We start from the raw sequence: 55,295 nt of genomic DNA on the forward strand, positions 1-55,295 counted from the left end.
GTCCGCGAGCTGCTCTCGTCGCAGGAGTACCCGGGTGACGACCTGCCGGTCGTGCGGGTGTCGGCGCTGAAGGCCCTCGAGGGTGACCCCGAGTGGACCGGCAAGCTGATGGACCTGATGACGGCCGTCGACACCGCGATCCCGCAGCCGGAGCGCGAGACCGAGAAGCCGTTCCTGATGCCGATCGAGGACGTCTTCACGATCACCGGTCGGGGCACGGTCGTCACCGGTCGCGCGGAGCGCGGCATCCTCAAGCCGAACGAGGAGGTGGAGATCGTCGGTATCCGCGAGAAGTCGCAGCGGACGGTCTGCACCGGCATCGAGATGTTCCGCAAGCTGCTCGACGAGGCCCGCGCGGGTGAGAACGTCGGTCTGCTGCTGCGTGGCATCAAGCGCGAGGACGTCGAGCGCGGCATGGTGGTCGTCAAGCCGGGCACCACGACCCCGCACACGGAGTTCGAGGCGACGGTCTACATCCTCTCCAAGGAGGAGGGCGGCCGGCACACCCCGTTCTTCCAGAACTACCGTCCGCAGTTCTACTTCCGGACCACGGACGTCACCGGTGTCGTCACGCTCCCCGAGGGCACCGAGATGGTCATGCCGGGTGACAACACCACCATGACGGTGAAGCTGATCCAGCCCATCGCCATGGAGGAGAACCTCAAGTTCGCGATCCGCGAGGGTGGCCGCACCGTCGGCGCCGGGTTCGTCACCAAGATCATCAAGTGAGCTGGGTAACCCCGATTAGACCCGCCGCCGGTCGTGCGGCATACTAGTCAGGTTGCGTAACGACAGTTCGTCGCTCGTGTTCGGCGTTCGCCGAACCTCCGGGCGGTAGGACAGTCGGGCGTAGGGTGGTTGGCGGCCCGTCCGCCAACCACCCTCGCACGGCGTTCAGGTCGCGGTAGTGCGATCGGCGCCTTGACCCACCGCGCGGTCAGAATCGCTCCGGAACCTCGGGGCGGAGCCTGGCCCGAGGGCGCGACACGCCCGACCGCGGGGGTCGGCGAAGTGGGCCTGTGCCAGCCGGTACAGGCGCCCGCAACACAGCGGCATCGAGAGAAGGAACAGAAGCCACCATGGCGGGACAGAAGATCCGCATCCGGCTCAAGGCCTATGACCACGAGGTCGTCGACTCCTCGGCTCGGAAGATCGTCGAGACGGTGACGCGCACCGGGGCGCAGGTCGCAGGCCCGGTGCCGCTGCCCACGGAGATCAACCGTTTCTGCGTTATCCGCTCGCCGCACAAGTACAAGGACTCGCGCGAGCACTTCGAGATGCGCACGCACAAGCGGCTGATCGACATCATCGACCCGACCCCGAAGACGGTCGACTCGCTCATGCGCCTCGACCTGCCGGCTGGCGTCGACATCGAGATCAAGCTGTAGGGACCGGACAAATGGACAGGCAAGTTAAGGGGATCCTGGGCGCGAAGCTCGGCATGACCCAGGTCTGGGACAACAACCGAGTTGTCCCGGTGACCGTGGTTCAGGCCGGCCCCTGCGTCATCACCCAGGTTCGTGACGCCGACAAGGACGGTTACTCCGCGGTCCAGCTGGCGTACGGCACGATCGACCCGCGCAAGGTCAAGAAGCCGATCGGCGGGCACTACGCGAAGGCGGACGTCGCGCCGCGCCGGCACATCGTCGAGCTGCGCACCGCCGACGCCGCGGACTACTCGCTGGGCCAGGAGGTCACGGTCGAGGAGTTCCCGCCCGGCATGTCGGTCGACGTGACCGGCAAGACCAAGGGCAAGGGCTTCGCGGGCGTCATGAAGCGGCACGGCTTCCACGGCCTGCGCGCCAGCCACGGTGTCGAGCGCAAGCACCGCTCGCCCGGCTCCATCGGTGGTGCGTCCACCCCGGGTCGCGTCTTCAAGGGCGTCCGGATGGCCGGCCGGATGGGTGGCGCGCGCTACACCGTCCAGAACCTGACCGTCCAGGCGGTCGACACCGAGAACAACCTCCTGCTCGTCCGTGGCGCCATTCCCGGCCCCAAGGGCGCGCTGGTCCTGGTCCGCAGTGCGGCCAAGACCAAGGCGAAGAAGGGCGGTGCGGCCAAGTGACCACCGTTGACGTCCTCAGCGTCGAAGGCACCAAGAGCGGCTCGGTCGAGCTGCCCGCCGACATCTTCGACACTCAGGCCAACGTCGCGCTGATGCACCAGGTCGTGGTGGCTCAGCTCGCGGCGGCCCGGCAGGGCACGCACAAGACCAAGACCCGCGGCGAGGTCGCCGGCGGCGGCAAGAAGCCGTACAAGCAGAAGGGCACCGGTCGCGCCCGGCAGGGCTCGATCCGCGCGCCGCAGTTCGCCGGCGGTGGCGTGGTGCACGGTCCCGTGCCGCGCGACTACAGCCAGCGGACCCCGAAGAAGATGAAGGCCGCCGCGCTGCGTGGCGCCCTCTCCGACCGGGCCCGCGCCGGGCAGGTGCACGTCGTCGAGGCGTTCGTCTCGGGCGAGAAGCCGTCGACCAAGGCCGCCCTGGCCACGCTGGCCAAGCTGACCGACGCCCGCCGGGTGCTGGTCGTGCTGAGCAGCACCGACGAGCTGAACTGGGTGTCGCTGCGCAACGAGCCGCGGGTGCACCTGATCGAGGCCGGCCAGCTCAACACGTACGACGTGCTGGTGGCCGACGACGTGGTCTTCACCAAGGACGCCCTGGACGAGTTCCTGGGTGTTCCCGCCGAGACCACCGAGGAGGGTGGCAAGTGAGCACGATCGCCGACCCGCGCGACATCATCGTGGCGCCGGTCGTCTCGGAGAAGAGCTACAGCGAGCTGAACCGCAACTGGTACACCTTCCTGGTGCACCCGGACGCGAACAAGACGGAGATCAAGATCGCTATCCAGCAGATCTTCAACGTCCGCGTCCTGACGGTCAACACGCTCAACCGCGAGGGCAAGCGCAAGCGGACCCGTACCGGGTTCGGCCAGCGCAAGGCCACCAAGCGCGCGATGGTGAAGCTGGCTGACGGTGACCGTATCGAGGCCTTCGGCGGCCCGGTCAGCTGAGGGGTGTAGACAATGGCTATCCGTAAGTACAAGCCGACGACGCCGGGCCGGCGTGGCTCGAGCGTCGCCGACTTCGCCGAGATCACCCGGTCGACGCCCGAGAAGTCGCTGCTGGCTCCGCTGCCGAAGAAGGGCGGACGCAACGCCCACGGCCGGATCACCACCCGGCACCATGGTGGCGGTCACAAGCGCCAGTACCGCCTGATCGACTTCAAGCGGGTCGACAAGGACGGCGTACCGGCGAAGGTCGCCCACATCGAGTACGACCCGAACCGCACCGCGCGGATCGCGCTGCTGCACTACGCCGACGGCGAGAAGCGGTACATCATCGCGCCGAAGGACCTGAAGCAGGGCGACACCGTCGAGTCGGGTCCGGGCGCGGACATCAAGCCGGGCAACAACCTGCCGCTGCGCAACATCCCGGTCGGTACCACGATCCACAACGTGGAGCTCCGTCCCGGCGGTGGCGCCAAGCTGGCCCGCTCGGCCGGCGTCGGCATCCAGCTGCTCGGCCGCGAGGGCGCGTACGCGACCCTGCGCATGCCGTCCGGTGAGATCCGGCGGGTCGACGTGCGCTGCCGCGCCAGCGTCGGCGAGATCGGCAACGCCGACCAGTCGAACATCAACTGGGGTAAGGCCGGCCGGATGCGGTGGAAGGGCAAGCGCCCGACCGTCCGTGGTGTCGCGATGAACCCGGTCGACCACCCGCACGGTGGTGGTGAGGGTAAGACCTCCGGTGGTCGCCACCCGGTCAACCCGCAGGGTAAGCCCGAGGGCCGCACCCGTCGTAAGGGCCAGCCGAGTGACCGGCTGATCGTCCGCCGCCGCTACGCCACGCGTAAGCGCGGCTGAGGGAGATAAGACATGCCTCGCAGCCTGAAGAAGGGCCCGTTCGTCGACGACCACCTGCTCAAGAAGGTGGAGACGCAGAACGACAAGGGCTCGAAGAACGTCATCAAGACCTGGTCGCGGCGCTCGACGATCATCCCGGAGATGCTGGGTCACACGATCGCGGTGCACGACGGACGCAAGCACGTCCCGGTGTTCGTGACCGAGGCGATGGTCGGGCACAAGCTCGGCGAGTTCGCGCTGACCCGCACGTTCAAGGGTCACGAGAAGGACGACCGGAAGAGCCGTCGGCGCTGACGCCGCGGGCATACGGATAGAGGAACAAGGGGTTACAGCGATGCCAGGAAAGGGCGACGCTCCGGTGCTTCCGGGCGCGCGGGCGGTTGCGCGGCACGTGCGCATCTCGCCGATGAAGGCGCGCCGGGTGGTCAACCTCGTCCGCGGCCTGCCCGCGAAGGAGGCGCTCACGGTGCTGCAGTTCGCGCCGCAGGCTGCGAGCGAGCAGGTGTACAAGGTGCTCGCGAGCGCGATCGCCAACGCGGAGAACAACGAGCGGCTGGACCCCGACGCGCTGCTCGTCAGCGAGGCGTACGTGGACGAGGGCCCGACCATGAAGCGGTTCCAGCCGCGGGCGCAGGGCCGGGCGTACCGGATCCGCAAGCGGACCTGCCACATCACGGTCGCGGTGGAGGCGGTGGCGCCGGCCGCGCCGAAGAAGGCCGCGGCGAAGAAGGCGGCCCCGGCGAAGCAGGCCGCGCCGGCCGAGACGCAGAGCAACACGGAGGGCGCGGAGTAATGGGTCAGAAGGTTCACCCGCACGGGTTCCGGCTCGGCATCTCGACCGACTGGAAGTCCCGCTGGTTCGCGGACAAGCTCTACAAGGACTACATCGGCGAGGACGTCAAGATCCGCCGGATGATGTCCAAGGGCCTCGAGCGCGCCGGCATCTCCAAGGTCGACATCGAGCGCACCCGCGACCGGGTCCGGGTCGACATCCACACCGCCCGGCCGGGCATCGTCATCGGCCGTAAGGGTGCGGAGGCCGACCGGATCCGCGGCGAGCTCGAGAAGCTGACCGGCAAGCAGGTCCAGCTGAACATCATCGAGGTGAAGAACCCCGAGTCGGACGCGCAGCTGGTCGCCCAGGGCGTGGCCGAGCAGCTGTCCAGCCGGGTCAGCTTCCGGCGGGCGATGCGCAAGGCCATGCAGTCGGCGATGAAGAACCCGGTCTGCAAGGGCATCCGGGTGCAGGTCTCGGGTCGCCTCGGCGGCGCCGAGATGAGCCGGACCGAGTTCTACCGCGAGGGCCGGGTCCCGCTGCACACGCTGCGGGCCAACATCGAGTACGGCTTCTTCGAGGCCCGTACCACCTTCGGCCGGATCGGCGTGAAGGTCTGGATCTACAAGGGCGACGCGGTGCCGGGTCGGGAGACCCCGGCCGAGGCGCCGTCGCGCCCGCGCCGTGAGCGCGGCGACCGCCCCGAGCGGCCGCGCCGTGGTCGGTCCGGTTCGTCCGGCACGACCGCCGGCGGCACCGAGGCCGGCCGGGCTGCCGCGACCACGCTCGCGCAGCAGGCCGAGACGCCGAGTGGTGACGCGGTGGACCCCGCCGCCGTCGCCGCCGCGGCAGAAACGCAGCAGGAGGGCTGACAGATGCTGATGCCGCGCAAGCCCCCGAAGGGCTTCCGTAAGCCGCACCACCCGGACCGCAGCGGCGCGTCCAAGGGCGGCAACCGGGTGGTCTTCGGCGAGTTCGGGATCCAGGCTCTCGAGCCGGCGTACGTGACGAACCGCCAGATCGAGTCGGCGCGTATCGCGATGACCCGCCACATCAAGCGTGGTGGCAAGGTCTGGATCACGATCTTCCCGGACCAGGCCCTGACCAAGAAGCCGGCGGAAACCCGGATGGGTTCCGGTAAGGGCTCGCCCGAGTGGTGGGTCGCCAACGTCAAGCCGGGGCGGGTGCTCTTCGAGATGTCCTTCCCCAATGAGCAGATCGCGCGAGAGGCGATGCGTCGCGCGATCCACAAGCTCCCGATGAAGTGCCGCATTGTGACGCGCGAAGTGGGTGAATCCTGATGGCAGCGGGCGTTAAGGCCGCCGAGCTGCGTGAGCTCTCCGAGGAGGAGTTGGTCACGAGGCTGCGCGAGGCCAAGGCGGAGCTGTTCAACCTCCGCGTGCAGGCCGCAACCGGGCAGCTGGACAACAACCGGCGGCTGCAGGTCATCCGTCGGGAGATCGCCCGGATCTACACGATCATGCGTGAGCGCGAGCTGGGGCTCTCGGCCGCGCCGACTGAGGTGACTGCATCATGAGCGAGAACACCACCGCCGCCGCGCGGGCCCGCCGCAAGGTGCGTGAGGGCCTCGTGGTCAGCGACAAGATGGAAAAGACCGTCGTGGTCGAGGTCGAGGACCGGGTCAAGCACGCGCTGTACGGCAAGATCATGCGCCGGACCAGCAAGCTGAAGGTGCACGACGAGCAGAACGCCGCCGGCATCGGCGACCGGGTCCTAATCATGGAGACCCGGCCGCTGTCCGCCACGAAGCGGTGGCGGCTCGTGGAGATCCTGGAAAAGGCCAAGTAGCGAAGGCTTCGAGCTCGCCCGGCGTCGCGTCGGGCGCAGGTTCCGCCAGGCTCCGGCCGCTGCGGCGGCCGGAGAACCGGCAGACATAGGAGATAGACGTGATTCAGCAGGAGTCGCGACTGCGCGTCGCCGACAACACGGGTGCCCGGGAGATCCTGTGCATCCGGGTTCTCGGTGGCTCCGGTCGGCGCTACGCGAGCATCGGCGACGTCATCGTGGCCACCGTCAAGGACGCGATCCCGGGTGCCGGTGTGAAGAAGGGCGACGTCGTCAAGGCGGTCGTCGTTCGCACGGCCAAGGAGAAGCGGCGCCCGGACGGCTCGTACATCCGCTTCGACGAGAACGCCGCCGTCATCATCAAGGACGGCGGGGACCCGCGCGGCACCCGTATCTTCGGCCCGGTGGGTCGGGAGCTGCGGGACAAGCGGTTCATGAAGATCATTTCTCTCGCGCCGGAGGTGTTGTGACCGTGAAGGTCAAGAAGGGCGACACGGTCGTCGTCATCGCCGGCAAGGACAAGGGCGCCAAGGGCAAGGTCATCGCGGCCTACCCGCGGCAGGACAAGGTCCTGGTCGAGGGCGTGAACCGGGTCAAGAAGCACACCCGCATCAGCACCACCCAGCGTGGCGCCAAGACCGGCGGCATCGTCACCCAGGAGGCCCCGATCCACGTCTCGAACGTGCAGGTCCTGGACTCCGACGGGAAGCCGACCCGCGTCGGCTACCGGATCGACGAGAACGGCCAGAAGGTCCGCATCGCGCGTAGCACCGGTAAGGACCTGTGATGAGCACGGCTACCGAAACCAAGACCATGCCGCGCCTCAAGGAGCGGTACCGCAACGAGATCGTGGCCCAGCTGCGCGAGCAGTACAACTACGGCAACCCCATGCAGGTGCCGCGGCTGGTCAAGATCGTCGTCAACATGGGTGTCGGCGAGGCCGCCCGGGACGCCAAGCTGATCGACGGCGCCGTGCGCGACCTGGCCACCATCACCGGCCAGAAGCCGCAGGTGCGGCGGGCGACCAAGTCCATCGCGCAGTTCAAGCTGCGCGAGGGCATGCCGATCGGCGCGAAGGTGACCCTGCGCGGCGACCGGATGTGGGAGTTCCTGGACCGGCTGCTCTCCATCGCGCTGCCGCGTATCCGTGACTTCCGCGGTCTGGACGGGCGCAAGCTCGACGGGCACGGCAACTACACGTTCGGTCTGACCGAGCAGTCGGTGTTCCACGAGATCGACCAGGACAAGATCGATCGCCAGCGGGGCATGGACATCACGGTGGTCACGACCGCCACGACCGACGACGAGGGCCGGGCGCTGCTCAAGCTCCTGGGCTTCCCGTTCAAGGAGAACTGAGATGGCCAAGAAGGCGCTGATCCTCAAGGCGGCCGCGAAGCCGAAGTTCTCGGTTCGCGCGTACACCCGCTGCCAGCGGTGCGGGCGTCCGAAGGCGGTCTACCGCAAGTTCGGTCTCTGCCGGGTGTGCATCCGGGAGATGGCCCACCGCGGTGAGCTGCCCGGCGTGTCCAAGGCTTCCTGGTAATAGCCCGGCGCGCTCTGCGCGTCAGCTGAACTGTCTCTTCGCCGTAGGCCCCGGGCCCGGCCCGGGGAACCCCGGCGAGAAAGGTTGACGAATTTCATGACGATGACCGACCCGATCGCAGACATGCTCACGCGTCTGCGTAACGCCAACCAGGCGTACCACGACCGGGTGACGATGCCCTACTCGAAGATCAAGGCGAACATCGCCGAGGTCCTCAAGGCCGAGGGTTACATCGCCACCTGGTCGGTCGAGGAGCCCGAGGAGGGCGCCGTCGGCAAGCGACTGGTCGTCGAGCTGAAGTACGGCCAGAACCGGGAGCGGAGCCTGGCCGGCATCAAGCGCGTGTCCAAGCCCGGTCTCCGGGTGTACGCCAAGTCGGACGGGCTCCCGCGGGTGCTCGGCGGGCTGGGCGTGGCGATCATTTCGACGTCCCAGGGGCTGCTCACCGACCGGCAGGCCCGCAAGCGGAGCGTTGGCGGGGAAGTCCTCGCCTTCGTCTGGTAACGGGAGACAGGTAGAAATGTCGCGTATTGGACGTAAGTCGATCCCGGTACCAGCCGGCGTCGACATCACCATCGAGGGCCAGACCGTCAAGGTCAAGGGCCCGAAGGGCGAGCTGTCGCACACCCTGGCCGAGCCGATCACCATCGAGCGGGCCGAGGACGGGCAGCTGAACGTCAACCGCCCGAACGACGAGCGCAAGGCCAAGGAGCTGCACGGCCTGAGCCGTACCCTGGTCGCCAACATGATCGTCGGTGTCACCGAGGGCTACCGTAAGAGCCTGGAGATCGCCGGCACCGGCTACCGGGTCACCGCCAAGGGCAAGGACCTCGAGTTCGCACTCGGGTTCTCGCACCCGGTCCTGGTGCCCGCGCCGGACGGGATCACCTTCACGGTGGAGAGGCCGACCCTGTTCCACGTGGCCGGCATCGACAAGCAGCTGGTCGGCGAGGTCGCCGCCAACATCCGGAAGATCCGTCCGCCGGAGCCCTACAAGGGCAAGGGTGTCAAGTACCAGGGCGAGGTCATCCGCCGCAAGGCTGGAAAGGCAGGTAAGAAGTGAGCGCCACGCTGCTCAAGCGCCGCCGCGGCGTTGCCGCCAAGCGCGCCGTCGGGCGTGCGCGTCGGCACTTCCGGGTCCGCAAGAACGTCAGCGGCACCGCCGAGCGTCCCCGCCTCGTGGTCACCCGCTCCCTGCGGCACATCGTCGCCCAGATCGTGGACGACACCAAGGGTCACACCCTGGCGTCGGCCTCGACCCTGGACGCGTCGCTGCGCGGTGCGGAGGGCGACAAGAGCGCCCTGGCCGGCAAGGTCGGCACCCTGCTCGCCGAGCGGGCCAAGGCCGCCGGCGTCTCCAAGGTCGTCTTCGACCGCGGTGGCAACCGGTACGCGGGGCGGGTCGCCGCGCTGGCCGATGCCGCCCGCGAAGCCGGGCTCGAGTTCTAACAACCCCGTCACGAGAGAAAAGGAAGGCTGCTGATGCCAGGTCAACAGCGCCGTGGCGGCGGGTCCGGTGGCAACGAGGGTGGTCGCCGCGACAACCGCCGTGAGGGCGGCCGCGGAAACGCGCCCGTCGAGAAGACCCCGCACCTCGAGCGGGTCGTCGCGATCAACCGCGTCGCCAAGGTCGTGAAGGGCGGTCGTCGCTTCAGCTTCACCGCCCTGGTGATCGTGGGCGACGGCGACGGCACGGTCGGCGTGGGCTACGGAAAGGCCAAGGAGGTGCCCGCGGCGATCGCCAAGGGTGTCGAGGAGGCCAAGAAGCACTTCTTCAAGGTGCCGCGGATCGGTCAGTCGATCCCGCACCCGGTGCAGGGCGAGGACGCCGCCGGCGTGGTGCTGCTCAAGCCGGCCTCCGCCGGTACGGGCGTCATCGCCGGTGGGCCGGTCCGTGCCGTGCTGGAGTGCGCGGGCATCCACGACGTGCTCTCCAAGAGCCTCGGGTCGTCCAACCCGATCAACATCGTGCACGCCACCGTGGCGGCGCTGAAGGGGCTCGAGTCCCCCGAGGCCGTCGCCCAGCGCCGTGGCCTGCCGGTGGAGGACGTCGCGCCGGCCGCCATGCTGGCGTCGCGGGCGGGGGTGGCTTCCTGATGGCACGTCTCAAGGTCACCCAGGTCCGGTCCGAGATCGGGACCAAGCAGAACCAGCGTGACTCGCTGCGTTCGCTCGGTCTCAAGCGGATCAACGACGTGGTGGTCAAGGAGGACCGGCCCGAGATCCGCGGCATGATCTTCACTGTGAACCACCTCGTGAAGGTCGAGGAGGTCGAGTAATGACGATCAAGGTCCACCACCTGCGTCCGGCGCCGGGTGCCAAGACCGCGAAGACCCGTGTGGGTCGCGGTGAGGGCTCCAAGGGCAAGACCGCCGGTCGCGGTACCAAGGGTTCGAAGGCCCGCAAGAACATCTCGGCGGCGTTCGAGGGTGGGCAGATGCCCATCCACATGCGCCTGCCGAAGCTGAAGGGCTTCAAGAACAAGTTCAAGGTGGTCTTCCAGGTGGTCAACCTGGACCGGCTCGCCGAGCTCTTCCCGAACGGCGGCCAGGTCGGCCCGCTGGAGCTGGTCGAGGCCGGTGCGGTCCGCAAGGGCCAGCCGGTCAAGGTGCTCGGCACCGGTGACCTCGGCGGGGTGGCGCTCCAGGTGTCGGCGCACGCGTTCAGCGCGTCGGCCAAGGAGAAGATCACCGCGGCCGGCGGCTCGGTCACCGAGCTGTAAGGACTGAACGACCCGTGGCGCCCGTCCAGTTGCTCACAACTGGCGGGCGCCATGGTCTACCTGGCGCATGTGCGCCGGGTAACATCAAACTCGGTTTATGTAGCCGGGCACATCTGCCCGGACCGGGATCGGGCTGTTAGAGTCCCTTCCCAGCTATGGATATCGGGCGCTCGCCCGGCACCCACCCCGACCCGCCAGGGATCCCGGCGGCCCGCCTCGCGCAGGAGGAAGAAGTTGCTGTCCGCCTTTCTCAGTGCGTTCCGTACGCCTGACCTGCGCAAGAAGCTGCTGTTCACAGTAGGCATCATCGCGGTCTACCGGCTCGGCGCCACCCTGCCCAGCCCCGGTGTGTCCTACGGCAACGTGCAGAAGTGCCTCGACACCATCCAGGGCGACTCCACGAGCGTCCTGAACCTGCTCAACCTCTTCTCCGGCGGCGCGCTGCTGCAGCTCTCGGTCTTCGCGCTGGGCATCATGCCCTACATCACCGCGTCGATCATCCTGCAGCTGCTGACCGTGGTGATCCCGCGGCTGGAGCAGCTCCGCAAGGAGGGCCAGGCCGGCCAGGCGAAGATCACCCAGTACACCCGGTACCTGACCCTGGGCCTCGGTGTCCTGCAGGCCTCGGCGTTCGTCGCGCTGGCCCGCTCCGGGCAGCTCTTCAACAACCAGTGCGACCAGTTCCCGATCATCCCCGTGGGCACCGGCATCCCGGACTGGCTGACCCTGAGCATCCTGGTGATGACGATGACCGCCGGCACCGGTGTGGTCATGTGGCTCGGCGAGCTGATCACCGACCGCGGCGTGGGCAACGGCATGTCCGTGCTGATCTTCACCTCGATCGCCGCCCGGCTCCCCAGCGAGGGCTGGCAGATCAAGCAGAGCCAGGGCTGGTGGAAGTTCTTCCTGGTCATCGCGCTGGTCCTGGTGGTCATCACCGCGGTCACCTTCATCGAGCAGGCGCAGCGCCGGATCCCGGTCCAGTACGCCAAGCGGATGATCGGCCGGCGGATGTACGGCGGCACCTCGACCTACATCCCGCTGAAGGTCAACCAGGCGGGTGTCATCCCGGTCATCTTCGGTTCGTCGCTGCTCTACCTGCCGCAGCTGGCGCTGCAGTTCTTCGACCAGACCGACCCGGGCAAGACCCAGGCGTGGATCCAGAACAACCTGGTCGACCCGACCAGCCCGATCTACATCGCGGTCTACTTCCTGCTGATCATCTTCTTCACGTACTTCTACGTCTCGATCACGTTCAACCCGACCGAGGTCGCGGACAACATGAAGAAGTACGGCGGCTTCGTGCCGGGCATCCGCCCCGGCAAGCCGACCGCCGACTACCTGGACTTCATCCTCAGCCGGATCACCCTGCCGGGCGCGCTCTACCTGGGCGTCATCTCGATCCTGCCGAACTTCTTCTTCATCTGGCTGGACAAGCAGCAGTACTTGAACTTCCCGTTCGGCGGTACCGCTGTGCTGATCATGGTCGGCGTCGGTCTGGAGACCACCAAGCAGATCGAGAGCCAACTCATGCAGCGGAACTACGAAGGGTTCCTGCGGTAGATGAGACTCGTTCTGGTTGGCCCGCCGGGCGCGGGCAAGGGCACGCAGGCCGAGTTCATCGCCGCGCACCTCTCGGTGCCGAAGATCTCGACCGGGGACATCTTCCGGGCCAACGTGTCCCAGGGGACCCCGCTCGGCGTCGAGGCGAAGCGCTACATGGACGCTGGCAAGCTCGTGCCGGACGAGGTCACCATCAACATGGTCCGGGACCGGCTCGCCGAGCCGGACGCCAGCGAGGGCTTCCTGCTCGACGGCTTTCCCCGGACCACCCCGCAGGCCGCTGCGCTCGACAAGCTCCTGGCCGACCTGGGCACCGCGCTCGACCTGGTGCTCGAACTGGTCGTCGACGACGACGAGGTGATCCGCCGGCTCTCCGGCCGGCGGACCTGCCGGGGCTGCGGCAAGATCTGGCACGTCGAGTTCGACCCGACCACCCGGGACGGCATCTGCGACCGCTGCGGCGCCGAGCTGTTCCAGCGTGACGACGACAAGCCGGAGACCATCGCCGCCCGGCTGCGGGAGTACGCGGAGAAGACCGCGCCGCTGGTCGACTACTACGGCGCCCAGGGCAAGCTCGTCGGCATCGACGCCACCGGCCCGGTGGAGGACGTCACCGTCCGCGCCATCGACGCCCTGCGCTCGTACGGCGGCTGACGTCCCGCCCGCGGCGGATAGAGTGCGAACAGCGGGGTACGCCCGGCCTGCCCTGCTGTTCGGCAACGAAAGGTAACGGCTCCATGCGTCGTCCCCAGCTGGACATCCAGCTGAAGACCCCTGACCAGATCGAGAAGATGCGCGCCGCCGGTCTGGTGGTCGCCGAGGCGCTGCGCCGGATGCGGGAGGCGGTCGCCCCCGGGGTCAGCACCGCCGACCTGGACGCGATCGCCGAGTCGACCATCCGCGAGGCCGGGGCCGTCCCCTCGTTCAAGGGCTACCACGGCTTCCCGGCGTCCATCTGCTCCTCGGTCAACGAGCAGGTGGTGCACGCGATCCCGGCACCCGGGCAGGTGCTCCGCGAGGGCGACCTGATCTCGATCGACTGCGGCGCGGTGCTGAACGGCTGGCACGGCGACGCCGCCATCACGGTCGGCGTGGGCGAGGTCGACCCGGCCCTGCTGCGGATGGCCAAGGTGGCCGAGGACGCCATGTGGGCCGGGATCGCCACGGCGGCGCGCGGGGCGGCCAGCGGCAAGGGCCGGCTGACCGACATCTCGCACGCCGTGGAGGACGCGGTCCGCCGGGGTGGCCGGTACGGCATCGTCGACGGCTACGGCGGGCACGGCATCGGCACCGAGATGCACCAGGACCCGCACGTGCTCAACCACGGGCGGCCCGGCAAGGGCCCGCGCATGGTGCCCGGCCTGGCGCTGGCCATCGAGCCGATGATCACCATGGGCTCGCCCCGAACGATGGAACTGGCCGACGGCTGGACCGTGGTGACCCGGGACAGGTCGGTCGCGGTGCACGTCGAGCACACCATGGCGCTGCTCCCCGACGGGGTCTGGGTGCTGACCGCCGAGGACGGCGGCCGCGCCCGCCTGGGCGACCTGGTCACCGCCCGCCAACCCGCCGGCTCCCCGACCCCCTGACCCTCCCGGCTGAGCCCAGCGCCCCGGCCGGGCGCGGCCCAGCCGCCGACCAGCCCCAGCCCCCTCGGCCCAGCCCGGCCTTCGGCCCGGGCTAGCCCAACTCTCGCCAGCCCGAACCCCCGGCGGCTCAGCCCGGCCCTGGGCCTAGGCGAGCCCAGCCCGGCCCTCGGCCCGGGCGAGCCCAACTCTCGCCAGCCCGAACCCCCGGCGGCTCAGCCCGGCCCTGGGCCTAGGCGAGCCGGGCCCTCGGCAGCCCCGACCCCTGCGGCCCAGTCCGGCCCCGGGCCTAGGCGAGCCGAGCCCGGCCCTTGGCGCAGGCGAGCCCAACCCGCGCCAGCTCAGCCCCAGCCCGCCTCGGTCCAGCCCGGCCCTGGGCCTGGGCCTGGGCGAGCCCTCAGCCCCGTCCCGGCCCAGCCCTTTGACCATGAGCGTCGCGTCGGCGGATCGGCCGATCGTCGTGCGAACTTCATGATCACGTCTGCTGAGTCGGGCGGGGCGGGTCTGATCGGAGTGGTTGTGGGGGAGTTGGTGGTGGTGGGGTGGTGGCATGCTTGCGGGCATGGAGGGGCGCGAGGGGATGCGGGCCGCCGACGCCGACCGCGAGGCGGTGGCCGACCGGTTGCGGGTGGCGCTCAACGAGGGCCGGCTGAGCCTGTACGAGTACGACGAGCGGTTGCAGCGGGCGTACGCGGCCCGGACGTACGCGGAACTGGACGCGCTGGTGACGGATCTGCCGGCGGTCGCGCCGCCGGCCGCGTCCGCGCTCGCGGAGCCGGGCGACGCCGCCCCGGCGCCGACCCGACCGGGTGCCGCCCGGCCGGCCGTCGCCCGCTGGCTGGCCGAGGTCTGGCTGCCGTACCTCCAGGTGGTGCCGATCGTCGTGGCGATCTGGGCGGTCACCTCCCTGTTCGCCCGGGACCTGCTCTACTTCTGGCCGGGCTGGGTGGCCGGGCCGTGGGGCGCGGTGCTGCTGGTGCGCACCGTCACCGGGGTGGTCGGGGGCGAGCCGCAGCGGTGGACGGCCGAGCGGGAGCGTCGGCGCCGACGGAAGCTGGCGAAGCGGGCCCGGCGGCGGGCGCTGGAGACCGGCGGTCCGGACGCGTAGCGTCCGCCTGTCTCGCCGGCCTGATGCCGGTTTCGCCCGTTACGGTGAATCCGCTGGTGGCCGGTTTGGCGACGGCGCGAGGGCGGGCGTACACTGACTGATCGGCGCACAGCGTCCACTCCGGCATGCCCACCTAGCGCTTCGGTGGGACTCGGAGCCGCGGCTGGCGCGGGCTTTCTGATCATGGTCAGTCACCCGTGTAAGACGTTGTGGGCCGTCCGGAGCAACCGACGTCAGGACAGCGGAGGACATGCCGAAAAAAGACGGAGCCATCGAGATCGAGGGTCGGGTCATCGAGCCCCTGCCGAACGCCATGTTCCGGGTGGAGCTCGCGAACGGCCACAAGGTGCTGGCTCACATCAGCGGCAAGATGCGGCAGCACTACATCCGCATCCTGCCGGAGGACCGGGTCGTCGTCGAACTCTCGCCGTACGACCTGACCCGCGGGCGCATCGTCTACCGCTACAAGTAAGCCTGACGACGGCCGGAACGTCCCGTGTCCGTCTTCGACGTCCGGGTCGCGCCTCGTCGCGAGTCCGGGCCAGATGGGAAGTAAGGCAACCGTGAAGGTCAAGCCGAGCGTCAAGAGGATCTGCAACAAGTGCCGGGTGATCCGCCGGCACGGCCGGGTCATGGTGATCTGCACCGACCCGCGCCACAAGCAGCGCCAGGGCTGAACCAGTCCCACCGGTCGTGACGCGGCCGGTCGGATCGGTCCGGGCCGCAGATCCAGACAACACATCACCTAGCTCGTCCCAGCCGCGAGCGGTACGCAGCGCGTACTCCCTCGTGGTTGACCCCCGGTCGGAGGCCGGGGCCCGCTTGGGCAGCGACCGATCCCGGTCGCCGGCGCGGAAAGCGCCGGAAGGACAGGGATGGTCGGTAGCGGGGTGGGACGGGTCCACACCTCCGCACAACACCACGAGGAGTACGCCCGCACATGGCACGTCTAGTCGGCGTCGACCTCCCCCGCGAGAAGCGGATGGAGATCGCGCTCACCTACATCTTCGGCGTGGGTCGCACCCGCGCCCTGGAGACGCTCGCCGCGACCGGCATCTCACCGGACAAGCGCGTTCGGGACCTCACTGACGAGGAGCTCGTCCAGCTCCGCAATCACATCGAGGGCAACTACAAGGTTGAAGGCGACCTGCGCCGCGAGGTCGCCGCTGACATCCGCCGCAAGGTCGAGATCGGCTGCTACGCGGGTATCCGGCACCGCCGGGGCCTGCCCGTTCGTGGCCAGCGGACCAAGACCAACGCGCGGACCCGGAAGGGTCCGAAGCGGACCGTCGCCGGCAAGAAGAAGCCCGGCAAGAAGTAACTAGGAGCGCACAGACTTATGCCACCGAAGGCTCGTGCCGGAGCCGCCGTCAAGAAGGTCCGGCGCAAGGAACGCAAGAACGTCGCCCACGGGCAGGCGCACATCAAGAGCACCTTCAACAACACCATCGTGTCGATCACCGACCCGACCGGTGCGGTCATCTCCTGGGCCTCCTCGGGCCAGGTGGGCTTCAAGGGCTCCCGCAAGTCGACCCCGTTCGCCGCGCAGCTGGCCGCCGAGGCCGCCGCGCGCCGGGCGATGGAGCACGGCATGCGCAAGGTCGACGTGTTCGTCAAGGGCCCCGGCTCCGGCCGGGAGACCGCCATCCGTTCGCTGCAGGCAGCCGGGCTCGAGGTCGGGCAGATCTCCGACGTCACCCCGCAGCCGCACAACGGTTGCCGTCCGCCGAAGCGTCGCCGGGTCTGAGAGGTTAGAGAGAGATGGCTCGTTACACCGGTGCTGACTGCCGCCGTTGCCGGCGGGAGAAGATGAAGCTGTTCCTCAAGGGCAGCAAGTGCGATGGCCCGAAGTGCCCGTTCGAGTCCCGGCCGTTCCCGCCCGGGCAGCACGGCCGTGGCCGCACCAAGGAGACGGAGTACCTGCTCCAGCTCCGTGAGAAGCAGAAGGCCCGTCGTGTCTACGGCGTGCTGGAGAAGCAGTTCCGCGGTTACTACGAGGAGGCCGTGGGCAAGAAGGCCAAGACCGGCGAGGTCCTCCTGCAGATCCTCGAGTCGCGGCTGGACAACGTGGTCTACCGGGCCGGCTACGCCGGTTCCCGGGACATGGCCCGTCAGCTGGTCAAGCACGGTCACTTCACGGTGAACGGCAAGAAGGTCGACATCCCGTCGTACCGGGTCAAGGAGCACGACATCATCGAGGTTCGGGAGAAGAGCAAGCAGCTCACCCCGTTCATCGTGGCGCAGGCTCAGGCCGGTTCGCGGTCGGTTCCGGCGTGGCTGGAGGCCATCCCGAGCCAGATGAAGATCCTCGTGCACTCGCTCCCGGCCCGCCAGGTGATCGACACCCAGGTCCAGGAGCAGCTGATCGTCGAGCTCTACTCCAAGTAAGGGCTCGTTGCGGTGGCCCGCCCTCCGGGGCGGGCCACCGGAACAGTTTGTGTCGTGGGCGTCATATAGCGGGCGCCCCGGAAGAGAAGAGAAGACATGCTCATCAGCCAGCGACCGTCTCTTTCCGAAGAGTCGATCAACGACACCCGCTCCCGGTTCACCATCGAGCCGCTGGAGCCGGGCTTCGGCTACACCCTGGGCAACTCGCTGCGGCGTACCCTGCTGTCGTCCATCCCGGGTGCGGCGGTCACCTCGATCAAGATCGACGGTGTGCTGCACGAGTTCACCACGATCCCCGGGGTCAAGGAGGACGTGGTCGAGCTCGTCATGAACATCAAGGAGCTCTGCGTCAGCTCCGAGCACGACGAGCCGGTCAGCATGTACCTGCGCAAGCAGGGCCCGGGCGACGTGACCGCGGGTGACATCCAGCCGCCGGCCGGCGTCTCGGTGCACAACCCGGACCTGAAGCTCGCCACCCTGAACGGCAAGGGCCGGCTCGACATGGAGCTGACCGTCGAGCGGGGCCGGGGCTACGTCACGGCGGCGCAGAACAAGCAGGCCGGCGCCGAGATCGGCCGGATCCCGGTCGACTCGATCTACTCGCCGGTGCTGAAGGTCACCTACCGGGTCGAGGCCACCCGTGTCGAGCAGCGGACCGACTTCGACCGGCTGATCATCGACGTCGAGACCAAGCCGTCGATGGGTCCGCGCACCGCGCTGGCCTCCGCCGGTTCGACGCTGGTGGAGCTCTTCGGGCTGGCCCGGGAGCTGGACGAGACCGCCGAGGGCATCGACATCGGGCCGTCCCCGCAGGACGCCCAGCTGGCGGCGGACCTGGCCCTGCCGATCGAGGAGCTGGACCTGACCGTCCGCTCCTACAACTGCCTCAAGCGCGAGGGCATCAACACCGTTGGTGAGCTCATCGGGCGTACCGAGGCCGACCTCCTCGACATCCGCAACTTCGGCCAGAAGTCGATCGACGAGGTCAAGATGAAGCTCGCCGGGATGGGGCTGGGGCTGAAGGACTCGGCTCCGAACTTCGATCCGGCGCACGTCGTGGACGCCTTCGGCGAGGCCGACTACGACACCGACGACTACCGCGAGACCGAGCAGCTCTAGTCCGCGCTGCCGCCACACCTGAGGAGCACCAAGCATGCCCACGCCCACCAAGGGCCCCCGCCTCGGCGGCAGCCCCGCGCACGAGCGGCTGATGCTGGCCAACCTGGCCACCGCGCTGTTCCAGCACGGCAAGATCCAGACCACCGAGACGAAGGCCCGGCGGCTGCGTCCGCTGGCCGAGCAGCTCATCACCAAGGCCAAGCGCGGCGACCTGGCGTCCCGCCGGCGGGTGCTGGGTGTCGTCAAGGACAAGGACGTGGTCTACGCCCTGTTCGACCAGATCGCGCCGCGGTACGCCAACCGCAACGGCGGCTACACCCGGATCGTGAAGACCGGTCCGCGCAAGGGTGACGCCGCTCCGATGGCGATCATCGAGCTGGTCGAGGAGCTGCAGGTCGCCGAGCCGAAGGCGAACAAGAAGACGGCCGCCCGCAAGGCCGCGCAGCAGGACAAGGTCGAGGCGCTGGCGCCGGCGGAGGAGACCCCGCGGGCGAACGAGTCGGACGACCAGGACGCCGAGGCGCCGGTGTCGGTGTCCGGTGACACCGCCGCGGCGCGCGAGGACAGCGACCTCGCCGTCGAGGAGAACAACGAGCAGAACAAGGCCTGATCCAGGCCACCGTCGGGCCCGGCATCCCTCACGGGGGTGCCGGGCCCGACCCGTGAGGGGGAGGTACGAGTGGACGAGCGCACCCGGCTGCGGTTGGACGTCGCGTACGACGGCACCGACTTCTCCGGCTGGGCCGCCCAGCCGACCCGGCGCACGGTCGCCGGGGTGCTCGTGCAGACCCTCGACCTCGTGCTCGGCGCGGGCGTCGCGACCGGGCTGACCGTGGCCGGCCGGACCGACGCCGGGGTGCACGCCACCGGGCAGGTCTGCCACCTCGACCTGCCCACCGCGGTCTGGCGGGAGCGCGAGGGCACGCTGCTGCGCCGGCTGGCCCGGCTGCTCCCCACCGACGTGCGGGTACGCGCGATGACCGAGGTGCCGGCCGACTTCGACGCCCGGTTCTCGGCCACCTTCCGCCGCTACGAGTACCGGGTCACCGACGCCCCGTACGGCGCCGAGCCGCTGCGCCGGCACGAGGTCCTGGCCTGGCCGAAGCCGCTGGACCTGGCCGCGCTGAACGCCGCGGCGGCCGGGCTGGTGGGGGAACACGACTTCGCCGCGTACTGCCGCCGCAAGGAGAACGCCACCACGCTGCGCGAGGTGACCCGGCTGGACTGGCGGCGCGACCCGGGCGGCGTGCTGGTCGCCACCGTGCAGGCGGACGCGTTCTGCCAGGCGATGGTGCGCAGCCTGGTCGGCGCGATGCTGGTGGCCGGGGACGGCCGCCGGCCGGTCGACTGGCCCGCCGGTCTGCTGGCCCGGCGGGAGCGGTCCAGCGAGGTGACCGTGGCGCCGGCGCACGGGCTCACCCTGGTGGCGGTCGGCTACCCGGACGACCCGGCCGAGTACGCCCGCCGCGCCGAGCTGACCCGCCGGCTGCGGGTGCCCACCGAGTCCTGACCGCCCGGACCGGCCACGGGTGCGCGACCGGTGGCCGCGCACCCGTGTCTCGTCGGGTCCTCCCGGTCAGTCGCCCGGCAGCTCGTCCTCATCGGCATTGCCGTTGTCGGCCCCGGTTCCGTCGTCGGTCCGACCCGCGGTCGGCTGGCCGGCCACGCCGCCGTCGGCCCGCCGTTCCAGGACGCCCTGGTTCAGGTGCAGCTCGATCACGTCGAAGAGGATCTCGCGGACCGCGGTGTCGCCGGACCGGATGGCCTCGCCGTCGGCCCGGGCCACCACCGCGTAGGCGAGGTAGTGGCCGCGTACCTGCCAACCCACCCGGGCCGGGGCGCTGGCCATGGCGTCGGTGTCCGCACCGGCGGCCATGCCACGGAACCGGCCCTGCCGCTCGTCGAGCATCTGCCGGATCTGGTCCCGGGCCCGCTCGGCGCTGGTCCGGTCGGTCAGGTTGAACAGGCCGGTGGTGACCAGGTGGTCGCCGTCGGGCGTGCGCAGCGTCGCCCGGACCACCTGGCTGCACCCGAGCCGGACCAGCAGGTCGGCGATCTCGTCGGTGGCCGCCACCGCGCAGCTGGCGCTGGAGTGGGTCTTCAGCACCTGGTAGGCGGGCTGCCCCTCGCCGACCACGAGCTGCTTGCCCGGGAAGAGCTCCTTGGCGGTCAGCGGGGCCTGGTCGGTGTCCCGGGAGTCGAGGTGGTCGGCCTCGGGTGCGGCGGATTGGGCGACGCCGGGCTGGTTGCTCGCCTCGGGCTGCGGGTCACCGCCGGTGCGGTCCACCAGCAGGGCGGCGGCGCCGAGACCGCAGAGGGCGAGCAGCACCAGGACGGCGGCGCCCCCGATCAGCACCTGCCACAGGCGACCGCCGCCGCGTCGGGCCCGGGGCGGCTCGGCCGGCTGGGACTGGGCGTAGCTGCCGGGCGGGTCGACCGGCGGGGCCGGGGCGTAGCCGCCGGGCGGGTCGACCGGTGCGGCCGCGGCGTACGTCTCGGCGCGGGGCGGTTCGGCCGCCGGCACCGGGTCGCGGGGCAGCACCGGCTCGGAGGGCGGCAGCGCCATCCGGGTGCTCCGCGGCAGCGACGGGGTCGGGAAGCGGGACGGGGACGGCCCGGCCGGAGGTGGCGGACCGGCGCCGAGCACCGACCGGTCGGACCCGGGCTCCGGGTACTCCACGTATGCGTCCTCATCGGACTCGTACCGAAACACCATGCCGCCCAGAGTAGGAGGCATTGTCCCTTTAGGGGGTAATAATGGGAAATTGTGCCGTGGGGCGTTTCGTGGCGTGCTGACCCGATGCTTCGACGGCGCCCGGCGGCCCGGGCCGGCGCCGGGTACCGGCGGTGCGAGAATTGCCGGCGTGACCGGCGACCACTACTTCACCGCTGAACCCACGACCGCCGCCGCGCCGCGCGAGGTCGAGTTCTCCGTCGCCGGCCGCGACTACCGGCTGACCTCCGCCGGCGGGGTCTTCTCCGCCGACCGCCTGGACCCCGGCACCGCGGTGCTGCTGCGCAAGGCCGACCTGCCCCCCGCCGGCACCGCCGGTGACCTGCTCGACCTCGGCTGCGGCTTCGGACCGATCACCTGCGTGCTGGCCGACGCGGTGCCGGCGGCGACGGTCTGGGCGGTCGACGTCAACGAGCGGGCCCGGGCGCTCACCGCGGCCAACGCGGCGCGCACCGGCGCCGCCGACCGGGTACGCGTGGTCGCCCCCGACGACGTCCCGGACGGGACGAGCTTCACCCAGCTCTGGTCCAACCCGCCGATCCGGATCGGCAAGGACGAGCTGCACGCGCTGCTGCTGCGCTGGCTGCCCCGGCTCGCCCCGGGCGGGGTCGCCTGGCTGGTGGTGGCCCGCCACCTCGGCGGCGACTCGCTGCACCGCTGGCTGGTCGAGCAGGGCTGGCAGGTCGAGCGGCGCGCCAGCCAGAAGGGCTACCGGGTGCTGCGCGTCACCCGGTAATTGGTTGGGCCGCCGGGCGGGTGCTCGGGCAGGATGCCCGCGTGGGATACGTGGACGTGGCAGCGGTCGGGCACATCCTCCCCGACGGCCGGGAGCTCTTCACCGACGTGTCGTTCCGGGTCGGTGAGGGCGCCAAGGTGGCACTGGTCGGGCCGAACGGCGCCGGCAAGACCACGCTGCTGCGGATGGTCGCGGGCGATCTGCCGGTGAAGACCGGCGCGGTCGCGCGTACCGGCGGGCTGGGCGTGATGCGCCAGTTCATCGGGATGATCGGCGACGAGTCGACGCTCGCCGACCTGGCGCTGTCGCTCGCCCCGCCGGCCCTGCGCGACGCCGGGCGGCGGCTGGCCGAGACCGAGGCGGCGATGCGGGCGGCCGAGGTGCGCGGCAAGTACAGCACCGCCGCCGGCAAGGCGCAGCTGGCGTACGCGGACGCCCTCGCCGCCTGGGGCGAGGCCGGCGGGTACGACGCCGAGGTGCTCTTCGACACCGTCGCCACCATCGTGCTGGACCTGCCCTGGGAGACCGCCCGGGAGCGCCCGGTGCGGACCCTCTCCGGCGGCCAGCAGAAGCGTTTCGCGCTGGAACTGCTGCTGCGCGGCCCCGATGAGGTGCTGCTCCTCGACGAGCCGGACAACTTCCTCGACGTGCCCGGCAAGCGCTGGCTGGAGGGCCGGTTGCGCGAGTCGGCCAAGTCGGTGCTCTACGTCTCGCACGACCGGGAGCTGCTCGCGCGCACCGCCGACCGGGTGGTCGCGGTAGAGGGCGGCAGCGCCTGGGTGCACCCGGGCGGCTTCGCGAGCTGGCACTCCGCGCGGGTGGCCCGGCACGCCCGGCTGGACGAGCTGCGCCGGCGCTGGGACGAGGAGCACCAGAAGCTGAAGGACCTGGTGCTGATGTACAAGCAGAAGGCCGCGTACAACGACGGGATGGCCTCGCGCTACCAGGCCGCGCAGACCCGGCTGCGCAAGTTCGAGGAGGCCGGGCCGCCGCCCGTACCGCCGAAGGACCAGGACATCCGGATGCGGCTGACCGGCGGGCGGACCGGCAAACGCTCGGTGATCTGCGACAAGCTGGAGCTGGACGGCCTGACCTACCCGTTCGACCTGGAGATCTGGTACGGCGACCGGGTCGCGGTGCTCGGCGCCAACGGCACCGGCAAGTCGCACTTCCTGCGGCTGCTGGCCCGGGGCGGCACCGACCCGGACCCGGCCAACGGCCCGGTCGACGGCGCCGCGGCGCTCGCGCCGGTGGCGCACGACGGGGTCGCCCGGCTCGGCGCGCGGGTGCGGCCCGGCCACTTCTCGCAGACCCACGACCGGCCGGAGCTGATGGCCAAGACCCTGGTGGAGATCCTCTGGCGGGGGGACGAGCACCGGGCCGGCATGGACCGGCACGCGGCGATGGCGGCGCTGTCCCGGTACGAGCTGGCCGGGCAGGGCGACCAGCGGTTCGGCACCCTCTCCGGCGGCCAGCAGGCGCGCTTCCTGGTGCTGCTGCTGGAGCTCTCCGGGGCGACCCTGCTGCTGCTCGACGAGCCCACCGACAACCTGGACCTGGCCAGTGCGGAGGCGCTGGAGGCCGGGCTGGCCGCGTTCGAGGGCACGGTGGTCGCGGTGACCCACGACCGGTGGTTCACCCGCTCCTTCGACCGGTTCGTGCTCTTCCGCGGCGACGGCGAGGTGGTGGAGACCCCCGAGCCGGTCTGGGACGTCGGCTGAGCCGTCCCGCGGGCGGCGGAACGCCCGGCCGGCATAGGGTTGATCTCGTGACTGAGATGACCTACCGCCGGCTGGGCGACTCCGGGCTCGTGGTGTCCGTGGTCGGCATCGGCTGCAACAACTTCGGCCGCAAGCTCGACCTCGACGGCACCCGGGCGGTGGTCGACGCCGCGCTGGACGCCGGGATCAACTTCTTCGACACCGCCGACATCTACGGCGAGCCGCAGGGCGGCTCGGAGGAACTGCTGGGCCAGGCGCTCAAGGGGCGCCGGGACGACGTGGTGGTGGCGACCAAGTTCGGCATGGACATGCACGGCATGAACGGGCCGGACTTCGGTGCCCGGGGTGCGCGCCGCTACATCGCGCGGGCGGTGGAGGCGTCGCTGCGCCGGCTCGGCACCGACCACATCGACCTGTACCAGATGCACGAGCCCGACCCGGGCACCCCGATCGACGAGACCCTCGCCGCGCTGGACGACCTGGTCCGCGCGGGCAAGGTGCGCTACCTGGGCAACTCCAACTTCGCCGGCTGGCAGATCGCGGACGCCGACTGGGTGGCCTCGTCCGCCGGCCGGACCCGGTTCATCAGCGCGCAGAACCACTACAGCCTGCTGGAGCGCTCGGTGGAGACCGAGGTGGTGCCGGCCTGCGAGCGGTTCGGCCTCGGGCTGCTGCCGTTCTTCCCGCTGGCCAACGGGTTGCTCACCGGCAAGTACCGGCGGAACCAGGCCCCGCCGCCCGGCAGCCGGCTCTCAGGCGGCGGCCGGTACGCGCAGCGTCTCGCCGCCGCCGACTGGGACACCATCGAGGCGATCGAGGCGTACGCGAACGAGCGCGGGCTCAGCATGCTCCAGGTGGCCATCGGCGGGTTGGCCGCCCAGCCCGCGGTGACCTCGGTGATCGCCGGCGCCACCACGCCGGAGCAGGTGCGGGCGAACGCCGCCGCCGGCACGTGGCAGCCCTCCGACGAGGACCTGGACGCCCTGCGCGCCATCCTGTGACGATTCCCGCGAAACCGCCGCCCGGGGCCTCGGCCGCGGGCGGCGGTTCGTCGTTGCGGTCCCGGCGAGCCGCCGCGGCGGCAGGCCGGGATCCCGGCTGGGCGGCGGGCGCCCCGATCGGGCTGGGAAGCGGGCCGGGGCCGGCGAGTGGGTCTCGTCGGGAGGCTCACCCCGCCGTGGTCCGGCGGCGGCCGAGCAGCATCGGCACCGCCACCGCCACGGCGGCGAGCACGAGGCCGGCCAGCGCGACCGGCCACCATCCGGCATCCGCCCCGCGCCCGGCGGTACGGCTGTCGGCCGCGGTCACCGCGACGGGCGCCGGGGCCGGGGGCGACTGGGCCGCCCTGGCCTGCACCTGGGCGCTGGCCTCGCCCCTGTGGGGGGCCGGGGCGCTCACCGTGACCCGCCAGCGGCCGGGGGAGAGGATCGGGCCGCTGGCGTAGAAGCCCTGCCCCTCGGCCGCCGGTTCCAGTTGCAGGGGACCGACCTTCCGCCCCTGCGGCCCGGTGGCGGTGAGGGTCAGCCGGACCACCTTGTCCAGCCGGTGCCCGTCGGCGTACGTGGCCTGGACGGTGACCCCCTCGGCCCCGTCCCCGGCCACGGTCAGCTTGAGCTTGCCGGTGTGCGCCGCGGCCGGTGCCGCGGACAGGAGGGTCAGGGCCAGCCCGACGAACACGGTGGCGAGCGCCTGCCAGGTACGCGTCACGGACGTCTCCTCACTGCGGGTGCGGGAGGGCCCCTTCCCGCCACCGGAGCGGCGGGAAGGGGCCCCGCGGATCAGAGCCGGCGGCCGGGGGCGATCCGGGTGGGATCGCCGCCGAGCCGGCCGGCGCCGTCGACCGGTTCGCCGTCGTTCGCCCGTACCCCGGCGGCGCTGGCCGTGCCGCCGAGCCGGACGATCATGGCGTCGGCGTCCCGGACCAGGGTGTCCCGGATCTCCGCCTCGGCCACCAGGGTGGCGTCGGCCGCGAGCGCCCGGAACGCGGTCAGCGCCTTGATCGCCCGGTCGTCCCGGCCGGCCGCCTCGGCCGTCCGGGCCTCACCGAGCTTCGCCGACAACTGCTTGTGCGCCTTGGTCGAGAGCCGCCCGGTCGCCTTGAACCGGTCCAGCAGGTTCTGCATGTCTCGGAACGAGGTGGTGACGAAGAACCGGACCGCCGAGGTGGTCTGGTTGCCCGCCTTGTCGGTCGCGGTGACGGTCAGCTCGTGCAGGCCGAGCGGCAGCTCGTACATGGCCTGCAGGGTGCCGCTGGCGTACGGCCGGCCGTCCAGCTCGCCGACCACGCCGGCGATGCCGGAGGTCGGGTCGACCGCCTGCCAGGACACCCGGACGTCCTGGCTGTCGCCGTAGAGCTGGCCGTCGGCGATCCCGGAGACCAGCAGCGTCGGCTTCGTGCCGTCGATCCGCAGCACCGCCGACTTCAGCGGCTCCGCGTTGCCGGCCCGGTCGGTCGAGCGGAACAGCAGCTCGTGCTGCCCGTCGCCGGTCACCGCGACCGGCTCCGCGTACGGCGTCCAGGCGCCGCCGTCCAGCGACCACTCCACCGTCTTCACCCCGGACCCGGCGTCGGTCGAGGTGAGCACGACCGGGACGGTCCCGTCGTGCCAGCCCTCGTCGTTCGCCGGCGCGAACGTCGCCGAGGTGACCGGCCCGGTGGTGTCGATCTTCACCGCGACGGTCTTGGTCGACTCCACGTTGCCGGCCTTGTCGGTCGAGCGGAACCGCAGTTCGTGCTCGCCGTCACCGGTGACCTGCACCGGGCCGGTGTAGTCCGTCCAGGCGGTGGCCCCGTCCAACTGGTACGCCGTGCCGGCCAGCCCGCTGCCACCGTCCTCGTCGGCGGCGGTCAGCGTGACGGTGACCGGGCCGGTGTGCCAGCCCTCGGTCGGGGTGCCGGAAACGGCGGCCCCGGTCACCGGCGCGGTCCGGTCGGCCGCCTCGGTGCTGAGTCGGAAGTAGTCGAACGCGGCGCTCTTCGACGCCGTCTGGTTGGCGCCGAGGGTGAACAGCCCCACCTTCGGCGTCGCCCCGACGGCGCTGTTGGTGAGCGCCGTCAACGGCGTCCAGGCCGTCCCGTCGGCCGAGTACGACGCGGTGAAAGTGTTGCCGCTGCGGGCCAGCCGCAGGTGCCACACCGAACCGGTCAGGTTGGCCGCCTCCGGCTGCGGGTTCTGCACCGCGCCGCCGATCTCGCTGCGGAACTCGATCCGCCGGGTCACCGGCTGCCCGGGCTGGTTGTCCACGATGTAGTCGAACTTCAGGTAGTTGTCGTCGTCCGCGTGCACGATCAGCCCGGCCTGCTGGTACTGCTCGTTCAGCAGGCTGCCGTCGACCTTCGTCTCCAGCGTCCAGTCACCGGACGGGGCGTTCTGGAGGACGAAGTTCTTCGGCCCCGAGTTGCCGGAGCCGTAGATGTCGCCGTTGGGCACGTCGATCCGCAGCGCGCCCCCGGTCACCCGGTAGCCGGTCGGGTCCTCCCGCAGGATCGCGTCCCACCGGCACTTGTCCAGCGCGTCGCCGGTGAACTCGTCCGACGGGTCGACCGGCCCGGCCGGGGAGTCGGGCGAGACCTGGAACCAGTCGAAGGCGGCGTCCACCACCGGCGCGTCTGTGCCGCCGTTGAGCGCGAACAGCCCGATCCGGGGGTTGCTGATCCCGGCCAGCGCGGCGGACCGGCCGACCGGGGTGAACGTCTGCCCGTCGGCGGACACGGCCGCGGTCAGGCTCGTCCCGTCGCTGGTGACCCGCAGGTGCAGGGTGTCGCCGGCCGGCGCGGCGATGCTGTCGCCCGCCTCGTTGCGCGGTGCGCCGGCGGTCTCCCGGATGAACTCCACCCGCCGGCTGCCGCCGTAGAGCAGGTCCAGCTTGGCGTAGTTGTCGTCGTCGCCGTAGACCAGCAGGCCGGCCTGCTGGTAGTTGGCGGTGACCGGCAGGGTCACCCGGGTGGTGGCCTGCCAGGCCCCGGCCGGCGCGGGCTGGAGCACCAGGTTGGTGGCGTCGTTGCGCCCGCCGTAGAGGTCGCCGGCCGAGGTGGGCAGCCGCAGCGCCCCGCCGGAGACCGAGTGCGACTGGTTCTCCCGGACCACGCCCCAGCGGGCCCGGTCCAGCGCGGTGCCGGTGAAGTCGTCCGAGCGCGCCCCGAAGCAGGACGTGTTCGGCGCGTCCACCCGCACCGGGACGGTCACGTACGACCGGGCGCCCCGGCTGTCGGTCGCCGTCAGGGTGGCGGTGAAGGTGCCGGGCGTGGTGTAGGTGTGGCTGGCGTCCAGGGTGCTCGCCGTGCCGCCGTCACCGAAGTCCCAGGCGTACGTCAGCGGGGTGTCCCCCTCGGCGTCGGTGGCGGTGCCGTCGAAGGCGATGGTGACCGGCGCGGTGCCCGTCGCCGGGGTGGCGGTGGCGGTGACCGCCGGCGGCGCGTTCTCGGTGACGCCCCGGCCGAGGAAGTCCATCCAGTTGACGTTGAACAGCGACCCCGTGCCGCCGCTCGGGTGCCGGGCCACGAAGTACAGCGTGCCGCTCGCCGCGCCGGTCACCGGCGCGGTCACGTCCGTGTACGTCTGCCACGCGCCGGTGCCCGGCACGGTGGCCGTGGCGACCAACGGCCCGTCGACCGCGCCGGCCCGGACCTCCAGCCGGCCGCCGGTGGTGGCGGAGGCGACCCGGAACCGGATCGAGGTGATGTTGGTCAGGTCGGCCGGGGCGAGCGACCACCAGTCGCCGTCCTCGATGAATCCGATGTTTTGCGCACCGCCGGCGGTGTCGCCGGTGGTCTCCTTCTGCACGCCGGGGTCGCCGCCGCCGGTGCTCACCGGCGCCCGACCGGTGGCGGTGTAGAACTCGGCCTGCTTGCGCTTCGGCTGGAGCTGCTCGATGGCCCGGCCGGTGAGCGGGCCGGCGCCGCCGGTGCCGCCGTTGTCGGTGTAGGTCGCCTCGAACACGGCGAAGACGTTCGCCTCCGCGCCGTGCCCGGAGGCGAGCGACGTCTGGACCGTGCCCGTGCAGCCGGTGTGCTGCTCCAGCGGGTGGGCGTGCTCGTCGTGGCCGAGCAGCACCTGGAGCTTGACCCGGTCGCAGTCGATCTCCCCGTCCTCCGGGTCGGTCACCTTGACCGTGTAGCGGACCTGGTCGCCCCAGTCGAAGAAGCCGCCGTCCGGCGGGAACTCGATGGTCACGGTCGGGGCCGTGTTGCCGACGGTGATCGGCACGTTCGCCACCGCGGTGCGGCCCTTGGGGTTGGTGACGGTGAGCTGCGCGGTGTAGCTGCCGGCCGCGGCGTAGGTGTGTGTCGGGTTCGCCTCGGTGGAGGTCTGCCCGTCGCCGAACGCCCAGGCGTAGCCGAGCGTGCCGCCGTCCGGGTCGCGGGAGCCGGCGCTGGAGAAGGTCACGGTCAGCGGCGCCGGCCCGGAGGTCGGGGTGGCGGAGGCGACCGCGATCGGCGCCCGGTCACCGGCGATGTAGTCGACCCGGTAGACGCCCGAGTTGTCGTTGTTGCCGCCGAAGCCGCTGCCCCACTCGATCAGGTACATCGCCCCGTCCGGGCCGAACTCGAAGTCCATCGGCCGGATCAGGCTCATGCCGGTGAGCAGCTGGTTGATGTCCACCAGCGACCTGCCGTCGGCGGTCACCTGCATCGTGTACATCTTCGACTGGTTCCACTCGCCGAAGAGCGCCTTGCCGTCGTAGTACGCCGGCCACTTCCGGTCCGAGTTCAGGTCGGCGTCGTACCGGTAGACCGGGCCGCCCATCGGCGCGCCGCCGCCGCCGATCTCCGGGAAGCGCGGGTTGCCGCTGTAGTCGTAGTCGACGGTGGCCGGGATGGCCGGCGGCAGGTTGGTCAGGCCGGTGTTGTTGGGGGAGTTGTTCACCGGCGCGGCGCAGTCGAACTTCGGCCCGCTCGGGCCGGAGGGGAACTGGTAGTCGTTGTAGGCGTAGTTCGCCCCGGTGCAGTACGGCCAGCCGTAGTTGCCGGGGGTGCCGACGATGTTCCACTCGACCGTGCCCTCGGGGCCGCGGTCCGGGTTGGCGGCGCCGGCGTCCGGCCCGTAGTCGGCGACGTAGAGGGTGTCGGTGGCCGGGTCGATGCCGATCCGGAACGGGTTGCGGAAGCCCATGGCGTAGATCTCCGGCCGGGTCTTCTCGGTGCCCGGCGCGAAGAGGTTGCCGGCCGGCACGGTGTACGTGCCGTCGTCCTCGGGGTGGATCCGGATGACCTTGCCGCGCAGGTCGTTGGTGTTGCCGGAGGTGCGCTGCGCGTCGTAGTCCTGCCGGCCCGGCCGCTCGTCGATCGGCGTGAACGCGTTGGACTCGAACGGGTTGGTGTTGTCGCCGGTGGCCAGGTAGAGGTTGCCGGCCCGGTCGAAGACCATGCTCCCGCCGGCGTGGCAGCAGGTGTTGCGCTGGGTGTCCACCCGCAGCACCTGCTTCTCGCTGGCCGGGTCGATGGTGTCGCCGGTCACCGTGAACCGGGAGAGCAGGTTGCGGGCGATCCCGTCGTTCGGGGCGTAGTAGAGGTAGACCCAGTGGTTGGTGGCGAAGTCCGGGTCGAGCCGGATGCCGATCAGGCCGTCCTCGTTGCCGGTGAACACGTCCAGGTCGACGGCGGTGACCGTGTTGCCGGTGTCCGGCTTGACGATCTGCACCCGGCCGTCGCGCTCGACGTAGAAGACCCGCCCGTCCGGGGCGACGTCCAGCTCCATCGGGTTGCTGGTGTTGCTGTCCAGCGTGACCTTCTCGAAGCTCCCGGTCAGCGAGGCGCCGCAGTCCGCGTCGGCCACCCCGGCGGCGGTGCGGATGCCGCCGAGCAGGTGGGCCAGGAACTCCGGCTCCGCGTACGACTCCCGGGTGTGCCCACCGCCGGTGTACCAGGCCCGGCCGCCCTCGAAGTCCTGGCACCAGGCGATCGGGTGGTCGTGGCCCATCGCGCCGGCGCCGGGGGAGTAGCTGGTCTCGTCCAGGCTGGCCAGCACGTGCACGTCGGGGCGCGGGTTGGACTGGTAGTTGTACCACTCGTCGAACCGGGACCAGCGCTCCGGCAGCCCGGCGGTGGCCGGGTGGGCGTGGTCCTCCACCTTCACCGTGGCCTGCTGGTTGGCCGGGTGGCTGGCGAAGTACGCGCCGACCAGGTCGCCGTACCAGGCCCAGCTGTACTCGGTGTCCGAGGCGGCGTGGATGCCGACGTACCCGCCGCCGGCGCGGATGTAGCGCTCGAACGCGGCCTGCTGCTCGGCGTCGAGGACGTCGCCGGTCGTGGAGAGCCAGATCACCGCCCGGTACCTGGCGAGGTTGTCGTCGCTGAACGCGGCGCCGTCCTCGGTGGTGTCCACCGTGAACCCGTTTGCCGCGCCGAGTTGCTGGATGGCGGCGATGCCGGTCGGGATGGAGTCGTGCCGGAAGCCGGCGGTCTTCGAGAACACCAGCACCGAGAACGGTTCGTCGGCCGCCGGCGCCGGCGCGGCCTGCGCGACGGGAGCGGCCAGCGGCGCGGCCTGCGGGGCGGGCGCGGCCTGCGCGGCGGGGACGCCGAACAGGCTGGTCGCGGCGAGCGCGAGGGGTAGCAGGGTGGCAAGGACGGGTACGCGGGCACGACGAGATCGGGACACGCCGCCTCCTATGTCGCGGTGGACAGGGATCGCGGGGGCCGGCTCGCCGAAGACCGTCCCAGATGGACCGGAGGGGCACCGTGCCACGGGCGCCCGCACCGGCATTTTGTCGAATCGCTGAACAAATTAATCCCGCTGGATGCATGTCGGGCAAGATGCCGGCCGGTAACGGTTTCGCAACGGCGGGCGACATTCCGACCAGGACCGTACGAAGTGCTCGGCCGTCGCCGGCTCCGCCCGGCCCGGGCCGCGGCCGCCCGGGGTGGGCCAGACCACCTTGGCAGGCCGGCGGATCTGTCGTACGGTGACACCGACGTAACCCACGGGAGCCCGGTGAACCGGGCTGAGAGGGGGGCTGGAAGCCCCCGACCGTCGAACCTGATCCGGGTAATGCCGGCGCAGGGAGGAGTGTTGCCGTGCCGTCCCTTGGGCGACTGCATCTGGTCACCGACACCCGACCCGGGCGGGATCCGCTCACCGTCGTCCGGGCCGCCCTCGCGGTGGCCCGCGCCGAGCTGGTGGTGCAGGTCCGGGTGGAGGACTCCGCGACCGACCGGGAGGCGTACGACCTGGCCCGCCGGGCGGTCGCGCTCTGCGCCGGCTACGGCGCCACCTGCCTGGTCAACGACCGGCTGCACGTGGCCCTGGCGGTGGGCGCCGACGGCGGGCACGTCGGCGCGGACGACCTGCCGGTCGGCGCGGCCCGCCGGGTGCTCGGCTCCGCCGCCGTGCTCGGCGCCACCGCGCGTGACCCGGGCACCGCCACCGAAGCGGTCGCCGCCGGGGCCAGCTACCTGGGCGTCGGCCCCTGCCACCCGACCGCCACCAAGGCGGGCCTGCCCGACCCGATCGGCCCGGCCGGGGTACGTGCGGTCGCCGCCGCGGTGGACGTGCCGGTGATCGCCATCGGCGGGGTCACCGCCGCGAGCGTGCCGGCGCTGCGGGCCGCCGGGGCGTACGGGGTGGCGGTGGTCGGTGCGCTCTCCGGCGCCGCCGACCCGGGTCGGGCGACCGCCGACCTGCTCGGGGCGCTGACGTGCTGACCGGCGGCCGGCCGGACGTGGCGGTGGTCGGCGCGGGGCCGATCGGGCTGGCCGTCGCCTGGCGGTGCGCGGCGCGGGGACTGCGGGTGGTCGTGCACGACCCGGCCCCCGGGTCCGGGGCGTCGGCCGTGGCCGCCGGGATGCTCGCCCCGGTCGCCGAGGCGTACTTCGGCGAGCGCGAGCTGACCGGGCTGCTCTGCGAGTCCGCCGCGCGCTGGCCGGCCTTCGCCGCCGAGCTGACCGGGGCCAGCGGACTGCCGATCGGCTACCGGACCGAGGGCACCCTGATGGTCGGGCTCAGCGCCGACGACCTCGCCGAGGCGGGCCGGCTCTGGGCGTACCAGCAGGGACTCGGACTGCCGGTGACGCCGCTGCGCCCCTCGCAGCTGCGCGACCGCGAGCCGGCGCTGGCCCTCCGGGTGCGCGGCGGCGCGCTGGCCGCGACCGACCACCAGGTCGACCCGCGGCTGCTGGTGCCGGCCCTGCGGGCCGCCGCGGAGGCGGCCGGCGCGGTGCTGGTGCCCGGCGCGGTGCGCCGGCTGTCCGAGGTGGACGCCGGGATCACCGTGGTGGCCGCCGGCTGCGGCGCCGCCGCGCTGGCCGGGCTTCCGGTCCGGCCGGTGAAGGGGCAGGTGCTCCGGCTCCGCGCGCCCGGCGGCGATGCGCCGGGCTTCCGGCACGTGATCCGGGGGTACGCCGACGGCGAGCACGTCTACCTCGTGCCCCGCGCCGACGGCGAGGTGGTGGTCGGCGCGACGGTCGAGGAGCGGGCCGACCGCACGGTCACCGCCGAGGCGGTGCTGCGGCTGCTCCGCGCCGCCGTCGACCTGCTCCCCGAACTGGCCGGGTACGACCTGGTGGAGGCGGTGGCCGGGCTGCGCCCCGGTACGCCGGACAACGCCCCGATCCTCGGCCCGCTACCCGGCCGGCCGGACGTGCTCGCCGCGACCGGGCACCACCGGCACGGCATCGTGCTCACCCCGGTCACCGCCGACCTGATCGCCGACCTGGCCGCCGGGGGAGCGCCGGACCCGCTGCTCGCCCCCTTCACGCCCGACCGGTTCGGGCCGGCCCGCCCCGACCAGCAGACGACGGAGGAGGACAGGTGGAACTGACGGTGAACGGCGCCGGGCGGACGGTGCCCGGCGGCGCGACGGTGGCCGAGCTGGTCCGGGAGGTCACCCCGGAGCAGCGCGGCGTGGCGGTGGCGGTCAACGGCGAGGTGGTGCCGCGGGCCGGGTGGCCGGCGACCGTGCTGTGCGACGGCGACCGGGTCGAGGTGCTCAGCGCCGCCCAGGGCGGGTGAGTGCGGTGACCTTCGCGCTGGGCGGCGTCGCGTTCAACTCCCGGCTGATCCTCGGCACCGGGGGCGCGGCCAACCTGCACGTGCTGGAACAGGCGATCCGGGCGTCCGGCACCGAGCTGGTCACCGTCGCGCTGCGCCGGGTGGACACCACCCCCGGCGGGCTGCTGGCGCTGCTCGACCGGTGCGGGGTGCGGCTGCTGCCGAACACCGCCGGGTGCTACACCGCCGGTGAGGCGGTCAAGGTGGCGCGGCTGGCCCGGGACGCCTTCGAGACCGACTGGGTGAAGCTGGAGGTGATCGGCGACGAGCGGACCCTGCTGCCGGACGGGGTGGAACTCCTCCGCGCCGCCGAGGAACTGGTCGCCGACGGGTTCACCGTGCTGCCGTACACCAGCGACGACCCGGTGCTCGCCCGCCGGTTGGCCGACGTGGGCTGCGCGGCGGTCATGCCGGCCGGTGCCCCGATCGGCTCCGGCCTGGGGATCTCCAACCCGCACCACATCCGGCTGATCCGGCAGAGCGTGGACGTGCCGGTGATCCTGGACGCCGGCATCGGCACCGCCTCGGACGCGGCACTGGCCATGGAGCTCGGCTGCGACGCGGTGCTGCTGGCCAGCGCGGTGACCCGGGCCGCCGACCCGGTGGCGATGGCCACCGCGATGCGGTACGCGGTCGAGGCCGGCCGGCTCGCCGCCGGCGCCGGCCGGATCGCCCGCCGCTTCCACGCCCTGCCGTCCACCCCCGACGACGGCAGGCCCGACCTGTGACCCCGCCTCCAGGGGCGACCGCCGCTCCGGCCACAGCAGATCTTGGAAGGAAACGGCCCCTGGAGGGGCCGGATTCCTCCAAGATCTCGTCGGGCACCCGGCGGGTGCCCGCGGGGGTCGTGGTGGTGACCGATCGGCGGGTGGCGCGACGGCCGTTGGTGGAGGTGGTGGCGAGGGCCGTCGGTGGCGGAGTCCGCTGGGTGGTGCTGCGGGAGAAGGACCTGCCCCGCGCCGAACGATCGGCGCTCGCGGCGGAGTTGCGGCCGATCCTCGCCGAGGTCGGCGGCACTCTGATCGTCGCCGGGCCCGACCCGCTCGACGGCGACGCCGTCCACCTGCCGTCGGCCGGGCCCTACCCGCCACCGCCGCTCAACCTCGTCGGCCGCTCCTGCCACGACCGGGCCGAACTGGCCCGACTCACCACGGAGGACTATGCCATCCTCTCGCCCGTCTACCCCACCAGGACCAAACCCGGCTACGGCCCACCCTTGCAGCCCCGCGGGCTGGCCGAGCTGATCGCGGCCAGCCCGGTGCCGGTCCTCGCCCTCGGCGGCATCGAAACCCGCGACCAGGTGGACGCCTGCATCAGGGCGGGTGCGGCAGGAGTGGCCGTCCTCGGCGCCGTCATGCGCGCCGACGACCCCACCGAGGCCGCCGCCACGCTGACCAGAGCCTGCCAAGCGGCAACCGCCACCCCGACCAGACCCCTCGAAGAGGCGACCACCATGCCGACCAGAGCCCCCGAGGTGGCGGTTACCCAGGTGCCGGGTAGCCGCCAGGAACGGGCGGACGCCCCCGACGTGCCGCGCCGCCGGCAGCCACGCGCGGAGGTCTCCGAAACGGGGCTGCGGCCGACCGTGCCCACGCAGGGATCAAGCCTGACCGCCCGGAGTGGGCACGGGCGGACGCAGCCCCCAACCGCACCCACGACGAGCGCGCACGGCCGGCCGCAGCCCCCAACCGCGACCACGACGAAGCGTGACGCACCGACCAGGGGAGAGGCGTGACCCCGACCACCGTCCTCACCATCGCCGGCTCCGACTCCGGCGGCGGCGCCGGCATCCAGGCCGACCTCAAGGTCTTCGCCGCCCTCGGCGCGTACGGGACCAGCGTGCTCACCGCGGTCACCGCGCAGAACACCCGGGGCGTCGACGCGGTCCTGCCGCTGCCCCCGCGCACGGTCACCGACCAGTTGGAGAGCGTGCTGGCCGACTTCACCGTGCGCGCGGCCAAGACCGGGATGCTGGGCAGCCCGGCGGTCGCCGACGCGGTCGCGGACGCGGCCCGGGCCGGCCGGCTGCCGCACCTGGTCGTCGACCCGGTGCTCGTCGCCACCAGTGGACACGCGCTCGGCGTGGTCGCCGCCGTCGAGCGGCTGCTGCCGTACGCGGAGGTGGCGACGCCGAACTGCGCGGAGGCCGCGGCCATCACCGGACGCCCGGTGACCACTGTCGAGGAGATGGTCGCCGCGGCCGAGGCGCTCGCGGCGGGCGGCCCGGCGCACGTGGTGGTGACCGGCGGCGACGTGGACGCGGACGGCGAGGCGGTCGACGTGCTGCGCGGCGGCGGCGTCACCACCCTGCTGCGGGCGCCCCGGGTGGCCACCCGGCACAACCACGGCACCGGGTGCTCGTTCTCGGCGGCCATCGCCGTCCGGCTGGCCCTCGGCGATCCGGTGCCGGCGGCGGTGCGGACCGCCAAGGAGTACGTGACCCGCGCGCTGACCGGCGCGCGGGACTGGGAGTTGGGCGCGGGACGCGGCCCGCTGGACCACTTCGGTTGGTCCGGTTGATCACCAGGGAGGCTGTCATGCAGGCACGTCGCAAGGTGTACGTCGAGGGTTCGCGGCCGGACGTCCGGGTGCCGTTCGCCGAGGTGGTGCTGACCGGCGACAACCCGCCGGTGCGGCTCTACGACACCTCCGGGCCCGGCTCCGACCCGGCGGTCGGGTTGCCGCCGCTGCGCGGGCCGTGGATCGCCGAGCGCGGGGACGTCGCGCCGGTGCGGGGCGCGGGCACTCCGCTCGCGGGCGCGGGTGGCCGGCGTCCCACCCAGCTCGCCTACGCCCGGGCCGGCGTGGTGACCCCGGAGATGGAGTTCGTGGCGATCCGGGAGGGGATGGCGCCGGAGTTCGTCCGGGACGAGATCGCGGCCGGGCGGGCGGTGCTGCCGCTCAACGTCAACCACCCGGAGTGCGAGCCGGCGATCATCGGCAGGGCGTTCCTGGTGAAGGTGAACGCGAACATCGGCACCTCGGCGGTCAGCTCATCGGTGGCCGAGGAGGTGGAGAAGCTGACCTGGGCGACCCGGTGGGGCGCGGACACGGTGATGGACCTGTCGACCGGCAAGCGGATCCACGAGACCCGCGAGGCGATCGTCCGGAACTCTCCGGTGCCGATCGGCACCGTCCCGATCTACCAGGCGCTGGAGAAGGTCGGGGGCGACCCGGTGAAGCTGAGCTGGGAGGTGTTCCGGGACACCGTCGTCGAGCAGGCCGAGCAGGGCGTGGACTACATGACCGTGCACGCCGGGGTGCTGCTGCCGTACGTGCCGATGGCGGTCGACCGGGTGACCGGGATCGTCTCCCGGGGCGGCTCGATCATGGCGGCCTGGTGTCTGGCGCACCACCGGGAGAACTTCCTCTACACGAACTTCGCCGAGCTCTGCGAGATCCTGGCCCGCTACGACGTGACCTTCTCGCTCGGCGACGGGCTGCGGCCCGGGTCGATCGCGGACGCCAACGACGAGGCGCAGTTCGCCGAGCTGCGCACCCTGGGCGAGCTGACGAAGGTCGCCTGGGAGCACGACGTGCAGGTGATGATCGAGGGCCCCGGGCACGTGCCGATGCACAAGATCAAGGAGAACGTGGACCTCCAGCAGGAGTGGTGCCACGAGGCGCCGTTCTACACGCTCGGCCCGCTGACCACCGACATCGCACCCGCGTACGACCACATCACGTCGGCGATCGGCGCCGCGATGATCGGCATGTTCGGCACCGCGATGCTCTGCTACGTGACCCCGAAGGAGCACCTCGGGCTGCCGGACCGGGACGACGTGAAGGCCGGCGTGATCGCGTACAAGATCGCGGCGCACGCCGCCGACCTGGCCAAGGGGCACCCGGGCGCCCAGGCCTGGGACGACGCGCTGTCCAAGGCGCGGTTCGAGTTCCGCTGGGAGGACCAGTTCAACCTCTCGCTGGACCCGGAGACGGCGCGGTCGTACCACGACGCGACGCTGCCGGCGGAGCCGGCGAAGACCGCCCACTTCTGCTCGATGTGCGGGCCGAAGTTCTGCTCCATGAAGATCACCCAGGAGCTGAAGGAGTACGCGGCGCGCGGCATGCGGGACAAGTCGGCGGAGTTCGTCTCCTCCGGCGGGCGGGTCTACCTGCCGCTGGCCTGACGCCCGGCGGTGCTGACCGCGTTCCTCCGGGTGCGGTTGTTGTCGCGGGAGCAGCAACAACCGCACCCGGAGAACGGTCAGTCGCGGTGGTGGCGGCCGGTGGAGCGCAGCGAGCGGCGGCCGGTCTCCTGCTCCGGCTCGTTGTCCGCCAGCGGCCGGCCCAACCCGGCCACCCAGTCGACGTACTCCTCGTCCTGCGCCGGCAGCGGCTCGTCGTCCGCCGCGTCGGGGCTCTCCTCGCCGGTCCGGGCGCGGTTGCGCCGGAACAGCCCCAGCCGGCCGCGGAGCCGGCCGCCGTTCTGCTCCGTCCCGGTGGGCGCCGGCTCCGGGTCCGCGTCGGCGGGGGTCCCGGCCGGGTCGTCGGCCGCTGCGTCCGGCGTGGATCCGTCGGGCGAGGCGCCGTCCGCCGGCGGTACCGGGCCGGCGCGCCGGGCGGTGGCGAGCGCCTCCCAACTGGCGGCCCGATCCAGGTCGGGCAGCGGAGCCCGGTGCCGGGGCCGGCGGCCGGGCTCGGGCGTCTCCTCGGCCGGGGCCGGTCCGGTCGCCTCGCCCCGGACGGCGGGCGCCGGCCGGGGCGGCGCCGACCACGCGGGCGCGACCGGCCAGGTGGAGCGCGGCGCGGCCGGCCGTTCGGGCGTGGGGGTGGCGGGCTCCGGCACCGGCCTGAACACCGGCCGGGCGGGCTCGGGCGTCGCGCCGTGCCGCTCACCCACCTCGGGCGCCGGCGCCTTGGCTGCCGGTGCGCCGGTGGCGTCCACGACCGGGACGGTCGGCGCGGCGGTGGAGTCCACGGTGGTGGTTACGGGCGGGACGGCCGCTGCGGCGGCCGGCGTGGGCGTGCCGGTGTTCCCGGCGTGGGCCGGGGCGGCGTCCGCGGTGCGGGCCGCGGTGGGGGCGTCGCGGTCGGCGGTGGCGGCGGAGCCGGCGGCCGGTTCCGGGCCGGCCGAAGCGCTGCCGGGTGCCGCCGGCTCGGCGGCTGCGGCGGCGGGCGTCGCCGGGGCGGTCGGGCCGGTGCGCTTGGTGGCGGCCTTCGACTTGCGCGCCCGCCGGGGTCGGGGGGCGGGCTGCTCGGCGGCGCCCGCCGCCCCGTCGGCCGGCTCGGCGGCCACCGATTCGTCGTGCGGCGCGGCGGCGGCCGGGCGGCGGCTCGTCCGGCTGGCGGCCGGGGTGCCGGTGGGGCGGGACGACCGGGCCTTCCCGGTGCCGCGCGCCTGCTCGGCCGCGTCCTCCGCCGGGACGGGTTCCGGGTGCGCGTCCGACGCGGGGCCGGCCGCCGCCGCGGGGTCCGTCGGCTCGGCGGCGGCCGACGTCGCCGTGGCCGGGGTGGGCTCGGCGGGCGAGGTGGAGCGCGCCGCGCCTCGCGTGGACCCGACCGGCGCTCCGGGCGTCGTGGGGAACGTCGTCGGCTCGGTGGACGTCGCCGGACGCTCCGCCGGTCGGTCCGGCGACGCGGTCCGCGGGGCGGGTGCCGGCGCCGCACCGCCCGCCTGGCCCGTCCCCGGCGTGGTCAGCGCGTCGGTGGTGGTGTCCCGGGTGGACGGGTGGTCGCCGGTGCGCGGGGGCAGCTCGCCGGTCGGGCTGGCCGCCAGCCAGTCCCAGTGCGCCGGAGCCGCCCGGCCCGTGGATCCGCCGGCCGTGGGCACGGTGCCGATCGCGTCCGTGCCGGTGGACCGGGCGGCCAGGTCGGCGCCGGCCGGCTCGGCGACCGGCTCGGTCCGCGCCGATCCGGCCTCGGCGGGCGCCCCGGCGGTCGGCAGGTCCGGACCGGCGGGCAGCGGTCGCAGGATGTCGGTCGGCTCGATGGCCGGCGTGCCGGGGGCCGGCGTGCCGGCGGCGTGCGCGCCGAGCGGCCAGCGCGCCAGCGCGGCGGCGGCCGAGCCGAGCGCGCCGGCGGCGACCGCGAGCAGGGCCCCGTAGTAGGGCGCGAGCTGGTAGCGGTCGATGACGTCGCCGGGGCCGGCGGTCAGGTAGGCGAACGCCACCAGCACCGGCCCCGCCACCCCGGTGGCCCCGGCCACCAGCGGCGGGTGCCCGCGCCAGCGGGCCGCCGCCCCGGTCGCCGCCCCGGCGAGCAGGGCGGTCGTCGGCAGGACCAGCATCGCCAGGCGCTGCGCCGCGTCGGCGTCGAGCCAGGCCGGCTCGAAGACCCCGAGCCGGGCCATCGGCAGCTGCCCGGTGGTGGCGAGCGACGGCGCGACCGACAGCAGCGCGAGCAGCCAGAGCACGCCGGCGACCGCCGCCATGTTCCAGCCGACCGGCGGCTTGACCAGGACGGCCAGCGCGGCGCCCGCACCCACCACCGCGCCGAGGACGGCGCAGATGCCGACCGCCCAGACCGGGTCGACGGAGACCAGCTCGGCGGCCCGCGCGGGCTGCATGCACAGCGGCGCGACCACGGTGGCGCCCAGCGCGGCGGCGGCCGCGACGGCCAGCTGCCGCCCGGTGCCGGTGAGCGGATGGTCCCGCCGGGCGATCCGTTCGGTGAGGACGGCGCCGACCACGGCGGCGTTCGCCGCGCACCAGCCGACCCAGACCAGCTGGGCCGGCCACTGGTTGACGGTGACGCCGGTGAAGCTGCCGGTGAGCCGCAGGATGCCGAAGCCGTACGCGAGGCCGAGCTGACCGGCGCCGGCCAGCAGGCTCACCCCGAGCGCCGTGAGCAGCAGTCTGCTCCAGGTCCGAAAGGCCATGTCCGGCACGTTACGGTCCGGTGCGCCCGATCGCCACCGGCGCGCCGTGCGGCGTGCCGGCCCTGCTCGCGGCGGGTCTACTTGAGTTCGACCAGGCGGGCCAGGTAGGTGGTCTCCCCGACGTTGGTGAGCATGTGGACGGCGCCCGGGTCCCGGTAGACCACCCCGCCGGTCGGCTCGTCGGCGTCGATCCGGGTGCCGTCGATCGTCTGCACCACGTTCTTCGCGCCCTGGATCGCCACCACCAGGTACGGGTGGTCGTGCCGGTGCAGCGGCTGGCGCTCGCCGGGTTCGAGCCGGATGTGCCACACCCGCACCCGGTCGTTCTCGTACACGATCTCCTGGCCCACCGGCCCGAGCTCGTGCTCGTCGATCACGTCGGTCATCGGTCTCCGTTTAGGTGGGGGAGCACCTCGGCGGCGATCAGCTCGAGGTGGTCCAGGTCGGCGAAATCGATCAGTCGCAGGTGCACCCGGGTGGCGCCGGCGGCGGCGAACTCGCCGATCCGGTCGACCAGCTGCGCCGGCGAGCCCACCACCGGGTCCTCCGGCGGCAGGGCGCTCTTGACGTGCAGCGGGGCGGCCCGCCGCCGGGCCTCGGTGTCGGTCCGGCCGATCGCCACCACGATCCCGGCGGAGAGCACCAGCGGCGGCCGTCCGGAGGCGGACCGGCCAAGCCGGTCGCTGGCCTCCCGCACCCGCTCGTACGCCTCGGCGGTCTCGGCGACGGACTTGAACGGCATGTTGAACTCGTCCGCGTACCGGGCGGCCAGTTCCGGGGTGCGCTTCGGGCCGCGTCCGCCGACGATCACCGGCGGCCCGGGCGTCTGCACCGGCTTCGGCAGCGCGGGCGCGTCCAGCAGCCGGTAGTGGTCGCCGGTGAAGCTGTACGTCTCGCCGGGCGGGGTGCGCCACAGCCCGGTGATCACCTCGAGCTGTTCGGCGAGCCGGTCGAACCGCCCGCCCACGCCGGGGAAGGGGATCCCGTACGAGGTGTGCTCCCGCTCGTACCAGCCCGCGCCGATGCCCAGCTCCACCCGGCCGCCGCTCATCTGGTCGACCTGCGCCACCATCACGGCCAGCGGACCGGGCAGCCGGAAGGTGGCGGAGGTGACCAGCGTGCCGAGCCGGATCCGGGTGGTCTCCCGGGCCAGCGCGGCCAGGGTCAGCCAGGCGTCGGTGGGACCGGGCAGGCCCGGGTCGTCGCCCATCGACTGGTAGTGGTCGGCCCGGAAGAAGCCCTCGAAGCCGCCCGCCTCGGCCAGCCGGGCGAAGCGGAGCTGATCGTGGTAGCTGGCGCCGCGGTGCGGCTCGGTGAAGACACAGACCCGCATGCTCATCGTCCTCATCGTCCTTCTGCGGTGGGCGCCGGTGCGTCCCGCTCCATCAGCAGCTCGTGCAGGTCGGCGCTGACCTGGGCGACGTCCGCCAGGTGCGCGTTGCGGCCCAGGGTGCGCGGCCGGGGGATGGCCACCTCGACGATCCTGCGGATCCGGCCGGGGCGGGGGCTGAGCACCACCACCCGGTCGGCCAGCAGGACCGCCTCGTCGATCGAGTGGGTGACGAAGACGACGGTGGGCGAACTCTCCATGTGGATCCGCTGGAGCTCGCCGGAGAGTTCCTCCCGGGTGAGCGCGTCGAGCGCGGAGAACGGCTCGTCCATCAGCATCACCCGCGGTTCGCCGATCAGCGACCGGCACAGCGAGACCCGTTGCTGCATGCCGCCGGAGAGTTCGTGCGGCAGGCGCCTCTCGAAGCCGGCCAGCCCGGCCAGCTCAAGCAGTTGCCGGGCCCGCTCCCGGTGCTTGGCGCGTTTCCAGCCGAAGATCTCCACCGGCAGCAGGACGTTGTCCAGCACCGTGCGCCAGGGGAGCAGGGCCGGCCGCTGGAAGAGCATCGCGATGTCCCGGCGCGGGCGGGTGATCGGCGTACCGGCCACGGTGATCTCGCCGCTGGTCACCGGGAGCAGGCCGGCGATCAGCCGCAGCAGGGTGGACTTGCCGCAGCCGGAGCGGCCGAGCACGGCCACGAACTCGCCCTCGGCGACGTCGAGGTCGATGCCGCGCAGCGCCTCGACCCGGCCGCCGCGACCGTCGAAGGTGCGGGACACCCCGGACACTCGGATCATCTCCGGCGGCCTCCCCCTGAGTGGGCGATCAGGAACGCGGCAAAGGGTATCCGGCTCGTGCCCATCACGCACCGTCCGGGGTGGACGTCAGTTTGTTTCCGTTCCGCAACCCGGTACGCCTGGCATCGCAAAGGTCTGTTTCTCGTACGCTGTGCCCGCGAAGAGTCCCCTCACGACGGTGGTGTCGGCTTCACCCCCTCCGCCGACCCCGCCAGACAACCCCTCCGGTGGCCCTGCCGGCCCCGGTCGGAAAGGACATGGTGCACTGATGAGAAGGCTGACCCGTACGGTCGCCACGGCCGCCCTGGCCACCGCCCTGGCCCTGGTCTCGGCATGCAGCGGTGGCTCGGACTCCGGTGACGATGCCAAGGGCCCCGAGGGCGCGGCGCTGGAGAAGGTGACCTACCTCACCTCGTTCGGCAACTTCGGCCGCGACTCCTACGCCTGGGTGGCGAAGGAGAAGGGGTTCTTCAAGGACGCGGGCTTCGACGTGGAGATCAAGCCGGGTCAGGGCACTGGCGCCGTGATCCAGACGATCGTCGGCGGCCAGGCTCAGTTCGGCCCGATCGACCTGACCGGCGGCCTGCTCCAGCTCGGCAACGGCCAGGCGAAGGACTTCGTCGCGGTGGCCGCGATCCAGCAGCGCACCATGGCCGCGATCGCCACCGTCGAGGGCAAGAACATCGCGTCGCCGAAGGACCTGGAGGGCAAGAAGCTCGCCGACACCCCCGGCTCCGTGGTCCGCAACCTCTTCCCGACGTACGCCCGGATGGCCGGCGTGGACGCCAGCAAGGTGACCTGGGTCAACGGTGAGGCGCAGACCCTGATGGGCACCCTGGCCAGCGGGCAGGTCGACGGCATCGGCCAGTTCGTCGTCGGGCAGCCGACGATCGAGACGGTGACCAGGAAGAAGGCCGTCATGCTGCCGTACAGCAACGTGATGCAGGACCTCTATGGCAACGTGCTGATCACCTCGGCGAAGATCGCCAAGGAGAAGCCGGACATGGTCAAGCGCTTCACCGCCGCCCTGCTGAAGGGCCTGGAGTACAGCCTGGCCAACCCGAAGGAGGCGGCCGAGCTGCTGAAGAAGAACGTGGACGCGACCAACGTGGACGCGGCCGCCGCCGAGCTGCAGCTGATGGCCGGGTACGTCCGGTCCAGCAACTCCGGCACCGCGCTCGGCACCCTGGACAGCGGCCGGGTCGCCAAGAGCATCGCGATCCTGCAGGGCGCCGGTTCGCTCAAGCAGAACCTCACCCCCGACCAGATCATCGACTTCAACCTCGCGCCGAAGGCCTGAGGCGACGCCGAGCGTGCCACGGGGGTGCGACCCGCCGGGATGACCGGGGGCCGCACCCCCGTCGCGTGCCGGCGGCGGCCGGCAGGAGAGGAGGACCCGTGACGGAGACGACCGGTACCCGACCCGGCCCCGCGGAGGCGGAGCGGGGGGCCGACGCCCCGCCGGGCGCACCCGGGGTGACGACGCCCACCACGCCGGTGGCTCCGGCCACCCGCCGGCGCGACGTACGACCGGCGGCGGTCGGCCTGCCGCTGCTCGGTCTGGTGATCGCGCTGATCGCCTGGTGGCTGGTCACGTCGGTGCTGGAGCTGGTGCACCCGGCCTCCCTGCCGCCGCCGCAGGCGGTGTGGAGCGCGCTGGCCTCGACCGCCGACGTGCTGCTGCCGGCGCTGGGGCGCACCACCCTGATGACGCTGGTGGGCTTCCTGCTCTCGGCGGTCGCCGGGGTGCTGATCGGGATGACGCTGGCCGCCTCCCGCCGGGTCGAGCGGATGTTCGCGCCGTTGCTGGTGGCGGTCAACGCGGTGCCGAAGATCGCCCTCGGTCCGCTGCTGGTGGTCTCGGTCGGCTGGGGCGAGAAACCGATCCTGACGATGGTCTTTTTGCTCTGCTTCTTCCCGATCGTGCTCTCCACGGCGACCGGGCTCACCACCACCCCGGCGGACCTGGCCGAGCTGGCCCGGTCGCTGAACGCCTCGTGGTGGCAGGCGTTCCGCAAGGTGCGCTTCCCGGCCGCGCTGCCGCAGATCTTCGTCGGGCTCAAGGTGGCCATGCCGCTGGCCGCGATCGGGGCGGTGATCGGCGAGTTCTACTCGGACCTGCCGGGGCTGGGCTACCAGATCCTCCAGTACAACGGCATCGGGGACACCGCGACCGCCTGGGCCGCGATCGTGCTGATCGCGGCGATGAGCATCGTGCTCTACAGCGCCCTCTCCCTGGTCGAGCGCCTCGCCCTCCCCTGGGTCCGCGAAACCACCAGCAGCCGGTAACCCCCCGGACCGCAGCACACCCTCAGATCACCCACCACAGAGCGCCGGGCCGGCCCCCATGGGAGGGGTCGGCCCGCGCCGTTGTTGCGGGGTCGGAGCAGGAAGGCCTCAGCCGGCCAGGCGCCAGCGCCCATTCCGAGCTACCAGCGTGGTGAGCGCCTGCGGCATCAGCCCCGAGTGGTTGTCCGGGGTCATCCGGATCGGCCCGGACAGGCCGTCCATCTGGGACGTCTCCAGCACGTCCCGGATGCCGTCCCGGTTCACCCGCCCGGCCGACCCACCGGCGCGCAGTTCGGCGTCCGCGATGAGCTGCACCGCGTCCGCGGCGAACGAGGAGGAGCCGTGGTAGCCGCCGAAGCGGGCGGTGTAGTCCTGGAACCACTGCCGGCGGGCCGCCTTCGCCGGGGTGGTGGCGATCACATCGTCGATCACCATGGTCTGCGTGAAGATGAGCGTGGCCCGCTCGGTGGCCCGCGCCGCGGCGCCGAGGAAGAGGTCGCCCGCGGCCGAGGCGTCGAAGAAGAGCGACCCGTCGAAGCCGGCCTGCTGGGCCGAGGTCGCGGCGAGCGTCGCCTGCTCCGGCGGGGTCCACACGACCAGCGCGTCCGGCTTGCGCGCGGTGAGCGCGCCGATCTGCTGGCCGACCTCGGTCGCGGTGTTGCGTACCGGCTCCTCGCGCACCAGCTTGATGTTGGCCTTGCCGAACTCGCTGCGCAGCGCGGCGAGCCCCTCGCGGCCGTAGGTGTCGTCGCTGTGCAGCACACCGACCTTGCGGACGCCGGCGCGGCGCAGTTCGGTGGTCAGGGCGGCGGCGCTGTCGGCCGCGTTGGGGGCCAGCTTGAAGACGTACCGGCGCTCGGCGACCGGGCTGGCCACCGCGCTGGACGCGGCGAGGGCGATGGTGGGGATGCGCTTCTCGTCGATGGCCCGGGCGGCGCCGACGGCGCACTCGTTGCAGCCGCCCATGATGATCGCGCTGACCCGGGAATCGTCGCTGAAGTCGGTGATGTTGCGCAGCGACTCGCTCGCGTCGGACCGGTTGTCCTTCACCTTGAGTTCGATCTTCCGGCCGTTCAGTGCGCCGGAGGCGTTCAGCTGGTCCACCTTGAGCTCCAGGGCCCGCTGGTACGCCTTGCCGACCGGCGCCGCCGCACCGGAGAGTTCGAGGTCCGCGGCGATGACGATGGGACTCGTGTCCTGCTCCGCCGCGCCGAACTGGCAGCCGGTGAGCGTGGTGGCCAGCAGGGCCGATGCGAGCACCGCGGTGGTCGCGGAGCGGATGGGGCTCAACTCAGTCCTCCAGGTGCGGCGCGGGCGCTGCCCGGTCACCGCCGGGTTGTCCGTCCTCAGTGGAGGGACGGTAGGGGTCTGCCGTACGGTGTGCGCGAAGCCTGCAAAACCTTGCCAACGCCGCGCGCTGCGGTCAAGCGGCGGTACCCGGAGGCTTTTCGGGATGCAGATCCCACATGTTGGGGTCACGAGATGTTTGCAAACGCTCACGCTACCGACACGACTGACCACTCTGGAGACACATGCCCTGTTCAGGGGCTTGGGGAAATGTAGGTATCAGTTGACCGGATCACGGGGTGCGTGCCGTCCGACCGTTTCCTGCCCGCCTGCGGCTTCCCAAACATCTTCTCGTCTGATGAAATCGCGGCCGTGCCGCGCGTGGCGCTGGCCGCTGCACCAGGCACGGGTCGGCGGGTCAGGCGTGGGAGAAACGACGGAGGCGATGTCGTGAGCACCGGACCGACGACCCTGCCCGAAAGCGGCGACAACCGTTCGCGCACCCGCCGCCGGTTGCCCCGTCTTCGTGACGCCCGGATCCGGTCCAAGCTCGCGCTGATCCTCGTCGTCCCGGTCGCCGCCGTGATCGCCCTCGCCACCGTACGGCTGGTCTCCGTCGGTGAGGGCGCGTTCGACGCCACCCGGGCCCGGTCCCTCACCGCGCTCTCCATCGACGTATCCGCGCTCACCCAGGCCGTGCACGCCGAGCGGATGGCGGCGGCCGCCTTCCTGGCCAGCCCGCAGCAGCAGGCCGACGCGTACAACCTGCGGGTGCGCCAGACGCAGCAGCGGGTCGACGAGTACCGCGCCGAGCGCGGCCGGATCGGCGAGGCGCCGGCGGCGGTCCGGGACCGGCTGGCGGCCATCGACGGCCACCTGGAGACGCTGGACGGCACCCGGCAGGAGGTGCTCGACCGGCAGCAGATGGCGGTCGCCGAGGCGTCGCTGCGCTACGGGGTCATCCTGGCCGACCTGGTCGCCTACGGCGACGGGCTGGCCCAGCTGCCCGGCGACGAGCGGCTGGCGGACAGCCGGCGGGCGGTGGCGGCCTTCGCCCGGGCCAAGGCGGCGGTCGCCGAGCAGGAGTCGGTCGCATTCACCGCGCTCAGCAGCGGCCAGCTCGACGAGGAGCAGTTCTCCTCGTTCGTGGCCACCCAGACCAGCCAGCAGGAGGCGCTGCTCGCCTTCTTCCTGGCCGCCGACCCGGCCCAGCGCGCCCTGGTCGACAACACCGTCTCCGGCGACGCGGTCGTGCTGGCCGACCGGCTGACCGCCGACATCACCCGCTCGGTCGGGCAGCGGGCGCTGGTCACCGCCCAGGACGCCACCACCGCCATCGGCGCGGTCAACGACCTGATGCGGTGGGCTGAGATCCAGCTGCAGGACCGGCTGCTCGCCCAGGCCGAGGAGGCCCGTTCGGCGGTGATCCGGCAGGCCGTCATCGAGTCGGCGCTGGTGCTGCTCACCCTGCTGATCGCGGTGACGCTCGCGGTGGTGCTGGCCCGCTCGCTCAACCACTCGCTGCGCCGGCTGCGCGAGGGCGCCCTCTCGGTGGCCAACCACGACCTGCCGGACGCGGTGCAGCGGCTGCAGACCATGGGCAGCGTCGGCGAGGGCGGGGTCGACGACATCGTCCGGCAGGTGCGCGACCCGATCAAGCTGGACAGCCGGGACGAGGTGGGCCAGGTCGCGCTCGCCTTCAACGTGGTTCACCGGGAGGCGGTCCGGGTCGCGGCGGAACAGGCCGCCCTGCGCACCAGCGTCTCGGCGATGTTCCTGAACCTGGCCCGGCGCAGCCAGACACTGGTCGACCGGATGATCGGCGAGCTGGACGCGATCGAGCGCGGCGAGGAGGACCCGAAGCGGCTGGCCCAGCTCTTCGAGCTTGACCACCTGGCCACCCGGATGCGCCGCAACGACGAGAACCTGTTGGTCCTGGCCGGCGCCGACTCCGCCGTGCCGCGCCGCGACGACGCCCTCCTGGTGGACGTGCTACGGGCCGCGCAGTCCGAGGTGGAGCTCTACAACCGGATCGAGTTCGGCACGGTCGACACCGACGTCTCGGTCGCCTCGCACGCGGTCAACGACGTGGTCCGGCTGGTGGCCGAACTGCTGGACAACGCCACCCGGTTCTCGCCGCCGAACACGATCGTGGTCGCCGACGGCCGGCGGATCCGCGACTACGTCCTGATCCAGATCGAGGACCGGGGCCTCGGCCTCTCCGACGAGCAGCTCGACTCGCTCAACCGGCGGTTGGCCGCCCCGCCGAGCGTCGACGTCGCGGCGTTCCGGCTGATGGGCCTGGCCGTGGTGAGCCGACTCGCCGCCCGCTACGGCATCCGGGTGGACCTGCGCCGCAACGTCGAGGGCGGCACCGTCGCGCAGGTGACGCTGCCCGCCGCCACGGTGGTGCTGCCGAGCCTGCGCAGCCGGGACCAGGCCATCACCCGGCCGCGCCAGCCGCTCGCGGTCGAGCAGAACCCGCTCACCCCGGCCGGCCTCGGTGAGCCGCTCGCCGGCCGGACCGCCGCGGCCACCCTGCCCGACCAGTGGCGGACCGAACCGCCGGCGCCGTGGCCGGCCCGGGAACAGGTCCGGGACAGCACGCCCACCGTGCAGGCGGGCGGCCCGCCGGCGACCCACCCGACGCTCACCCCGCCGCCGCCGGCCCAGCCGGGCTTCGACGCCGACCAGGCCGGCCTGCCGGCCGGCGGCCGCTCCACCCTGGACCGGCTGCCCCGGCGCACCCCCGGCGCGACCGCCGACGGGGGGCCGGTGCTGCCGGCCGGCCCGGTCGCCGGTACCGCCGCCCCGACGCCCGCCCCACCTCCGGTCGCGGCGAGCGGCAGCGCCCCGGGCAGCGGCTTCGGCGGCGGGCTGGGCGCCAACCTGGCCGCCACCGCACCCCTCGCACCGCCCGCCGCGCCGATCACCCCGCGGCGCGAGCAGCCGGCCGAGGCGCCGATCTTCCGGGAGATGGAAGCGGTCTGGTTCCGCTCGCACGGCGACGACGTGACCACCATCTTCGCCCGGCCCAACTTCGACCAGGACCCGCCCGCGCCGACGGCCTCGGCCACCGGTGGGCAGCGCCGGGCGACGGGCACCCCCGCGCCGCCGCCACTGCCCACCCGTACCCCCGGGACGTCGGCCATGTCGACGCCGGCCCAGCCCGCGCCGGCCCAGGCCCCGCCACCGCCGTCGTACACTCCACCGGCCACGGACGCGTCGGCCACGGCGGCGCCGGCCGCCGCGCCGGACCCGGACGCGTGGCGGACGGCGGCCGACGAGGGCTGGTCCCGGGCGAGCCGGGCCGCCGAGCCCACCACCGGCGGGACCACCCGGTCGGGGCTGCCCAAGCGGGTGCCGCAGGCGCAGCTGGTGCCCGGCGGCATCGAACCGCGCGGCGCCCGGGCCCGCACCCGGCGCACGCCGGACGACGTACGTGGCCTGTTGTCGGCCTACCACCGCGGCGTACAGCGCGGGCGGTCGGCCGGGACGGACCAGAACAGCACCTCGACCAAGGAGACGAGCCGATGAACAGGCCAGCTGCGATGCAGGACATGGGTTGGCTGCTCACCAACTTCGCCGACAGCGTGGCGGGTATCGCCCACGTGGTGGCGGTGTCCGCGGACGGGCTGCTGCTCGCCTCCTCCCGGGACCTGCCGGGGGACCGGGCGGACCAGCTCGCGGCGATCACCTCCGGGGTGGTCAGCCTGACCGAGGGGGCGGCCCGGATGTTCAGCGCCGGTGGGGTGCTGCAGACGGTCATCGAGATGGACAGCGGCTACCTGTTCCTGATGTCCATCAGCGACGGCTCGTCGATGGCCGTGCTCGCCGCCCGCAGCTGCGACGTCGGCCAGGTGGGCTACGAGATGGCGCTGCTGGTCGAGCGGGTCGGCGCCGCGCTGGTGCCGCTGCCCCGGGACGCGGTGCGTTCGTAGCGGGCGGCGACGCGCCGGCCCGCGCGTCGACCAGGGACAGGTATCCGGTGCCGTCGGGCTCCGGTCGGGGAGGGAGGTGACCGCGGATGGAGCACCGCCGTGCGGACCCGCGTGGCGAGCTCGTGCGCCCGTACGCGGTCACCCGCGGCCGCACCGAGCCCCGACAGGACATCGCCCTGGAGGCGGTGCTCTCGGCCAGCCCCACGGCGGCGGCCGAGGCCCGGTTCGCCGGGCACGACAAGCACCGCATCGCCACGGTCTGCGAGGGCCGGGCGCAGTCACTGGCGGAGATCGCCGCGTACACCCGGATGCCGCTGGGGGTCGCCCGGGTGCTGGTCGCCGACATGGTGGCCGAGGGCCTGCTGACGCTACACACCGCCGCTCCGGCCGAGGGCTACGAGGAGCGGATGAACCTGCTGGGAAGGGTGCTAAGTGGACTTCGCGAACTATGACCCCGCCGGGGCGAGCCGCAGCCGGGAGATCATCTCCGCGAAGATCGTGGTCGCGGGCGGCTTCGGCGTGGGCAAGACGACCCTGGTCGGGGCGATCTCCGAGATCACGCCGCTGACCACCGAGGCGGTGATGACCGCGGCCGGCGTCGGCATCGACGACCCGTCGAAGGTGCCGGGCAAGGAGACCACCACGGTCGCCATGGACTTCGGCCGGATCACCATGGCCCAGGATCTGATCCTCTACCTCTTCGGCACGCCGGGCCAGACCCGCTTCTGGTTCATGTGGGACGAGATCATCCGGGGCGCGGTGGGCGCCGCGGTGCTGGTGGACACCCGCCGGATCACCGACGCTTTCGCGCCGCTGGACTACTTCGAGAACCGCAACCTGCCGTACGTGGTGGCGCTTAACCGGTTCGACGGCGCTCCCGAGTACGAGCTGGGCGAGATCCGGGAGGCGCTGGCGATCTCGCCGGACGTGCCGCTGGTGATGTGCGACGCCCGGCGGCGCGAGTCGGTGAAGCAGGTGCTGGTGACCGTGGTCGAGCACGCCATGCTGCGGCTGCAGGCCGAGCACGGCCGGGGCTTCCCGACCCCGGTCGGCTGACCGCCCCGGGCGGGGGGCTAGTCGACGCGGAGGCGGTAGCCGCGCTTGACGACGGTCTGCACGACGCGGGGAGCGCGCAGGCCGGCACGGAGTCGGGCCACCGCCATCTCCACGGCGTGCTCGTCCGCGCCGCGCGGCAGCGTGCGCAGCAGCGCGGTGCGGGAGAGCACCCGGCCGGGGGAGTGGGCCAGCGCCCGCAGCACCGCCATCGGGGCCGGCGCCAGCGGGCGCAGCTCGCCGTCCACCACGGCGGCGTGCCCGCGCAGGGTGACCAGGTGACCGGCCACCTTCAGGGTGACCGTCCGGCGCGGCAGCTCGTCGACGATGGTCCGCACCAGCGCGCCCAGCCGGGCCCGGTTCGGCGCGCTGACGGGCACCCCCCGGCGCAGCAGGGGTTCCGCGGTCACCGCCCCGACGCAGCTGGCCAGCACGTCGCCGCGGAACGCGTCCAGCACCGCGTCGGTGCGGTCGCCGGCGGCGCGCAGCAGCGCCTCCGCCGCCGGGGCCGAGGTGAAGGTGACCGCGTCGACCAGCCGCGCGGCGACCAGGTCGATCAGCCGGTGCAGCGGGGCCGGGTCGGTCGGCGGGGCCCACCGGTAGACCGGCACCTCGATCACCGTGGCCCCGGCCGCCTCCAGGGCGAGGGTGCACTCCGGCTGCCGCTCACCGTGCAGCTGCATGGCGATCACCTGCCCGGCCACCCCGCGCCGGCGCAGGTGGTCGACCACCTCGTCGCAGCTCTCCGAGGCCGGCGACCACTGGTCGTGCAGGCCGGCGGCGCGGATCGCCCCGCGCGCCTTCGGCCCCCGGGCCACCACGTACGCCTCGGCGAGCACCGACCGCAGCGGCTCGGCCAGCCCCCAGCCCTCGGCCGCCTCCAGCCAGCCGCGCATCCCGATGCCGGTGTTCGCCATCACGATGTCCGGCGGCCGGTCCAGGCAGGCGCGGGTGGCCTCGCGCAGTTCGGTGTCGTCGGCCAGCGGCACGATCCGCAGGGCCGGGGCGAGCACCACCCGGGCGCCCCGCCGCTGCAACAGGGCGGCGAGTTCGTCCCGCCGTCGGTCGGCGGTCACCCCGATGGTGAAGCCGGCCAGTTCGTCGCGCATTCACCCCTCCTGTCGCAGCCGCACCTCGACCACGCCGTCGCGGCAGCGCACCTCGTGCCGGGTCACGGACGTCCCCGCCAGGTCGAGGCAGTGCCCCGTGCGCAGGTCGTACACCTGCTTGTGCAGCGGGGAGGCGATGGTCGGCACCCCGCCCCGACTGCCCACGATCCCCCGGGAGAGCACGTACGCCCCGGCGACCGGATCGAGGTTGTCCACCGCGAACACCTCGCCCGCGGTCCGGAAGAGCGCCACCTGCACGCCGTCGACCAGGGCGGCGACGCCCCGGTCCGGTTCCAGCCGGTCCAGCGGGCAGACCGGGGTCCAGGTCAGCAGCATCGCGGTGGTCATCGGCGTACCTCCGGCAGTCCCAGCGCGACCGGCTGGCGGGCCGCGGGCGGTCGGCCTCCGGCCGGCACCGGCTGGCCGCGTTCGAGGGTGAAGGTGATGGACGGGTCGGGCACGTCGGGGGCGTTGACGAAGGAGGTGAACCGGCGCAGCCGGTCCGGGTCGTCGAGCACGTCGCGCCACTCGTCCGAATAGGACTCGACGTGTCGGGCCATCGCCGCGTCCAGTTCGGCGCAGAGGCCGAGCGAGTCGTCCACGATCACCGACCGCAGGTGGTCCAGGCCGCCCTCCATCGCCTCGATCCAGGCGGCGGTGCGCTGGAGCCGGTCCGCGGTGCGGATGTAGTACATCAGGAACCTGTCGATCAGCCGAATCAGCGCCTCCGTGGACAGATCGGTGGCGAACAGGTCGGCGTGCCGGGGCCGGAAGCCGCCGTTGCCGCCGACGTACAGGTTCCAGCCGGTCTCGGTGGCGATGACGCCGAAGTCCTTGCTGCGGGCCTCGGCGCACTCCCGGGCGCAACCGGAGACCGCCGACTTGATCTTGTGCGGGGCGCGCAGCCCGCGATAGCGCAGCTCCAGCGCGATGGCCAGCCCGACCGAGTCCTGCACCCCGTACCGGCACCAGGTGGACCCGACGCAGGACTTCACCGTCCGCAGGGCCTTGCCGTACGCGTGGCCGGACTCGAAGCCGGCGTCCACCAGGCGGCGCCAGATCCGCGGCAGCTGCTCGACCCGGGCGCCGAACAGGTCGATCCGCTGCCCGCCGGTGATCTTCGTGTAGAGCTGGAAGTCCCGGGCCACCTCGCCGATCACGATGAGCTTCTCCGGGGTGATCTCGCCGCCCGGGATCCGGGGCACCACCGAGTAGCTGCCGTCGCGTTGCAGGTTGGCCAGGAAGTGGTCGTTGGTGTCCTGCAACGACGCCTGCTCGCCGTCGAGCACGTGGCCGGCGCCGAGCGAGGCGAGGATCGAGGCCACCACCGGCTTGCAGATGTCGCAGCCGCGTCCCCGGCCGTGCTCGGCGATCAGCCGGGAGAAGGTGCGGATGTCACGGACCCGGACGATGTCGAACAGCTCCTGGCGGCTGGCGTCGAAGTGCTCGCAGAGTGCCGTCGACTGCCGCACCCCGGCGGCGTCCAGCAGCTGCTTCAGCATCGGCACGCAGGACCCGCAGCTGGTGCCGGCCCGGGTGCACGTCTTCAGCGACGGCACGTCGGCGCAGCCGCCGGCGATCGCGTCGTCGATGTCGGCGCGGGTCACCGCGTTGCAGGAGCAGACCTGGGCGGTGGCGGGCAGGGTGCCGGCCCCCGCGCCCGCGCCCTCGGGGGCGAGCAGCGCCAGCGGGGGCGCGGGCAGCGGCCCGCCCACGCTGGCCCGCAGCGTCGGGTACGCGCTCGCGTCTCCCACCAGCACCCCGCCGAGCAGGGTCTTCGCGTCGTCGGAGAGGACCAGCCTGGCGTAGACCCGGGTGGCCGGGTCGGTGAACGTCACGTCCAGGCAGCCCGGGGTGGCGCCGTGCGCGTCGCCGAACGAGGCCACGTCCACGCCGAGCAGCTTCAGCTTGGTGGCGGTGTCCGCGCCCGGGAAGGTGGCCGCGCCGCCCACCAGCCGGTCGGCCACCACCTCGGCCATCGCGTAGCCGGGCGCGACCAGGCCGTGGCAGGCGCCGTCCACCGCGGCGCACTCGCCGACCGCCCAGATCCGCTCGTCGGCCGTCCGGCAGGTGCCGTCGACCAGCACCCCGCCGCGCGGGCCGAGCGGCAGCCCGGCCGCCCGGGCCAGCTCGTCGCGGGGGCGGATGCCGGCCGCCACCACCACCAGGTCGGCGTCGACCGTGCTGCCGTCGGCCAGCTCCAGGCCGGCGACCGTGCCGTCCGGGCCGGGCCGGATCGCGGTGGTGGCCGTACCGAGGTGGGTGGCCACGCCCAGCTCGTCGACGTAGCGGCGGAGCATCGCCCCGCCGGCGGTGTCGACCTGCACCGGCATCAGCCGGGGCGCGAACTCGACCACGCTGGTGGCCAACCCGAGCAGTCGGAGCGCGTTCGCCGCCTCCAGCCCGAGCAGGCCACCGCCGATCACCGCGCCGGTGCGCCGGCCGCGGGCGTGCTCCCGGATCGCCATCAGGTCGTCCAGGGTGCGGTAGACGAAGACCCCGGGCAGGTCCGCGCCGTCGACCGGCGGCACGAAGGCGTACGAGCCGGTGGCCAGCACCAGCGCGTCGTACGGGTACTCGCCGGCCGCGGTGCGCACCACCCGCCGGTCCCGGTCGATCGCGGTGGCCGGCTCGCCGAGGCGCAGCTCGACGCCGGGGTGCGGGGTGTGCAGGTCGAGCTCGTCGGCGCCCACCCCGTCGAAGAACGCCGAGAGCCGCACCCGGTCGTACGCCGGCCGGCGCTCCTCGGCGAGCACCGTCACCTGCCAGCGTCCCCCCGGGTCGCGGGCGCGCAGCGCGTCGAGCAGGCGCTGCCCGACCATGCCGTTGCCGACCACGACCAACCTGCCGGCGCTCATGACGGCACTCCGCCTCGTCGGGTGCCGTCATGCGGCACCGTCGCCCCGGGTCTGCTGATTCGCTCGTTCCGGTCGCTCATCGCGTCACCTCCACCGAATCCACCTCGGACAGCCAGTCGACGATGCCGGCCACGGCGTCCCGGCAGCCGCCGCAGCCG

61 protein-coding genes, 1 pseudogene and 1 riboswitch (2 of these 63 running past the window's edge) are annotated in these 55,295 nt (G+C 72.7%); of the genes and pseudogenes, 50 read left to right on the top strand and 12 right to left on the bottom strand.

Annotated features, from left to right (window positions below; genetic code table 11):
• From tuf to truA, 34 genes are all read left to right on the top strand, one after another.
• Positions 1–729 carry the 3' portion of an elongation factor Tu gene (tuf, locus tag AC1WTP_RS05655; protein WP_447134652.1) on the top strand. Its footprint begins 465 nt before the window's first position, so 729 of the gene's 1,194 nt are visible here — the last part of the coding sequence; its start codon lies off the left edge, out of view; its stop codon occupies positions 727–729.
• Between the two features lie 350 nt (positions 730–1,079).
• The gene (gene rpsJ, locus AC1WTP_RS05660; protein ID WP_007073037.1) at positions 1,080–1,388 is read left to right on the top strand and encodes a 30S ribosomal protein S10; all 309 of its coding nucleotides are present in this window, start codon (positions 1,080–1,082) and stop codon (positions 1,386–1,388) included.
• An 11-nt stretch (positions 1,389–1,399) separates the two neighbouring features.
• Positions 1,400–2,065: a 50S ribosomal protein L3 gene (gene rplC / locus AC1WTP_RS05665; RefSeq protein WP_481648187.1), complete on the top strand. Its 666-nt coding sequence runs from the start codon at positions 1,400–1,402 to the stop codon at positions 2,063–2,065.
• Complete coding sequence (gene rplD / locus AC1WTP_RS05670) at positions 2,062–2,712, top strand: 50S ribosomal protein L4 (protein ID WP_481648188.1); 651 nt, start codon at positions 2,062–2,064, stop codon at positions 2,710–2,712. The genes rplC and rplD overlap by 4 nt, the downstream gene beginning before the upstream one ends.
• Positions 2,709–3,011, top strand: a complete 303-nt coding sequence (gene rplW, locus AC1WTP_RS05675; protein ID WP_088997375.1) for a 50S ribosomal protein L23 — start codon at positions 2,709–2,711, stop codon at positions 3,009–3,011. Before rplD ends, rplW begins: the two co-directional genes overlap by 4 nt.
• Before the next feature lie 12 nt (positions 3,012–3,023).
• Entirely contained in the window at positions 3,024–3,863 is an 840-nt protein-coding gene (gene rplB / locus AC1WTP_RS05680; RefSeq protein WP_088997376.1) for a 50S ribosomal protein L2, read from the top strand.
• 12 nt (positions 3,864–3,875) lie between these two features.
• Positions 3,876–4,157, top strand: a complete 282-nt coding sequence (rpsS, locus tag AC1WTP_RS05685) for a 30S ribosomal protein S19 (protein WP_007073032.1) — start codon at positions 3,876–3,878, stop codon at positions 4,155–4,157.
• Positions 4,158–4,197: 40 nt separating this feature from the next.
• Positions 4,198–4,656, top strand: coding sequence for a 50S ribosomal protein L22 (gene rplV / locus AC1WTP_RS05690; RefSeq protein WP_447134657.1), 459 nt, complete (start codon positions 4,198–4,200; stop codon positions 4,654–4,656).
• Positions 4,656–5,510 carry a 30S ribosomal protein S3 gene (gene rpsC / locus AC1WTP_RS05695; RefSeq protein ID WP_481648189.1) on the top strand — a complete coding sequence of 285 codons (855 nt, stop codon included), beginning with the start codon at positions 4,656–4,658 and terminating at the stop codon, positions 5,508–5,510. Before rplV ends, rpsC begins: the two co-directional genes overlap by 1 nt.
• A 3-nt stretch (positions 5,511–5,513) precedes the next feature.
• Positions 5,514–5,939, top strand: coding sequence for a 50S ribosomal protein L16 (rplP, locus tag AC1WTP_RS05700; RefSeq protein WP_007465292.1), 426 nt, complete (start codon positions 5,514–5,516; stop codon positions 5,937–5,939).
• Entirely contained in the window at positions 5,939–6,175 is a 237-nt protein-coding gene (gene rpmC / locus AC1WTP_RS05705; protein ID WP_088991888.1) for a 50S ribosomal protein L29, read from the top strand. Before rplP ends, rpmC begins: the two co-directional genes overlap by 1 nt.
• On the top strand, positions 6,172–6,447 hold the full coding sequence (rpsQ, locus tag AC1WTP_RS05710; protein ID WP_155330233.1) for a 30S ribosomal protein S17: 276 nt from the start codon (positions 6,172–6,174) through the stop codon (positions 6,445–6,447). Before rpmC ends, rpsQ begins: the two co-directional genes overlap by 4 nt.
• 98 nt (positions 6,448–6,545) lie before the next feature.
• Positions 6,546–6,914, top strand: coding sequence for a 50S ribosomal protein L14 (gene rplN / locus AC1WTP_RS05715; RefSeq protein WP_007073026.1), 369 nt, complete (start codon positions 6,546–6,548; stop codon positions 6,912–6,914).
• Complete coding sequence (rplX, locus tag AC1WTP_RS05720; RefSeq protein ID WP_172896341.1) at positions 6,911–7,231, top strand: 50S ribosomal protein L24; 321 nt, start codon at positions 6,911–6,913, stop codon at positions 7,229–7,231. Before rplN ends, rplX begins: the two co-directional genes overlap by 4 nt.
• Positions 7,231–7,800, top strand: a complete 570-nt coding sequence (gene rplE / locus AC1WTP_RS05725) for a 50S ribosomal protein L5 (protein WP_088997379.1) — start codon at positions 7,231–7,233, stop codon at positions 7,798–7,800. Before rplX ends, rplE begins: the two co-directional genes overlap by 1 nt.
• 1 nt (position 7,801) lies before the next feature.
• Entirely contained in the window at positions 7,802–7,987 is a 186-nt protein-coding gene (locus tag AC1WTP_RS05730; protein WP_007073023.1) for a type Z 30S ribosomal protein S14, read from the top strand.
• A gap of 96 nt (positions 7,988–8,083) precedes the next feature.
• Positions 8,084–8,491: a 30S ribosomal protein S8 gene (gene rpsH / locus AC1WTP_RS05735; RefSeq protein ID WP_013288624.1), complete on the top strand. Its 408-nt coding sequence runs from the start codon at positions 8,084–8,086 to the stop codon at positions 8,489–8,491.
• 16 nt (positions 8,492–8,507) lie between these two features.
• A complete protein-coding gene (gene rplF / locus AC1WTP_RS05740) occupies positions 8,508–9,050 on the top strand; it encodes a 50S ribosomal protein L6 (RefSeq protein ID WP_447134658.1) in 543 nt (180 codons plus the stop codon).
• Positions 9,047–9,436, top strand: coding sequence for a 50S ribosomal protein L18 (rplR, locus tag AC1WTP_RS05745; protein ID WP_132180516.1), 390 nt, complete (start codon positions 9,047–9,049; stop codon positions 9,434–9,436). Before rplF ends, rplR begins: the two co-directional genes overlap by 4 nt.
• Before the next feature lie 33 nt (positions 9,437–9,469).
• Positions 9,470–10,084 carry a 30S ribosomal protein S5 gene (rpsE, locus tag AC1WTP_RS05750; protein WP_088997381.1) on the top strand — a complete coding sequence of 205 codons (615 nt, stop codon included), beginning with the start codon at positions 9,470–9,472 and terminating at the stop codon, positions 10,082–10,084.
• On the top strand, positions 10,084–10,266 hold the full coding sequence (gene rpmD / locus AC1WTP_RS05755; RefSeq protein WP_012015110.1) for a 50S ribosomal protein L30: 183 nt from the start codon (positions 10,084–10,086) through the stop codon (positions 10,264–10,266). The genes rpsE and rpmD overlap by 1 nt, the downstream gene beginning before the upstream one ends.
• Complete coding sequence (rplO, locus tag AC1WTP_RS05760) at positions 10,266–10,709, top strand: 50S ribosomal protein L15 (protein WP_447134660.1); 444 nt, start codon at positions 10,266–10,268, stop codon at positions 10,707–10,709. The genes rpmD and rplO overlap by 1 nt, the downstream gene beginning before the upstream one ends.
• 234 nt (positions 10,710–10,943) lie before the next feature.
• Entirely contained in the window at positions 10,944–12,272 is a 1,329-nt protein-coding gene (secY, locus tag AC1WTP_RS05765; protein ID WP_481648190.1) for a preprotein translocase subunit SecY, read from the top strand.
• Positions 12,273–12,926 (top strand): adenylate kinase, encoded by a 654-nt coding sequence (locus AC1WTP_RS05770; protein WP_109905663.1) that lies wholly within the window; start codon positions 12,273–12,275, stop codon positions 12,924–12,926.
• Positions 12,927–13,009: 83 nt separating this feature from the next.
• Entirely contained in the window at positions 13,010–13,861 is an 852-nt protein-coding gene (map, locus tag AC1WTP_RS05775; RefSeq protein ID WP_481648191.1) for a type I methionyl aminopeptidase, read from the top strand.
• A gap of 559 nt (positions 13,862–14,420) precedes the next feature.
• The gene (locus AC1WTP_RS05780; protein ID WP_481648192.1) at positions 14,421–14,966 is read left to right on the top strand and encodes a DUF1707 SHOCT-like domain-containing protein; all 546 of its coding nucleotides are present in this window, start codon (positions 14,421–14,423) and stop codon (positions 14,964–14,966) included.
• 250 nt (positions 14,967–15,216) lie between these two features.
• Entirely contained in the window at positions 15,217–15,438 is a 222-nt protein-coding gene (gene infA, locus AC1WTP_RS05785) for a translation initiation factor IF-1 (protein ID WP_007073013.1), read from the top strand.
• Between the two features lie 91 nt (positions 15,439–15,529).
• Positions 15,530–15,643, top strand: coding sequence for a 50S ribosomal protein L36 (rpmJ, locus tag AC1WTP_RS05790; RefSeq protein ID WP_012184307.1), 114 nt, complete (start codon positions 15,530–15,532; stop codon positions 15,641–15,643).
• 263 nt (positions 15,644–15,906) lie between these two features.
• Complete coding sequence (gene rpsM, locus AC1WTP_RS05795; protein WP_091290326.1) at positions 15,907–16,287, top strand: 30S ribosomal protein S13; 381 nt, start codon at positions 15,907–15,909, stop codon at positions 16,285–16,287.
• A gap of 18 nt (positions 16,288–16,305) precedes the next feature.
• Positions 16,306–16,713: a 30S ribosomal protein S11 gene (gene rpsK / locus AC1WTP_RS05800; RefSeq protein ID WP_014440747.1), complete on the top strand. Its 408-nt coding sequence runs from the start codon at positions 16,306–16,308 to the stop codon at positions 16,711–16,713.
• Positions 16,714–16,727: 14 nt separating this feature from the next.
• Entirely contained in the window at positions 16,728–17,354 is a 627-nt protein-coding gene (gene rpsD, locus AC1WTP_RS05805) for a 30S ribosomal protein S4 (RefSeq protein ID WP_481648193.1), read from the top strand.
• A 96-nt stretch (positions 17,355–17,450) separates the two neighbouring features.
• Entirely contained in the window at positions 17,451–18,473 is a 1,023-nt protein-coding gene (locus AC1WTP_RS05810) for a DNA-directed RNA polymerase subunit alpha (protein ID WP_447134665.1), read from the top strand.
• 34 nt (positions 18,474–18,507) lie between these two features.
• A complete protein-coding gene (rplQ, locus tag AC1WTP_RS05815; RefSeq protein WP_481648194.1) occupies positions 18,508–19,083 on the top strand; it encodes a 50S ribosomal protein L17 in 576 nt (191 codons plus the stop codon).
• A gap of 69 nt (positions 19,084–19,152) precedes the next feature.
• Positions 19,153–19,983 (top strand): tRNA pseudouridine(38-40) synthase TruA, encoded by an 831-nt coding sequence (gene truA, locus AC1WTP_RS05820; RefSeq protein ID WP_481648195.1) that lies wholly within the window; start codon positions 19,153–19,155, stop codon positions 19,981–19,983.
• Positions 19,984–20,049: 66 nt separating this feature from the next.
• Here the strand turns inward: truA and AC1WTP_RS05825 are convergent, their stop codons facing one another.
• Entirely contained in the window at positions 20,050–21,189 is a 1,140-nt protein-coding gene (locus tag AC1WTP_RS05825) for a hypothetical protein (protein ID WP_481648196.1), read from the bottom strand.
• A 148-nt stretch (positions 21,190–21,337) separates the two neighbouring features.
• On the opposite strand from AC1WTP_RS05825, the gene AC1WTP_RS05830 reads away from it, so the two are divergent.
• Genes AC1WTP_RS05830 through AC1WTP_RS05840 form a run of 3 tightly spaced genes read left to right on the top strand, consistent with a single transcriptional unit; the run spans position 21,338 to position 24,665 of the window.
• Positions 21,338–21,943 carry a class I SAM-dependent methyltransferase gene (locus AC1WTP_RS05830; RefSeq protein WP_481648197.1) on the top strand — a complete coding sequence of 202 codons (606 nt, stop codon included), beginning with the start codon at positions 21,338–21,340 and terminating at the stop codon, positions 21,941–21,943.
• A 41-nt stretch (positions 21,944–21,984) separates the two neighbouring features.
• A complete protein-coding gene (locus tag AC1WTP_RS05835; protein ID WP_481648198.1) occupies positions 21,985–23,664 on the top strand; it encodes an ABC-F family ATP-binding cassette domain-containing protein in 1,680 nt (559 codons plus the stop codon).
• Positions 23,665–23,720: 56 nt separating this feature from the next.
• The gene (locus tag AC1WTP_RS05840; protein ID WP_481648276.1) at positions 23,721–24,665 is read left to right on the top strand and encodes an aldo/keto reductase; all 945 of its coding nucleotides are present in this window, start codon (positions 23,721–23,723) and stop codon (positions 24,663–24,665) included.
• Between the two features lie 166 nt (positions 24,666–24,831).
• On the opposite strand, the gene AC1WTP_RS05845 is transcribed toward AC1WTP_RS05840, so the two are convergent.
• Both AC1WTP_RS05845 and AC1WTP_RS05850 read right to left on the bottom strand, forming a co-directional pair.
• Positions 24,832–25,371: a hypothetical protein gene (locus AC1WTP_RS05845; RefSeq protein ID WP_481648199.1), complete on the bottom strand. Its 540-nt coding sequence runs from the start codon at positions 25,369–25,371 to the stop codon at positions 24,832–24,834.
• 71 nt (positions 25,372–25,442) lie between these two features.
• Positions 25,443–31,265, bottom strand: coding sequence for a ThuA domain-containing protein (locus AC1WTP_RS05850; RefSeq protein ID WP_481648200.1), 5,823 nt, complete (start codon positions 31,263–31,265; stop codon positions 25,443–25,445).
• Between the two features lie 312 nt (positions 31,266–31,577).
• Positions 31,578–31,687, top strand: a riboswitch (TPP riboswitch).
• Here AC1WTP_RS05850 and thiE point away from each other — a divergent pair.
• The 7 genes and pseudogenes from thiE (at position 31,682) to thiC (ending at position 37,783) form a co-directional block, all read left to right on the top strand.
• Positions 31,682–32,308, top strand: a complete 627-nt coding sequence (thiE, locus tag AC1WTP_RS05855; protein WP_481648201.1) for a thiamine phosphate synthase — start codon at positions 31,682–31,684, stop codon at positions 32,306–32,308. (Overlaps the previous riboswitch by 6 nt.)
• Positions 32,302–33,423, top strand: coding sequence for a glycine oxidase ThiO (thiO, locus tag AC1WTP_RS05860; protein WP_481648202.1), 1,122 nt, complete (start codon positions 32,302–32,304; stop codon positions 33,421–33,423). Before thiE ends, thiO begins: the two co-directional genes overlap by 7 nt.
• Complete coding sequence (gene thiS / locus AC1WTP_RS05865) at positions 33,414–33,614, top strand: sulfur carrier protein ThiS (RefSeq protein ID WP_481648203.1); 201 nt, start codon at positions 33,414–33,416, stop codon at positions 33,612–33,614. Before thiO ends, thiS begins: the two co-directional genes overlap by 10 nt.
• Positions 33,611–34,381, top strand: a complete 771-nt coding sequence (locus tag AC1WTP_RS05870) for a thiazole synthase (protein WP_481648204.1) — start codon at positions 33,611–33,613, stop codon at positions 34,379–34,381. Before thiS ends, AC1WTP_RS05870 begins: the two co-directional genes overlap by 4 nt.
• Positions 34,382–34,485: 104 nt before the next feature.
• A pseudogene (locus AC1WTP_RS05875) lies at positions 34,486–35,085 on the top strand (thiamine phosphate synthase); the annotation flags it as partial.
• 299 nt (positions 35,086–35,384) lie between these two features.
• Positions 35,385–36,173, top strand: coding sequence for a bifunctional hydroxymethylpyrimidine kinase/phosphomethylpyrimidine kinase (gene thiD, locus AC1WTP_RS05880; protein ID WP_481648205.1), 789 nt, complete (start codon positions 35,385–35,387; stop codon positions 36,171–36,173).
• A 17-nt stretch (positions 36,174–36,190) separates the two neighbouring features.
• Entirely contained in the window at positions 36,191–37,783 is a 1,593-nt protein-coding gene (thiC, locus tag AC1WTP_RS05885; protein WP_481648206.1) for a phosphomethylpyrimidine synthase ThiC, read from the top strand.
• A 77-nt stretch (positions 37,784–37,860) separates the two neighbouring features.
• Here thiC and AC1WTP_RS05890 read toward each other — a convergent pair whose 3' ends face one another.
• The 4 genes from AC1WTP_RS05890 to AC1WTP_RS05905 form a co-directional block, all read right to left on the bottom strand.
• The gene (locus AC1WTP_RS05890) at positions 37,861–40,473 is read right to left on the bottom strand and encodes a DNA polymerase III subunit gamma/tau domain-containing protein (protein ID WP_481648207.1); all 2,613 of its coding nucleotides are present in this window, start codon (positions 40,471–40,473) and stop codon (positions 37,861–37,863) included.
• Between the two features lie 77 nt (positions 40,474–40,550).
• Positions 40,551–40,859: a cupin domain-containing protein gene (locus AC1WTP_RS05895; protein ID WP_447134681.1), complete on the bottom strand. Its 309-nt coding sequence runs from the start codon at positions 40,857–40,859 to the stop codon at positions 40,551–40,553.
• Complete coding sequence (locus AC1WTP_RS05900) at positions 40,856–41,806, bottom strand: LLM class F420-dependent oxidoreductase (RefSeq protein ID WP_481648277.1); 951 nt, start codon at positions 41,804–41,806, stop codon at positions 40,856–40,858. The genes AC1WTP_RS05895 and AC1WTP_RS05900 overlap by 4 nt, the downstream gene beginning before the upstream one ends.
• Before the next feature lie 11 nt (positions 41,807–41,817).
• Positions 41,818–42,600 (bottom strand): ABC transporter ATP-binding protein, encoded by a 783-nt coding sequence (locus AC1WTP_RS05905; protein ID WP_481648208.1) that lies wholly within the window; start codon positions 42,598–42,600, stop codon positions 41,818–41,820.
• 268 nt (positions 42,601–42,868) lie between these two features.
• Here AC1WTP_RS05905 and AC1WTP_RS05910 point away from each other — a divergent pair, with 268 nt between their 5' ends.
• Both AC1WTP_RS05910 and AC1WTP_RS05915 read left to right on the top strand, forming a co-directional pair.
• Entirely contained in the window at positions 42,869–43,900 is a 1,032-nt protein-coding gene (locus AC1WTP_RS05910) for an ABC transporter substrate-binding protein (RefSeq protein ID WP_481648209.1), read from the top strand.
• A gap of 98 nt (positions 43,901–43,998) precedes the next feature.
• Positions 43,999–44,889 carry an ABC transporter permease gene (locus AC1WTP_RS05915; protein ID WP_481648210.1) on the top strand — a complete coding sequence of 297 codons (891 nt, stop codon included), beginning with the start codon at positions 43,999–44,001 and terminating at the stop codon, positions 44,887–44,889.
• A 108-nt stretch (positions 44,890–44,997) separates the two neighbouring features.
• Here AC1WTP_RS05915 and AC1WTP_RS05920 read toward each other — a convergent pair whose 3' ends face one another.
• Positions 44,998–46,179, bottom strand: a complete 1,182-nt coding sequence (locus AC1WTP_RS05920; RefSeq protein ID WP_481648211.1) for an ABC transporter substrate-binding protein — start codon at positions 46,177–46,179, stop codon at positions 44,998–45,000.
• Positions 46,180–46,626: 447 nt separating this feature from the next.
• Here AC1WTP_RS05920 and AC1WTP_RS05925 point away from each other — a divergent pair, with 447 nt between their 5' ends.
• The 4 genes from AC1WTP_RS05925 (at position 46,627) to AC1WTP_RS05940 (ending at position 51,173) form a co-directional block, all read left to right on the top strand.
• Positions 46,627–49,713 (top strand): sensor histidine kinase, encoded by a 3,087-nt coding sequence (locus tag AC1WTP_RS05925; RefSeq protein ID WP_481648212.1) that lies wholly within the window; start codon positions 46,627–46,629, stop codon positions 49,711–49,713.
• Positions 49,710–50,117, top strand: coding sequence for a roadblock/LC7 domain-containing protein (locus tag AC1WTP_RS05930; RefSeq protein ID WP_007465177.1), 408 nt, complete (start codon positions 49,710–49,712; stop codon positions 50,115–50,117). The genes AC1WTP_RS05925 and AC1WTP_RS05930 overlap by 4 nt, the downstream gene beginning before the upstream one ends.
• Positions 50,118–50,203: 86 nt before the next feature.
• Entirely contained in the window at positions 50,204–50,569 is a 366-nt protein-coding gene (locus tag AC1WTP_RS05935) for a DUF742 domain-containing protein (RefSeq protein ID WP_447134688.1), read from the top strand.
• Positions 50,550–51,173, top strand: a complete 624-nt coding sequence (locus AC1WTP_RS05940; protein WP_447134689.1) for a GTP-binding protein — start codon at positions 50,550–50,552, stop codon at positions 51,171–51,173. Before AC1WTP_RS05935 ends, AC1WTP_RS05940 begins: the two co-directional genes overlap by 20 nt.
• A gap of 17 nt (positions 51,174–51,190) precedes the next feature.
• On the opposite strand, the gene AC1WTP_RS05945 is transcribed toward AC1WTP_RS05940, so the two are convergent.
• The 4 genes from AC1WTP_RS05945 to AC1WTP_RS05960 all read right to left on the bottom strand — a co-directional run.
• Positions 51,191–52,279: a uroporphyrinogen-III synthase gene (locus AC1WTP_RS05945; protein ID WP_447134690.1), complete on the bottom strand. Its 1,089-nt coding sequence runs from the start codon at positions 52,277–52,279 to the stop codon at positions 51,191–51,193.
• Entirely contained in the window at positions 52,280–52,627 is a 348-nt protein-coding gene (gene nirD / locus AC1WTP_RS05950; protein WP_481648213.1) for a nitrite reductase small subunit NirD, read from the bottom strand. It lies immediately after the preceding gene.
• The gene (gene nirB, locus AC1WTP_RS05955; protein WP_481648214.1) at positions 52,624–55,137 is read right to left on the bottom strand and encodes a nitrite reductase large subunit NirB; all 2,514 of its coding nucleotides are present in this window, start codon (positions 55,135–55,137) and stop codon (positions 52,624–52,626) included. The genes nirD and nirB overlap by 4 nt, the downstream gene beginning before the upstream one ends.
• A gap of 76 nt (positions 55,138–55,213) precedes the next feature.
• On the bottom strand, positions 55,214–55,295 hold the end of the coding sequence (locus AC1WTP_RS05960) for an FAD-dependent oxidoreductase (RefSeq protein ID WP_481648215.1). 1,349 nt of this gene lie beyond the right edge of the window; the window shows 82 of its 1,431 coding nt (coding positions 1,350–1,431); its start codon lies off the right edge, out of view — the gene reads right to left on this strand; its stop codon occupies positions 55,214–55,216.

The organism is Micromonospora sp. R311, assembly GCF_056780015.1.

What these genes read in the sequence shown, in the direction of transcription:
- rpmD (WP_012015110.1), top strand. Translation starts at nt 10,084, where the DNA reads ATGGCACGTCTCAAGGTCACCCAGGTCCGGTCCGAGATCGGGACCAAG.
- rplC (WP_481648187.1), top strand. Translation starts at nt 1,400, where the DNA reads ATGGACAGGCAAGTTAAGGGGATCCTGGGCGCGAAGCTCGGCATGACC.
- thiC (WP_481648206.1), top strand. Translation starts at nt 36,191, where the DNA reads ATGCAGGCACGTCGCAAGGTGTACGTCGAGGGTTCGCGGCCGGACGTC.
- rpsD (WP_481648193.1), top strand. Translation starts at nt 16,728, where the DNA reads ATGGCTCGTTACACCGGTGCTGACTGCCGCCGTTGCCGGCGGGAGAAG.
- AC1WTP_RS05930 (WP_007465177.1), top strand. Translation starts at nt 49,710, where the DNA reads ATGAACAGGCCAGCTGCGATGCAGGACATGGGTTGGCTGCTCACCAAC.
- AC1WTP_RS05905 (WP_481648208.1), bottom strand. Translation starts at nt 42,600, where the DNA reads ATGATCCGAGTGTCCGGGGTGTCCCGCACCTTCGACGGTCGCGGCGGC.
- AC1WTP_RS05910 (WP_481648209.1), top strand. Translation starts at nt 42,869, where the DNA reads ATGAGAAGGCTGACCCGTACGGTCGCCACGGCCGCCCTGGCCACCGCC.
- AC1WTP_RS05890 (WP_481648207.1), bottom strand. Translation starts at nt 40,473, where the DNA reads ATGGCCTTTCGGACCTGGAGCAGACTGCTGCTCACGGCGCTCGGGGTG.
- rplP (WP_007465292.1), top strand. Translation starts at nt 5,514, where the DNA reads ATGCTGATGCCGCGCAAGCCCCCGAAGGGCTTCCGTAAGCCGCACCAC.
- rpsS (WP_007073032.1), top strand. Translation starts at nt 3,876, where the DNA reads ATGCCTCGCAGCCTGAAGAAGGGCCCGTTCGTCGACGACCACCTGCTC.
- rplV (WP_447134657.1), top strand. Translation starts at nt 4,198, where the DNA reads ATGCCAGGAAAGGGCGACGCTCCGGTGCTTCCGGGCGCGCGGGCGGTT.
- rplQ (WP_481648194.1), top strand. Translation starts at nt 18,508, where the DNA reads ATGCCCACGCCCACCAAGGGCCCCCGCCTCGGCGGCAGCCCCGCGCAC.
- map (WP_481648191.1), top strand. Translation starts at nt 13,010, where the DNA reads ATGCGTCGTCCCCAGCTGGACATCCAGCTGAAGACCCCTGACCAGATC.
- rpsQ (WP_155330233.1), top strand. Translation starts at nt 6,172, where the DNA reads ATGAGCGAGAACACCACCGCCGCCGCGCGGGCCCGCCGCAAGGTGCGT.
- AC1WTP_RS05770 (WP_109905663.1), top strand. Translation starts at nt 12,273, where the DNA reads ATGAGACTCGTTCTGGTTGGCCCGCCGGGCGCGGGCAAGGGCACGCAG.
- AC1WTP_RS05945 (WP_447134690.1), bottom strand. Translation starts at nt 52,279, where the DNA reads ATGCGCGACGAACTGGCCGGCTTCACCATCGGGGTGACCGCCGACCGA.
- nirD (WP_481648213.1), bottom strand. Translation starts at nt 52,627, where the DNA reads ATGACCACCGCGATGCTGCTGACCTGGACCCCGGTCTGCCCGCTGGAC.
- AC1WTP_RS05825 (WP_481648196.1), bottom strand. Translation starts at nt 21,189, where the DNA reads ATGGTGTTTCGGTACGAGTCCGATGAGGACGCATACGTGGAGTACCCG.
- rplF (WP_447134658.1), top strand. Translation starts at nt 8,508, where the DNA reads ATGTCGCGTATTGGACGTAAGTCGATCCCGGTACCAGCCGGCGTCGAC.
- AC1WTP_RS05935 (WP_447134688.1), top strand. Translation starts at nt 50,204, where the DNA reads ATGGAGCACCGCCGTGCGGACCCGCGTGGCGAGCTCGTGCGCCCGTAC.
- rplE (WP_088997379.1), top strand. Translation starts at nt 7,231, where the DNA reads ATGAGCACGGCTACCGAAACCAAGACCATGCCGCGCCTCAAGGAGCGG.
- rpsJ (WP_007073037.1), top strand. Translation starts at nt 1,080, where the DNA reads ATGGCGGGACAGAAGATCCGCATCCGGCTCAAGGCCTATGACCACGAG.
- rpsE (WP_088997381.1), top strand. Translation starts at nt 9,470, where the DNA reads ATGCCAGGTCAACAGCGCCGTGGCGGCGGGTCCGGTGGCAACGAGGGT.
- infA (WP_007073013.1), top strand. Translation starts at nt 15,217, where the DNA reads ATGCCGAAAAAAGACGGAGCCATCGAGATCGAGGGTCGGGTCATCGAG.
- nirB (WP_481648214.1), bottom strand. Translation starts at nt 55,137, where the DNA reads ATGAGCGCCGGCAGGTTGGTCGTGGTCGGCAACGGCATGGTCGGGCAG.
- AC1WTP_RS05810 (WP_447134665.1), top strand. Translation starts at nt 17,451, where the DNA reads ATGCTCATCAGCCAGCGACCGTCTCTTTCCGAAGAGTCGATCAACGAC.
- AC1WTP_RS05840 (WP_481648276.1), top strand. Translation starts at nt 23,721, where the DNA reads ATGACCTACCGCCGGCTGGGCGACTCCGGGCTCGTGGTGTCCGTGGTC.
- rpsM (WP_091290326.1), top strand. Translation starts at nt 15,907, where the DNA reads ATGGCACGTCTAGTCGGCGTCGACCTCCCCCGCGAGAAGCGGATGGAG.
- AC1WTP_RS05895 (WP_447134681.1), bottom strand. Translation starts at nt 40,859, where the DNA reads ATGACCGACGTGATCGACGAGCACGAGCTCGGGCCGGTGGGCCAGGAG.
- rpsH (WP_013288624.1), top strand. Translation starts at nt 8,084, where the DNA reads ATGACGATGACCGACCCGATCGCAGACATGCTCACGCGTCTGCGTAAC.
- AC1WTP_RS05780 (WP_481648192.1), top strand. Translation starts at nt 14,421, where the DNA reads ATGGAGGGGCGCGAGGGGATGCGGGCCGCCGACGCCGACCGCGAGGCG.
- AC1WTP_RS05730 (WP_007073023.1), top strand. Translation starts at nt 7,802, where the DNA reads ATGGCCAAGAAGGCGCTGATCCTCAAGGCGGCCGCGAAGCCGAAGTTC.
- rpsK (WP_014440747.1), top strand. Translation starts at nt 16,306, where the DNA reads ATGCCACCGAAGGCTCGTGCCGGAGCCGCCGTCAAGAAGGTCCGGCGC.
- rpsC (WP_481648189.1), top strand. Translation starts at nt 4,656, where the DNA reads ATGGGTCAGAAGGTTCACCCGCACGGGTTCCGGCTCGGCATCTCGACC.
- rplO (WP_447134660.1), top strand. Translation starts at nt 10,266, where the DNA reads ATGACGATCAAGGTCCACCACCTGCGTCCGGCGCCGGGTGCCAAGACC.
- AC1WTP_RS05900 (WP_481648277.1), bottom strand. Translation starts at nt 41,806, where the DNA reads ATGCGGGTCTGTGTCTTCACCGAGCCGCACCGCGGCGCCAGCTACCAC.
- rplB (WP_088997376.1), top strand. Translation starts at nt 3,024, where the DNA reads ATGGCTATCCGTAAGTACAAGCCGACGACGCCGGGCCGGCGTGGCTCG.
- rpmC (WP_088991888.1), top strand. Translation starts at nt 5,939, where the DNA reads ATGGCAGCGGGCGTTAAGGCCGCCGAGCTGCGTGAGCTCTCCGAGGAG.